This window comes from uncultured Draconibacterium sp. (assembly GCF_913063105.1).
GTDB lineage: Bacteria > Bacteroidota > Bacteroidia > Bacteroidales > Prolixibacteraceae > Draconibacterium.
The window spans coordinates 115,344-173,014 of record NZ_CAJXYQ010000008.1 but is presented as its reverse complement, the minus strand read 5'-3'; the positions used below and the strand labels follow the sequence as shown (position 1 = coordinate 173,014).

34 protein-coding genes (2 of these 34 cut by a window edge) are annotated in these 57,671 nt (G+C 42.3%); 1 reads left to right on the top strand and 33 read right to left on the bottom strand.

Annotated elements, in window-relative coordinates; all coding sequences use genetic code 11:
• The 33 genes from QZ574_RS10375 to QZ574_RS10215 form a co-directional block, all read right to left on the bottom strand.
• Window positions 1-765 carry the start of a heparinase II/III family protein gene (locus tag QZ574_RS10375; RefSeq protein WP_297089415.1) on the bottom strand. It extends 2,049 nt beyond the left edge of the window, so 765 of the gene's 2,814 nt are visible here — the first part of the coding sequence; it begins with the start codon at window positions 763-765; its stop codon lies beyond the left edge, outside the window.
• Between the two features lie 86 nt (window positions 766-851).
• On the bottom strand, window positions 852-2,471 hold the full coding sequence (locus QZ574_RS10370) for a sulfatase (RefSeq protein WP_297089414.1): 1,620 nt from the start codon (window positions 2,469-2,471) through the stop codon (window positions 852-854).
• Window positions 2,472-2,501: 30 nt separating this feature from the next.
• Complete coding sequence (locus tag QZ574_RS10365) at window positions 2,502-3,872, bottom strand: family 43 glycosylhydrolase (protein WP_297089413.1); 1,371 nt, start codon at window positions 3,870-3,872, stop codon at window positions 2,502-2,504.
• Between the two features lie 28 nt (window positions 3,873-3,900).
• The gene (locus QZ574_RS10360; protein ID WP_297089412.1) at window positions 3,901-6,315 is read right to left on the bottom strand and encodes a glycoside hydrolase family 95 protein; all 2,415 of its coding nucleotides are present in this window, start codon (window positions 6,313-6,315) and stop codon (window positions 3,901-3,903) included.
• 331 nt (window positions 6,316-6,646) lie between these two features.
• Window positions 6,647-7,993 carry an alpha-L-fucosidase gene (locus QZ574_RS10355; protein WP_297089411.1) on the bottom strand — a complete coding sequence of 449 codons (1,347 nt, stop codon included), beginning with the start codon at window positions 7,991-7,993 and terminating at the stop codon, window positions 6,647-6,649.
• Between the two features lie 135 nt (window positions 7,994-8,128).
• Window positions 8,129-9,022, bottom strand: a complete 894-nt coding sequence (locus QZ574_RS10350) for an alpha/beta hydrolase (RefSeq protein ID WP_297089410.1) — start codon at window positions 9,020-9,022, stop codon at window positions 8,129-8,131.
• Between the two features lie 4 nt (window positions 9,023-9,026).
• A complete protein-coding gene (locus tag QZ574_RS10345; protein WP_297089409.1) occupies window positions 9,027-10,829 on the bottom strand; it encodes an arylsulfatase in 1,803 nt (600 codons plus the stop codon).
• Window positions 10,830-10,861: 32 nt separating this feature from the next.
• The gene (locus QZ574_RS10340) at window positions 10,862-12,472 is read right to left on the bottom strand and encodes an arylsulfatase (RefSeq protein ID WP_297089408.1); all 1,611 of its coding nucleotides are present in this window, start codon (window positions 12,470-12,472) and stop codon (window positions 10,862-10,864) included.
• Window positions 12,473-12,643: 171 nt separating this feature from the next.
• Window positions 12,644-14,089, bottom strand: a complete 1,446-nt coding sequence (locus tag QZ574_RS10335; protein WP_297089407.1) for a sulfatase-like hydrolase/transferase — start codon at window positions 14,087-14,089, stop codon at window positions 12,644-12,646.
• A 138-nt stretch (window positions 14,090-14,227) separates the two neighbouring features.
• A complete protein-coding gene (locus QZ574_RS10330) occupies window positions 14,228-14,899 on the bottom strand; it encodes a hypothetical protein (RefSeq protein ID WP_297089406.1) in 672 nt (223 codons plus the stop codon).
• Between the two features lie 203 nt (window positions 14,900-15,102).
• Entirely contained in the window at window positions 15,103-16,554 is a 1,452-nt protein-coding gene (locus QZ574_RS10325; RefSeq protein ID WP_297089405.1) for a sulfatase-like hydrolase/transferase, read from the bottom strand.
• Window positions 16,555-16,657: 103 nt separating this feature from the next.
• On the bottom strand, window positions 16,658-19,399 hold the full coding sequence (locus QZ574_RS10320; protein ID WP_297089404.1) for a six-hairpin glycosidase: 2,742 nt from the start codon (window positions 19,397-19,399) through the stop codon (window positions 16,658-16,660).
• Window positions 19,400-19,428: 29 nt separating this feature from the next.
• Window positions 19,429-20,979: a sulfatase-like hydrolase/transferase gene (locus QZ574_RS10315; protein WP_297089403.1), complete on the bottom strand. Its 1,551-nt coding sequence runs from the start codon at window positions 20,977-20,979 to the stop codon at window positions 19,429-19,431.
• Between the two features lie 128 nt (window positions 20,980-21,107).
• A complete protein-coding gene (locus QZ574_RS10310) occupies window positions 21,108-22,334 on the bottom strand; it encodes a putative glycoside hydrolase (protein ID WP_297089402.1) in 1,227 nt (408 codons plus the stop codon).
• 56 nt (window positions 22,335-22,390) lie between these two features.
• Window positions 22,391-23,803, bottom strand: coding sequence for a right-handed parallel beta-helix repeat-containing protein (locus tag QZ574_RS10305; protein WP_297089401.1), 1,413 nt, complete (start codon window positions 23,801-23,803; stop codon window positions 22,391-22,393).
• Window positions 23,804-23,812: 9 nt separating this feature from the next.
• Window positions 23,813-25,804 carry a glycoside hydrolase family 97 protein gene (locus QZ574_RS10300; RefSeq protein ID WP_297089400.1) on the bottom strand — a complete coding sequence of 664 codons (1,992 nt, stop codon included), beginning with the start codon at window positions 25,802-25,804 and terminating at the stop codon, window positions 23,813-23,815.
• Window positions 25,805-25,823: 19 nt separating this feature from the next.
• Window positions 25,824-27,419: a sialate O-acetylesterase gene (locus QZ574_RS10295; RefSeq protein WP_297089399.1), complete on the bottom strand. Its 1,596-nt coding sequence runs from the start codon at window positions 27,417-27,419 to the stop codon at window positions 25,824-25,826.
• 10 nt (window positions 27,420-27,429) lie between these two features.
• On the bottom strand, window positions 27,430-28,527 hold the full coding sequence (locus tag QZ574_RS10290; protein ID WP_297089398.1) for a glycoside hydrolase family protein: 1,098 nt from the start codon (window positions 28,525-28,527) through the stop codon (window positions 27,430-27,432).
• Window positions 28,528-28,530: 3 nt separating this feature from the next.
• Window positions 28,531-29,961 (bottom strand): hypothetical protein, encoded by a 1,431-nt coding sequence (locus QZ574_RS10285; RefSeq protein ID WP_297089397.1) that lies wholly within the window; start codon window positions 29,959-29,961, stop codon window positions 28,531-28,533.
• Window positions 29,962-30,078: 117 nt separating this feature from the next.
• Window positions 30,079-30,873, bottom strand: coding sequence for a DUF1961 family protein (locus QZ574_RS10280; RefSeq protein WP_297089396.1), 795 nt, complete (start codon window positions 30,871-30,873; stop codon window positions 30,079-30,081).
• A 29-nt stretch (window positions 30,874-30,902) separates the two neighbouring features.
• The gene (locus tag QZ574_RS10275) at window positions 30,903-33,257 is read right to left on the bottom strand and encodes a glycoside hydrolase family 95-like protein (protein ID WP_297089395.1); all 2,355 of its coding nucleotides are present in this window, start codon (window positions 33,255-33,257) and stop codon (window positions 30,903-30,905) included.
• The gene (locus tag QZ574_RS10270; protein WP_297089394.1) at window positions 33,247-33,975 is read right to left on the bottom strand and encodes a GDSL-type esterase/lipase family protein; all 729 of its coding nucleotides are present in this window, start codon (window positions 33,973-33,975) and stop codon (window positions 33,247-33,249) included. Before QZ574_RS10270 ends, QZ574_RS10275 begins: the two co-directional genes overlap by 11 nt.
• A gap of 45 nt (window positions 33,976-34,020) precedes the next feature.
• A complete protein-coding gene (locus QZ574_RS10265; RefSeq protein WP_297089393.1) occupies window positions 34,021-35,499 on the bottom strand; it encodes a glycosyl hydrolase family 28 protein in 1,479 nt (492 codons plus the stop codon).
• Window positions 35,500-35,514: 15 nt separating this feature from the next.
• Complete coding sequence (locus QZ574_RS10260; RefSeq protein ID WP_297089392.1) at window positions 35,515-37,083, bottom strand: glycoside hydrolase 43 family protein; 1,569 nt, start codon at window positions 37,081-37,083, stop codon at window positions 35,515-35,517.
• 111 nt (window positions 37,084-37,194) lie between these two features.
• The gene (locus QZ574_RS10255) at window positions 37,195-40,017 is read right to left on the bottom strand and encodes a heparinase II/III family protein (protein WP_297089391.1); all 2,823 of its coding nucleotides are present in this window, start codon (window positions 40,015-40,017) and stop codon (window positions 37,195-37,197) included.
• Window positions 40,018-40,020: 3 nt separating this feature from the next.
• Window positions 40,021-41,685 carry an FAD-dependent oxidoreductase gene (locus QZ574_RS10250; RefSeq protein WP_297089390.1) on the bottom strand — a complete coding sequence of 555 codons (1,665 nt, stop codon included), beginning with the start codon at window positions 41,683-41,685 and terminating at the stop codon, window positions 40,021-40,023.
• Window positions 41,686-41,847: 162 nt separating this feature from the next.
• Window positions 41,848-43,578: an alpha-L-fucosidase gene (locus QZ574_RS10245; RefSeq protein WP_297089389.1), complete on the bottom strand. Its 1,731-nt coding sequence runs from the start codon at window positions 43,576-43,578 to the stop codon at window positions 41,848-41,850.
• A gap of 56 nt (window positions 43,579-43,634) precedes the next feature.
• Complete coding sequence (locus QZ574_RS10240) at window positions 43,635-45,278, bottom strand: hypothetical protein (RefSeq protein ID WP_297089388.1); 1,644 nt, start codon at window positions 45,276-45,278, stop codon at window positions 43,635-43,637.
• A gap of 17 nt (window positions 45,279-45,295) precedes the next feature.
• Window positions 45,296-46,678 (bottom strand): alpha-L-fucosidase, encoded by a 1,383-nt coding sequence (locus QZ574_RS10235; RefSeq protein WP_297089387.1) that lies wholly within the window; start codon window positions 46,676-46,678, stop codon window positions 45,296-45,298.
• Between the two features lie 141 nt (window positions 46,679-46,819).
• On the bottom strand, window positions 46,820-49,198 hold the full coding sequence (locus QZ574_RS10230; RefSeq protein ID WP_297089386.1) for a PDZ domain-containing protein: 2,379 nt from the start codon (window positions 49,196-49,198) through the stop codon (window positions 46,820-46,822).
• Between the two features lie 129 nt (window positions 49,199-49,327).
• A complete protein-coding gene (locus QZ574_RS10225; protein WP_297089385.1) occupies window positions 49,328-51,262 on the bottom strand; it encodes a RagB/SusD family nutrient uptake outer membrane protein in 1,935 nt (644 codons plus the stop codon).
• Between the two features lie 25 nt (window positions 51,263-51,287).
• The gene (locus QZ574_RS10220; protein WP_297089384.1) at window positions 51,288-54,494 is read right to left on the bottom strand and encodes a SusC/RagA family TonB-linked outer membrane protein; all 3,207 of its coding nucleotides are present in this window, start codon (window positions 54,492-54,494) and stop codon (window positions 51,288-51,290) included.
• Window positions 54,495-54,543: 49 nt separating this feature from the next.
• Entirely contained in the window at window positions 54,544-55,749 is a 1,206-nt protein-coding gene (locus QZ574_RS10215) for a glycoside hydrolase family 88 protein (RefSeq protein ID WP_297089383.1), read from the bottom strand.
• A gap of 516 nt (window positions 55,750-56,265) precedes the next feature.
• Between QZ574_RS10215 and QZ574_RS10210 the strand changes: the two genes are divergently transcribed.
• Window positions 56,266-57,671: the 5' end (the start) of a hybrid sensor histidine kinase/response regulator transcription factor gene (locus QZ574_RS10210; RefSeq protein WP_297089382.1), read on the top strand. The gene runs 2,635 nt beyond the window's last position; 1,406 of the gene's 4,041 nt are visible here — the first part of the coding sequence; the start codon lies at window positions 56,266-56,268; its stop codon lies off the right edge, out of view.

Sequence of the window (57,671 nt, the reverse complement as noted above, 5' to 3'; positions counted from 1 at the left end):
TTTAAGGTAATCAAACATAAAATCGTAAATCAGGGTAAGCGAAACCACAATTTGCTCGTGAATAACTTCAAAAGTTGCCAGTCCTGAAATGCGTTGCTGGCTCGAGTTATTTAGGTCTACCGGAGCCTCGCGGTAAAACATGCCTTGTATGTAAGTATCGTAAACCGGAGCTGCAAATTCGGCATATTTTTTATCGCCTGTTAGCCAATATAAAAAAGCGGCATTTTCAGCCAAAGCCATAATTTTTCGGTTTATACCCTCAATTCCGTGCCCCACTTTCGACGGATGCACCCATTCCATTTCTCCGGTTTCTTTACTTTTCACATACATTCCGCGCTCATCATCAAAATAAGGCTGCAAATCCTCCAAGGATGGAAAGCGGTAGTTGGAAGCCCAGTCTCGGGTTCCTGAAAAACGAACGGTTGGCACAGGAGCTTCGCCCTCGGAATGCGAGAAATCGCCACCTTTCAAAAACACTTTGTCGTGTTTTGTAAGCCAGTTCATTTGCAGGCGCGAAAGCAACCAGTCGGGTTCCGACTTACACAATTTTACGTATTTATCGATATTTGCTTTCTTCTCCTTCACAATGGCTTTTTTCCATTCAATTTGTTCGGCATTTTTGACAAGATTTTGCTGGGCGTTTTTATTACCGTATATGCGCGGATGATTATCAGGGCTTGCCATTGTACTTTCCTGCGCGTAAAGCACAGATGAAAAGAACAATAAAAAAATAATTAATTTGTATTTTATGGTATTTTTATTCATTCGTTTCAAATTGATTCTCGATGTACAAAGAAATTCACAACTACTCCGCACGTCATTAATATTGTATTTATCGGTCTGTTTTTTTATTAATGGCTTGGCGTATCACGATTTAAAAAGTCGTGCAAATAGGTACTGTCCAATGCCGGTGTATCCTGATATTTTATGCGTAAATCATTCAACTTAATGGTTAACTCCTCCACAACTTCTTTGTAGGCCGGATCGTTGTACACATTGGTCATTTCGTTGACATCTTTTTTGCGGTCGTATAATTCCCACTCGTCCACATCGTAATAAAAATGCACCAGTTTGTAGTCTTCGGTAACAATACCGCAATGGCGTTTTACCATGTGCACCGATGGGTATTCGTAGTAGTGATAATAAGCTGCATCGCGGAAATTTTCGGTTTCGCCTTTAAACAACGGCACCAGGCTTTCGCCCTGCATATCTGATGGCGCCTCAACACCTGCCGCCTCCAAAAAGGTTTGGGCAAAATCGAGGTTTTGTACCATTTGCGTGTTGGTGGTATTGGGAGTAATTACGTTTGGCCAGCGCACCAGCAAAGGCGTTTTAAACGATTGGTCGTAAATAAAACGTTTATCGAACCAACCGTGCTCACCCAAATAAAAGCCCTGATCGGAAGTATATACGACAATGGTATTTTCGGTCAGGCCTTGTTCGTCTAAATAATCGAGAACATTGCCAACACCTTCGTCAACTGCAGCAATGGTTCCCAAATAGTCTTGCATGTAACGTTGGTAGCGCCATTGCATCAACTCTTTTCGCGACATTTTTTTGTAGTTATCTCGAAACCACTCGTTAATCGGTCCGTAAACGGCATCCCATTTGGCACGCTGTTCGGGGTTTTGACGACCTACCTCGCGGGCAAAAGCCGATTTGTCCCAGTCGCAGGTCTCGGGTATTCCCAGTTCATCCATTAACTCGGGAGTGATTTTCGAGTCGCCGGCCCAGTTCATGTGGTCTAGCAGATTCATCTCGGCAGTTTTAGCAGCTGTTCCCCTCCCCTCATAATTATCGAATAAAGTTTCCGGCTCCGGGAAAGTCTTCTTGGTGAATTCTTTGTAATACCGCTCAGCCGGCAACCACTCGCGATGCGGTGCTTTATGCAGGTAAAACAACATAAATGGTTTTTCCTTGTTTCGTTCTTTATCCAGCCAATCAATGGTCATGTCGGTAATAATATCGGTGGTGTATCCTTCAACACGCACTTTCCCATTGTTTTTAGTAATAAAATCGGGATTATAATAAGCTCCCTGTCCGGGTAAAATTTTAAACTGGTCGAAACCTTTTGGACTATTTCCAAAATGTAGTTTCCCGAACATTGCAGTTTGGTATCCGGCATCCTGTAATAGTTGCGGAAAAGTGATCTGTGTGGTATCAAACGGAAAATAATTGTCGGTTTTCCCATTAATGTGCGTGTGTTTTCCGGTTAAAATAACGGCACGAGATGGTGCACAAATGGAGTTGGTAACACAGGCGTTGGTAAACATCATCCCCTCATTGGCAATCCGGTCGATATTTGGGGTTTGTGTTAGCTTATCGTCGTATACACTAATCGCCTGGTAGACATGGTCGTCGGACATTATAAAAATGATGTTTGGACGTTGGGGTTCTTCTTTGTTAATTTCTTTAACCTCACACGAATACGTAACCCAGGCTAAAAGAACTATTAAAATCGTAATTTTCATTTCTATTTATTTTGTTTTTCAATTCTTGTATTATTTCGTTAATTCCTCATTCTCAAATACCTGTTCTAATTTAATGTAATCGAGCGCAAAATAACCTTCCGATGGTTTCCAGTTACTGCGGAGAATTCTAACCAGGTTATCTCCGGCTTTTAATTCTACAATGCCAAAGTCGATTTCGCGAAAGGTTTCAGACTGAGGAAACTTAAACTCGCGGTATTGCCGGCTGTTAATCAGAACGTCGTGATTGGAGTCGCCATCGGGTGAAGCATAACTAACTATAAATCTATATTTTGCGGGCTTTGCAACCTGTGCCAAAATAGAAACATGGTCGTACGGATTATCGAAATTGGTAATATAGCCCTTACCACTGTATCCTTCTATCCAGGTATCCACATTTACATTATACAGCTCTCCGCCTGCTGCAAAACCGTTTTCGGCTTCCAGTTTCAAGGTTGTTTTGGTTCGTTTTGCATTTCCCAAACCTGCTTTCGAAGGTACAATTGGAATGATATTTCCCTCCTCGTCGTAGTTTATATAATCGGCCATTACACAACGGGTTTCGCTTAAACCACCCGATAGCCAGGCGCTGTGGTAGAACATTATATCTTTTCCTTTGTAAGTTACCGTGCCACCGTGGTTGGTTCCACTCTGTCCCTCAAAGTCATCGATAAAACAACCTTTAAATTCATAAGGGCCCAGTGGTTTATCGGCAACAGCGTAAAACATTTTCTCAGGCCAGCGGCGCGGCGTTAACCCCGGATAAGTAAGGAAGTATTTCCCCTTGTATTTATGAACCCAGGGGCCTTCAAATACATGGGTGAGTTGTGGGGTTAAATCCACATAGGTTTCCGGCTTTATCGACATCAGGTCGGCATTTAGCTCGGCGGCAAAACATTTGCGGTCGTGCCCCCAAAACAGGTAGGGTGTTCCATCCTCATCGATGTAAAGCGCCGGATCCTGTCCGAACTCCACACCTTTTACATAGCCCAGGTCGGTAAAAGGTCCTTCGGGAACATCGCTACGTGCAATTCCGGTTCTGAACAATCCAATCCCGGCCTCTTTCATACAATAAATGAGGTAGTATTTTCCTCGATAGTATGCGGCATCCAATGCCCAGGCGTGGCTCTCGGCCCAATCCACATTCTCCAGGTGCAAAATACGGCCATGGTCGGTCCAGTTTACCAGGTCGGTGGTAGAAAAGCAATGGTAACCGGTCATTCCGTAATGATTATTCGAGCCGGGTTCATCATGCGATGTATATACCCATAACCGATCATCGTTGGGCCAAACATGTGGCGAAGGATCGGCTGTAAAAACGTGGGTAAATACGGGGTTTTGAGCGTAAGCGGCAATAACCAGCAAACTAAAAATCAAAAAGCTGATTGTTTTTTTATTATTCATTTGTCTTCTCATTTTCATCAACATTACTTTACTTTCTCACCAAAACAAGGGTTTGTCCCGGCTCCGTTTTAACATCGCACAAATAAGTATCTTTCACTTCAAATCCCTTTAAATCAGCATTTTCTGAAATCAGGGGTTCCTGAATAGACGGTACCTGGAAGAATGGATTTGCATTATCCCCTTTAGCCTGGTTAAGGATTTCACCGGCTTCAGTTACCAATTCTGAATAGCTTCGGATACGGCAGTTACCACCTAAATTCGATTTAATTACAGCTTTTACCACTTCGCCATTTTCCCATTCCAATGCTTCAATTTCGAAACCACCACGTGCACGTAAACCTCTTACCTTGCCTGATGGCCAAACATCGGGTAAGGCCGGAGTTAAATGAATTGCACCATCATGACTTTGCACCATCATTTCGGTGAGGCCCGAGGTAAAACCAAAGTTTCCGTCAATCTGGAAAGGCGGATGTGCATCTAACATATTGGCATAAGTTCCGCCACCCTTTGTTCCGGGGCGGCCAACCAGTTTAATCTGGTCAGTCATCATTTTATAGGCATGGTTTCCATCAAGCAAACGTGCCCACTGGTTAATTTTCCAGTTCATACTCCAGCCGGTTGACGGGTCGCCCCGGTAAATCAAAACATTCCTTGTGGCTTCGGCCAGTTCCGGTGTGCGGAAAGGCGAAAACTGGTTCGACGGGTGCATGGCATATAATTGCGAAATATGACGGTGCTTGTCTTCCGGACTATCCCAATCGTGGATCCATTCCTGAATTTGACCGTGTTGTCCAATTTGGTTAGGAGCCAGTTTTGGAAGGGTATCTTCAATCTTTTGTATTAATTCAGAATCGGTATTTAATAGGCTTGCTGCCTCTGCTGTTTTTGTCAGCATATCCAAAATGAGTTGATTGTCCATGGAGGTGGCATAGGCAATATTCACATTTTTTGGCATGTGGGCCGGACGGTTTTCGGGCGAAGTAGAAGGCGCAAAAATTAACCACCCATTATCGGGTTCTGGTGTTAAAAAGCTCAGGCAAAACTCGGCAGAACCTTTCATCGCCGGATATACTTCTTTTAAATATTCCAAATCGCCGCTATACAAATATTTCTCCCATAAATGTTGGCTTAACCACAAGCCACCACTTGGCCACATTCCCCAGGTGGCACCGTCAACCGGGCCACAAATGCGCCACAAATCGGTATTATGATGACAGACCCATCCATCGGCACCGTACATATCTTTGGCGGTTTGCCTACCTGCAACCGAAAGCTCATTTACCAGGTCAATTAGTGGCTCGTGCATTTCGCTGAGGTTGGTCATTTCTGCAGGCCAATAATTCATTTCCAGGTTAATGTTTACCGTATAGGCACTTTTCCACGGAGGATAAAGTTCGTGCGCCCAAATCCCTTGCAAGTTGGCAGGTTGTCCGCCGGGTTGCGAAGAACAAATTAACAGGTAACGGCCATATTGAAAATATAAAGCAGCCAACGCCGGATCGTTCCCCTTACTGAACTCTTTGATGCGTACATCGGTTGGATTTTTGATCGAATCGGTAACTCCTAAATCCAATGAAACACGGTCGAAATAACTGCGGTAATACGAAGAATGGTCAGCAATTAATTCCTGATACGCTTTCTTTTCGGCCTTTGCGATATAGTCACTTACTCGCTTATGTTCATCGGCACTAACATCGTTATAGTTTACAAAGTTGGTAGCTATTGAAACATATAAAGTTGCACTGTTTGCACCGGATAAGGTTAGGCTTGTATCCGTAGCAGCTAAGGTTCCTCCTTCGGGAACTATTTTCAGCCTCGATTCAAACTTAACACGGCCTTCAACAGGCGTTTTTACTCCCCGGGCGGCTACATCGCTGCTTGTCCCGGTCATGCTTAACTCATTTTCCCCTTTAGTCTTCACCTCGACCACTGCCGGTGCAGGACGATCCATTCCGGCACTGAAACTAATCTTCCCTTTTTCGCTGGCCGTTAGCCGGATCACAATTACCTGATCGGTGAAAGATGTAAACACTTCGCGCTCGAACTTAACTCCATCAACGGTATAGATCGATTTTGTTACTGCATTTTCAATATCCAATTCGCGGTAATAATCAGAATAGTTCTCATGGCCTTCAAAATTCAGTCTCAAATTTCCGGCTGTTTCGTAAGGCATACCATGCGCTACTTTTGAAATAATTTTTGCATTAGCCAACTTATGCGCTTCTTCATAGTTACCATCAAAAAGTAATTGGCGTATGTCGTACAGTATTGCTTTTGCATCGGGATTGTCGTTACGGTGTGGTCCACCACCCCAAAGCGTTTCCTCGTTCAACTGGATGTTTTCTTTATCCGGGATACCATAAACCATGGCTCCTAAGCGTCCGTTACCAATAGGCAGAGCTTCGTTCCAGTTAGATGCCGGGGCATTGTACCAGAGTTTCAATTTGTAAGTTTGCTCATTCGTGTTATTGCAACCTGCAAACAGAAGGCCGAATAGAAACAGGGAGATAAATAAATTACTAAAAATTTGCATAAAAATAGGTTGATAATTTTTGGTTTAAATATTCTTTAGCTTACATAGGCTCTGCTGAATGTTAACCCTTTAACAGCTACAAGAGTAATAAAAATCGAAGATTTAGATTAGCACCAATAGTGCATGCTTTGGTAATTATGTTGCATCTGGGGTGGTTTTGAAGCTAAGAAACGTGAGGCAAAAAAAAGATTCCGATTCGCAACGTGGAACAGGAATCTTTCTCAAAAAAATATAGTTTCGTTTATTGCGCTAATTCGAGTTTTATAACCGAAGCAATGTTGTCGGGAGCATTTTTGGGTAAAGCGACAATTGAGCCATCAACTTTAAGTTTCTTACCACCATCAACCAGATTTGCCTTTTTTACTTTTAGTTTTTCATCAATCATCAGTTTTCCATCTTCAGGCCAATCAAAAACATGGGCATAAACTACCTTGTCTTTGCTGGTATAGCGTCCCCACTCGGGCCGGTTAACTGGACTGGCTTTACAGCCATAAATCGACTCGCTGTTCGTATCCATCCAATCACCCATTGAGGCAAGTATTTCGATACTCTCTGTTGGGATAACACCCAATCCATCAGGGCCTACATTGAGCAAGAAATTTCCTCCTTTCGATACAATGTCAATCAGGCTATGAATTAGCTTTTCATCACTTTTCCACTTTTTATCCGATGGTTTATAGCCCCACGAACCGTTCATGGTAAAACAGGCTTCCCAGTCGGAATCAATACCTGTTGCAGGCACTTCTTTTTCGGGTGTTCCAAAATCGCCGGCAAAGTTGCCTTCCACATTCATTCCGGCCATTCCGTTACGGCCTTTGTCAACGCGGTTATTTACAATGGTGTTGGGCTGAAGCTCCATAATCATTTCGTACATTTCTTTTCCCATTTCGGTAGTGTAATCAGCTATCCACTCCCCATCGAACCAAACTACCCCAATGTCGCCATAGTTTGTAAGCAATTCACGCACCTGAGGTTTTAGGTAATTTTCGAAATATTTTGGAAACTCCGGGTTCGATTTGGTTTGGTCTTTTTGCCCCACGTTGTAATGCGGGTAAAATATAGATTGTGCCTGCGGATGATGCCAGTCGGTAATGGAGTGATAGAAACAAAAAACAATGTCCTCTTTTCTGCAAGCTTCTGCTAACTCTTTTACCACATCTCGGCCAAAATCGGTGCGTTTTACAATGTTGTAGTCGCTTATTTTCGAGTTCCACATGGCGAAACCATCGTGGTGTTTCGATGTTAAAACGATGTATTTCATCCCGGCATCTTTGGCAATACCTACCCACTCGTCGGCATCAAAATTAACCGGTTCAAACACATCAACCACCTCCTTTTCGTAATCTTCAATCGTGTAATCCAGTTTATCCATAATCCACTCGGCACCCCCACCGCAAACTTTTCCATTGCGTTCGCCACCGGGCACGGCGTAAGGCCCCCAGTGAATAAACATACCAAAACGGGCATCGCGCCACCACGCCATACGTTCGTCGGTATTAAGTTTTTTTGTTTGTTTTTGTCCAAAGCCTGTGCTTATCAGCATGAGCAGTACCAGGCTTAGTGTAATTCTTCTTTTTAAATTTTTCATATTAATTGTTTTTGTTTGTATTTCAATTTCCTTGCTCTAATAAAGAAAACTAACACATGACGCATTTTCAATCATCAAAGATTCCTTAAAAACTGAGATCCGAGATTAATTAGCGTCATCCTTAATGGCAATGAGTTATTTTGAATTCAATGATATTTTTGGCTTGCCTTTAACATACCCTAACGATTTTAAAAACCGGTCTGTTTCGCGCACAGTTTCCACATAAAATTTACCATCGTATTTGTAGTTATTAAAAAAACCGTGCCCAGCGTCATCGTACAAAAACAAATCGCAACGGCAACCCGCTTCATCCATTTTTGCCTTGTAGTTTTCGGCTACAGAAGCAGGAATCAGATGGTCTTCTCGCCCCAGAAAAACAATTGTAGGCGGGGCATCTTTTGAGATGTTATGAGCCGGCGATATTTCTTTCCAGCGTTCGCCCATACGCTCATGGCAGAAACCTTCGGGGCCATTATCAAACACAGGGTTAAACAAAACCAGTGCATTGGCTTTCGAACTAATATTCAAATCTTCATCCGGTTCATCAAGCGTTGGGCAAACACCGGTTACAGCTGCCAAATGCCCTCCGGCAGATCCCCCTGATGCCACAATTTTTTCGGTATGAATATTTAATTCTTCAGCGTGTTGGCGCAAAAACCTAATGGCCGATTTGGCATCAGAACTAGCTTCATAAGGCGTCGTTTTGTGCCTCGATTTTACGCGGTAGTCTGCCAACACCGTAATCATCCCTCTTGATGCAAAGTATTCTGCTTGTGGTTTAAACTGCTCTGTTGTTCCACCGTTCCAGCCACCACCAAAAAAGAAAATAATGGCAGGGTATTTTTTGTTCTTTTTGAATTTTGGTGGGTAACGAAAAGTGAGGTCGAGCCTTACACTATCTATTTTTTTATAGGTTAATATGAATGGCTTTGTACTGTCTATATTTCTTAACTCATCGTTTGGACTTTGTGCTTGCGACACTGATGCGCAAAACAAAATCAGAATAATAGATTTTATTATTTTCATCATGATCTTACATCTTTTCAATATAAACATAGTAGGCCGGATGAACAAGGTTCATTTCATCAATCAACTGCGCTTCCATATCGTATTTCCCGGCAGGAATATTTAGCTTAAATGTTACTTCTTCCTGCCCCTCTTTTATGTCAACCTTTTTGGTTTGACCCGCTACATATAAATGTGCTTTGGTAAAATCATTTTTTACGGCAGCAGGTGCTGTTTTGTCGAGTTCAATACGTTTTTCCTGGGCCGGAAAAGTAGCGTTGATAGCATGCCCGCTCTCGCGTGGGAAACGGCGAAGTACAATATTATACTCTCCTCCGGTAACAAATTCGACTTTCCACCAACCACCGGCCTGCTCGCCCGTTATGGCTCCGTTTTGGTGCCACACTCCTTTATAAGCTCCAATAATTAAGTCGTGCGACATTATTTTTGTCGGATTTTCATAAGGTGTTCCAACTTTTATATAGGCATATTTCTCATCCACCCCTTCATCTAAAAGCGACTGCCACCAACGTTCATAACCTTCAGCCAAACGCGCAGCAACTTCAGGATATTCTTCGATAACATTATTTTCCTGGGCACGGTCCGTGGTAATATTGTAGAGCTGGTTACCATCAATCAAGCGCCAGTTGTCGTCCATTACCGAATAAGCCTTGTATTTAATCAGGTTTTGCTCGCGTTGTGTGTCGATATACAAAATACGGTTGGGCCATTCCGGATTTTCCTGCGTCATTAAAGGAGCAAGGCTCTTTCCATCCAATGGTTTTACCGGATTAAAATCAAGGCCAAGCAAATCAACAAAGGTTGGGAGCAAATCGTAATTCGCTACCAGGTTGTCAATATCTTTTCCGCCTGTAATTTGCCCGTTGGGCCAGCGAATAAAAAAGGGCACGCGGTGGCCACCGTCAAACTGACTTCCTTTTCCACCTTTTAATCCGGCATTGTAAGTTGAGCGGCCAGCCGAAGTTCCGTTATCGGTCGTGAAAATCAAGATGGTATTATCGGTTAAACCCAGCTCATCAAGCTTATCTTCCAGCTTTTTAAAATTGTCATCAATATTGGTAATCATTCCGTAAAACCGAAGCATCCTTTCGTTCAGATCTTTATACTCTTCTTTACCAACATACATATCGTAATATTCTTTCGGAACATTGTATGGCGAGTGAGGGGCATTGGTTGAAAGATAACAGAAAAACGGACGGTCTTTGTTTTTCTCGATAAAATCCAACGCTTCTGAGAAGAATACATCGGTACAGTATTCCTCATATTTCTGCTCAACTCCGTTGTGCCAATATGTATCGGCAAAGTAATCGTTCATCCAGTAATCGGGTCCCTGGCCAATTCCTCCGGCGGCATGGCGTACCACCTCATGAAACCCCCTGTCTTCTGGTCGGTACGGGTAATTGTCACCCAAATGCCATTTCCCATACATGGCATTGGTATAACCGTTTTGCGCAAGTATCTGAGGCAATATAACTTCATCTTCGAAAAGAATAGAACGTCCCATAATGGTGTGAAAAACGTTTACGCGGTTACAGTGTCGGCCGCTCATAATTCCACTTCGTGTTGGAGCGCAGGTGGTTCCCACATGGTAGTTGGTAAAACGCACCGCATCGGTATAAAACTTATCGATGTTTGGTGTTTTGATGTATGGATTTCCGGTACACCCCAAATCGCCCATTCCCTGATCGTCGGTAATAACAAAAATAATGTTTGGTTTCTGTTTAGTACTATTTTGAGCCAGCACCTGAGCACTACTCATACTCCATCCTAGAACAATAAGAAGGAATGTTGTTACTTTTATTAGGTTCATAATAACTTGTATTAATTGATTTTATTCGTTCTTTACTGCAATTCCATCCAGAATACCTGCTCCCAGTTGTCTTTTACAAATGATTGTGGAGCACCATCAGTCGACCTACCGATTTCAATAATTTCGGTGATTTCAGCTGTTAGCGATTCTACAATTTCAGGGTGTTCGAAATACAGGTTTGTAGTTTCGCCTGGGTCGTTTTCCATATCGTAAAGTTCGTAAAGTGCTTCACCTTCCTTGGGTTCAATAAAAGATGGTTTATAAGAGCCTCCCGAGCCGCGTAACATATTTAGTTTCCATTTGCCTTTGCGAATGGCAAAATGACCACTTGCCGAATGATGAATAATGGCTCTATCTGATTGGTATTCTTCTTTCGGAATATTTTCTGAAATCAAGGGTAGCAAGTTATAGCTGTCTTCGGCAGCATTTTCAGGAATTTCAGCACCAACAATTTCGGCAATAGTTGCCAGGTAATCCGACTGGCAAACCGGCACATCAACCTTGCTACCAGCTTTGATTACTTTTGGCCAGCGCATTAAAAACGGAACACGGTGTCCGCCTTCGTAAATATCACGTTTCCCGCCTTTAAAGTTCATACAGCTCCAGTGGTCGTATGTGTCGCGCTGGTATACGTAATTTGTTTCGGCACCATTGTCGGCGGAAAATATGACCAATGTGTTTTCTTCCAGTCCATTTTCTTTTAGGGCATTCAGCACTTGTCCAACACGGTAATCGGTTTCTTCCATAAAATCGCCATAATTACCACATGCGGTTCGTCCCCGAAAATCGGGGTGGGTACAATGGGGCAAGTGTGGACTGGTTAGCGGGAAATACAAAAAGAAGGGTTTTCCGTTTTTTGCATCATCGGCAACTCTATCGATGTACTCAACCGCTTTGGCTGCAAAAGTTTCCAGCACCAACTCGTCGTTAAACGATGGTGCGGCCTCAATCCAACCTCTACTTTCAGGCTCATCCATAAAAGGGGGTGTCATCCGATAATCCGCAGGATTAACTGCATTGTGGAAAGAGCTGGGAATTGGATTCTTTTTCTTTTTGGTCCAGAGTGTTGCGGGTTCCAAAACACGGTCATTTTCTAAATAGGTTAGCACACCAAAATTCATGGATGCCGGCAGTCCGAAAAAGTAATCAAATCCTTTTTCGATAGGGCCGTCGGTAAACGGTTGCGACCAATCGCGGTTTTTGCCTTTGGTCCCCGCAAAGTTCATTTGAAGGTGCCATTTACCAACCATTGCCGTGTTGTAGCCTTGTTCTTTTAGCATCGATGCGATGGTCATACGGTCTTTTTCAATCAAACAGGGGCCATCGGCTCCAAGCACTCCTTTTTTTAGCGAAGTTCGCCAACTATATCTTCCGGTAAGTAGCGTGTAGCGCGATGGTGTACAAACGGCATCGCTGCTGTGCCCGTCGGTAAAAGTTACTCCTTCAGCAACAAGCCGGTCGATGTTAGGAGTTTTAAATTTGGCGTTTGGGTTTAGTGCACTCACATCACCAGAGCCCTGATCGTCGGTGTAGATGATTACTATGTTGGGGTCTATTTTTTTTTCCTGTTTCACTTCGCAACTAAAAAACAGGCCACAAACTACCAACACTGCAAGTTTTGAAATATATTTATGCAAGGTCATTTTATAAAATGGTTTTATTATTTCTTATTTACCCCTCACCCATTCGCGATCTCACGAGGGAAGCACATTCTAAACTAAATTCCTATGTTTAATTAAAATATTATTCCTTCGTTTGAAGCAGTTTTCCCTCATGAAGGAAAATGTCGATAGGCACATGGGTAAACAAAAGTTTTATTCTTTCCTTTCCCAAACAAAGCTACCTTCAAGAAGTGCGGCATATTCCGACTTCAACAATTCTTTCATCTCTTCAAATTTATCAGGGTATTTTTCCGAAACATCAGTGCTTTCAGAGATGTCTTCATTCATATTATACAAAACGAAATCAGTAAGTTCTGCTTCTTTAATCATCTGCTCGTTTCCATCGTAAATGTTATGGAAATTTTCCACATAGGAAGTATCGCTTTTCAGGCGGCACATAATTTTCCAGTCGTTGGTGCGCATTGCCACCATACGCTCGTTTATGGCATCGTAAAATGCCCAGGTTAATGGTTTCACCCTATTCATGCTTCCCGTTTCAATCAAAGGAATAATCGACTGTCCGTCCAAAATAACATCAGGAAGCGTTGCTCCGGAAATTTCGGCAAAGGTAGGCATGAAATCGAGCGATGAAACCACAGCATCGGTAGTGCCGTTAAACGTTTCTTTTCCTAACCACCGAAAAACTCCGGGAACACGAAAACCCGCTTCGCTCGTCCAAAGTTTCATTCCTTTTAGCTCGCCAGGCGAACCATACGAACGTTTGGCTCGATAGTAACGCATTAAAGTTTCAGGGCCATTATCGGAGCTAAAAACAATCAGCGTATTATCACCATGATTAGCTTTAAGGTACTCAATTAATTGTCCTACTGCCTTATCCATATTTTCTACATTGGCAAAATACTGAGCCTGGTCTTCGTTTTCCGATTGCGACATATATTTTTCAACCAGTTGTGCAGGAGATGCTACGGGTTCGTGCGGTTCGTGAAAACACACCTGCAGGTAAAACGGATTTCTGTCTTCTTTGTTTTTGAGCCAGTTTAATGCTTCATCAACAACCAACTGGCAACTAAATCCTTCCAATTGCCCAACATCATGGCCATTGCGCACAAAATTTTTAGGATTTTCGTGGCTTGGTGCCGCATTGTTATGCGTGGCAAACCAGTGGTCGAAACCAAAGTAACCCGGTGTTGGTTGTTTATCAGAATTAAAATGCGAACTGCAGTGCCATTTCCCCGACAAACAAGTTGAATACCCAACCGTTTTTAGCATGCCCGGTATGGTTTGTTCATGTGCCTGAAGATGCACAATATCGCGACAATCCTCGCTTTTTCGTGGTCCGGGAATAAAATCGTAAATCCCTGCTCTGTTTGGACTTCTTCCTGTAAGCAAACCAGCTCGGGATGGTGAACACACTGGTGCTGCCGAATAAAAACTGGTGAACTTAATACCGTCTTCGGCCATTTTATCCAGGTTAGGTGTTTCAATAACAGGGTGACCGAAACCTGATAAATCGCCATAGCCAAGGTCATCGCATAAAATTACGACAATGTTGGGCTGGCTTTCCTTTTCTTCTGTTTTGCAGGAGAAAAGGGCTACGCTTAGTAGCAAAATAGTTGTTAATTTTTTAAGATGTTTCATGTTACTAATTTCTTTGAACCAAATAAATCTCCTTAAAAGTTAAAATATCCCTCTGCCATTCCCACATATTCCAGACACAGGCATCTCCCCTTCCTTCGACTCCGCTCAGAATGACGTGGGAGAAAAAGCGGACTTCTTCTATTTTATTATTTCAACATTTCGGATTAAACAAGCTGCATATTCGCCGGCTGTTCCTCGAATTCGGAAAGCAATGTGACCACCGCCAAAAGCATTTTTATCGGTAGTTTCCAGAATGGTTTCACCATCCACTTTACACCACAATAAATTTCCTTTTCGGCCAATTTCAACCGAGTAGTAAACACCGGGGTGCATAAAGTTTTTCTCCATTGAAATCAAAGCCGGGTCTTGACCAGCAGGACACGGGTATTTACGGATAAACGGAGTGAAATTATGCGGACCATTCCTAAAGGCATACAAATAGTTTTCCACATCATCAATCCAAAGACTCATTGAGCCATCATAATCTTTAGGAATAGTTATACCTGTATCTTCTCCGGGATTTGAAGCTGACAAAATTGCTACCAATACGCCAGCAGTTGTTACCGACATAACATCGTATTTTATGACCACATTTTCACCATAACTTTCGGGGCTTACTATCATTACCCCGTTGCTTTGCATCGGGTCTTCTTTCATAAAGAACTGATTGTGGCTTTCTACCATTTTAGTTCCCTGACCTAAAAAAGTCCAGTTGTTTAAGTCTTCGGGAGTTAGTTTTTGAGCTTGTGCAGATCCTACTGCAAAAATTATTACGGCCAGTAATAAAATTGTGTTTTTTAGTGTTTCCATTATAATATTATTTTATTGACTCTTTTCATACCCCTCAGTCTGTCGAAAGCTCCCCTCATGAAGGGAGCAGGCCTTGAAGCAACTTTCAACGTTTCTTCAAAACCTTTGGCTTTTCAATTCCCCGTTTCCCCTTTTAAGGGGAAATGCCAACAGGCAAAGGGGTATAATTCAAATATTCTTAAATTCCCTCATTCTAAACTCCCTTATTCTTGATCCCACATGCGATATGGGTCGTTGTGTTCCTCCATTTGCTGAAGAAGCAGTGCTTCCATTTCTGCCAGTTTTTCAGCGTACTTTGGGTTCTCAGCTAAATCGGTTTCCATTTCACCGGTTTTACCATGTTCCGGTAAAAATTCATTGGGATTCTCAGCCAGATTAAACAATTGTGTTTCGCGAACGGCACCGTCCATCATATCGTATTTTATCAGTTTCCAGTCGCCTTTTCGAACCGAGCGGATTCCTGGTTTGGTTCCACCCGCATACACACCATACATAACATCGCGTAAAGTTTGTTCAGTACCTTCCAAAATTGGTTTCATGCTTTTGCCCATCACGGTTTCCGGAATTTCAATACCGGCTAAATCGCATAAAGTTGGCAAACAGTCAAGCAAATAAACATTCCCTTCCACACGAGTTCCTGCTGCAATTCCAGGGCCATTTACAATAAATGGAACACGCCAGCAGTGCTCGTAAAGGTTTTGTTTGCCCATTAAACCATGGCGACCAATGGCAATTCCGTGGTCGGCAGTGTAAACAATGTAGGTATTATCCAACTCACCCATTTCTTCCAGCTTTTTCAGCACTTTACCAATCTGAATGTCAATATTTTCGGAGCAGGCAAATTCTCGCCCTTGCTCGTTTCGGATGGTATTTACATCGCGATTTTTCCAAACTCCCGGTACACGCTCTTCGTCGCGTAAGGCCGGGTGACCATGAAAAAACGGATGCTCAAACAAATAATTTACAGGAACTTCGGGCTGCTTTGGATTAGCTGCCGGCAACGATTCTTTGTCTTTATGGTTTGTAGCACCATATTTTGCCAATAACTCAGGTGTACCATTACGTTCATCGTGAGGATGTGAAAAACCAAAATAGATAAAGAATGGTTCTTTCTCCTGGTTTGCTTCCCTGGTGTTTAAGTAATTAAGCACTTGTTGACCGTGCCACGCGCTTCCGCTTTCTTCGGTACCCCCACGTTTTGTGGCATCGTGCACCACGGTAAACTGGGTATTGGCAGCCCCAAAAGAATTTCCCTTTTTGCAGGTGCGCATGGTATTGTAGCCGGCCCGGCTAAATACGGCACCAATGGTTTGTAGTTGCAGGCTGTCGGGGCAATTGTAAGCAGACATTTTTCCTGCACTTTCTGGCAGATTCCAAACGGTACGTCCGCTCATAATCATATGGCGTGAAGGCGTGCAAACAGCCCCATTCATTGACCCCATGTGGTAGGCACTTTCGAAAACCATTCCTCCTTCGGCCAATTTATCGATATTGGGTGTTTCCAAAATCGAATTTTCGTCGTACAATTTTAAGTCGAAAGCCGATTGGTCGTCGACCAAAATAAACAGGAAATTGGGTTGTTTAGTAGCTTCTTTTTGGCAACTGAAAAGCAGCAAGCATAAAAGAATAAAGGTTATCGATTTTAGTTTTTTCATCAATTGTTTTATTTTTAGGTTGTTAAATGTTGACAGGTCTTATAAAATAGGTACAGTTTCTTCTTATACGAGAGAATTTCAGACTAAAAGGGACATCTTTTTTTTAAAACTTTATGTTTCTATATTCTCCCGAATTAAATTTCTTTTCAGAATTTGTAAATGAAATGGTTATCGGAATTTCATTGTGCAGGAACAATTCTCCATTCTTTTTTTCCAGCACTACATTTCCTTTTTTAGATGTTGTTAATGAAAATCCATTTGCCTCCAGCGTTGTTCCATTACCCATAAACAGTACGAAATCACCGTATTTTTCATTCCCCACCAAAGCATAAGCGGCATTGGTTGATATGTTTTTATATTTGGCCGTTTTTTCGTCGTACGTTGAGAAAACAAAATCTTCCCGACCTGTTTTACTGACAACATGAATTCCTGCAAAATCCTTGTTTCCATTTTCATCATCGAAGCCAGAAATCGATTTAATGCTTTTTCCCTTTGCAGAAGTATAAGGTTCGTAAACCGAAATAAAAGGATGCTCCCAGGCTTCGCCATGCTGGCGTGCAACCACGGTTAAGTATGGCTCGTGGTCAATATCGTACGGAATTCCTGTTTTGTCTTTAAAGGATTTGCATGGAGGTGATTTTACAGTGTAAACTTCGCGCCCCTCAGTCCCTTTCATCCAAAGGTTCATAAACACGTCGGTTTCATTTTCAGGTCGGTCAATTTTCCATTCAGCTACATAATCTTCGCTGGTATGTACCGATTTTTTATCCCACATATAATCCAATGCGTAAAGGTGTCCTCCGGCAAATCCCATTTCCTCACTTGGAGTAAGTTCCAGCGGGTTTCCTTTGGTATCGCTAATTTGCATGCTTTGTCCCAGGTTGTGGTAATAATAGTCGTGAAATTTATCCCCTTTGCGTTGTTTTTTCGAGCGGAACACATCGACATAATACCCGGTGGTTTTACCGGTCTTTACAATGCTCACTGTGCGGTTTTGGTCACTTCGTGTCTCCGGCTCCAGAAAATAAACATCGGTATAAGTAATATTTGGATAATAGCCTGTTTTTTGCTCCGATTTTGGGTACTCTCCCATTAAGTCAAAAGCATGGTAACTCAGCATTTCGGTATACGACGATGCGCCATCAACCATTACCGTGTTGTGCGCCGGAAATTGCGAATAATACTCCAAATAAATGGGTTGTAAATAGCCTGCTCCTTTTCCCGGGTCTGCGCCCTGCACCAAACCTTTTCCGTAAAGTTCAATATTAATTCCATTCGCATGCATGTGGTTACCCAACGAGCCATTCATCGATACCATCATTCCATCAGTTCCCCAGTCCATGCGCTGTACGTGCCAGCTAACATTTGGAGCGTAAAAGGTTTGGGTGATGTAATTGCTTCTTTCAGCTGGCTGGTAATCCGGATTTAGAACTAAGGGTTTACTGGCAAAAAACGAAGAAATATCTGCCCGCGGCCTGCGTTGTTGGGCAGGTTTGTCGGCATTTGGTTCAAACAAACGATACATGGCCGTGAATTCTTCTTCCAAAGATTCATTCCCGTTTTTCTGGGCAATACGCACCATGTCGCTCATGGGCTCTGTATAAAGTGGACCGTAGTTCGTATCGCCAAAAGCAACTATCTGCCCATTCGGGAACAGGTATTGCGGCAGCATTTTTACAGCTTTCTCCATTACGGGGGCAAAAGGAAGAATATTGTGGTCGAAAGCATTGTCGAAATCGCGAATAAAGTTGGCGAGGTCTTTGGTAACGCCCTGCGAGTAGCCCGGGCACTCGGCCCATACACCGTTATTTTCGTCGTAACCATAGTCCATAAATTTGGTCAACGACCACTGGCGTGCAGAGGTTTGATTCAGAATATAATCGATGTAATATTCACGGCCTTTCCCGTCCTCATAAAATTTGTTGTCTTTTAGCACCATGGCACCTTTCAGTATCGTTTTTGCCTGGTGCAGGTTCCAGTTATTTTGTGGAACCCCGTTTCGAATTATGTTCTCGTTCCATTTTTTTATGGTAGCATCGTAAAGGCCAATTTTCTCCGGTTCGTTTTTTTCGATGTATTGATGAAGGAAGTCGTAAAGTTCGGCAACCACGATTAAGCCTTTTTCGTGAATTACCTGGAAACAAGTCATGCCCACCAGCGTTTGAATGTGACCATTTAACAAATCAATGGGTTCGTTGCGATAATACATTCCCATCATGTAGGTATCAAAAATATCGAAAGCAAATTTGGCAAATCGTTCGTCTCCTTCGAGCCAATACAGAAATGCGGCATCGCGGGCAAAGCCCAGCAGTTTTTCATTGTGCCGGTGAAGTATGCCCCCTGTTTTCGACTGCTCCACCCACTCCAAAGGATTGCCTTCTTTGCTTTTATTGCGAAGGTACAAACCCCGCTCATCGTCCATATACGGAAGAATATCTTCCAAATCGGGCATTGCATAATTGGTGGTATAATCGCGCGATCCGGTATATCGAACGGTTGGCACCGGTGCCTCACCATCAGCATGGGAATAGTAAATTCCGTTTACATACACATTCGTGGCTTTGGTTTTCCAGTACATCATCAGGCGCGATGGCATCCATTCAGGGTCGTTCACATGACCTTTAACATGAGTGTCAATCTTCTTATGGATTCCGGCAAGAACGTCCTGTGCCCATTCTTCCTGTTGAATAGTTTCTTCAAGGTTCTCTTTTTCGGCTTGAGTAATATACAAACGTGGATAACCTTGTGTAAGGTCTTTTGGAAGTGGAATTTGGATTGTTTCTTGTGCGTTTACCAAGCTGAAAAAACTTATTAAAACGGCTACTAATTTTAGTTTTCTTATCATGATTATTATGTTCTACTTTTTGTCAGATATTATTGAATAGCTTCGTTGTACATTTCTTCGGTTTTTTTTCGTAACTCTTTCAGCACTTTATTGTACTCTGAATTATTTACCAAGTTAACCTGCTCCAAAGGATCATTCTCCAAATCATACAACTCTTCAATTTTGGGGGTATGCTCGTAATACACAAAATATTTGTAACGATCGGTTCGAACGCCATGACTGCGATACGATTTATTATTATCAATCAATCCTTGGTTTATTTCATCAACGTTTTCCTTGTATCTACTTCCGAACATCTCTGCCAGAAAAAGATCTTCCATAAATACAGCATCGCGCCATTGGCTCATATCTTGAGTTTTATCCAAAACTCCACTAAAATCTCTGCCCTGAACACCTTCTGGTACTTCAATTCCGGCCAGCGAGAGAATCGTTGGTGCCATATCCACCGATGAGATTAAAGCATCTTCTCTATACCCACGTTTATGTTCGGGAACACGACCATCGTATACAATCAGAGGTGCTTTCACCGATTCTTCGTATAGTAAACACTTATCAAAAAGTCCGTGTGAGCCCTGAAAACGCCCGTTATCGCTGGTGTAGATAATGATGGTATTTTCCAACATTCCTTTCTCTTTCAGCTTTTCTACCAATAAACCAACTTGCTCATCAACACTATAACCTTGTGTAGCAAAGCGGCGCACCAGTCTTTGGTAAAGCTCTGGGGTAGATGAACGCTGTGCATGTAAACGTGGTCCTCTTGCATTTTCAACCACTACCTTAGGCAAATCATCCGAATTATCTTCCTCCCAATTTTCAGGCACCGACATATTAAAATCTTTGTAGTACTCGAAATGAGGCATGTAAATATCCTTGTTATTGTCGTGCTTAACCGCATAAAAACTTACTGAAAGGCAGAACGGTTGATCATCAGGTTGCGTATCTAAAAAGCGCAACATGGCTTCACCGGTTCGTAGAGTTCGTCCCGAATTTTCACGTCCCTCTTTAAAAATTGCTTCCAGTGCTTCATTATCTTCCGACCAGGTAACCATGCCATTTCTATCATGGGTTTCGGTGCCTGCAAAAAAATCGAAGATTTCACCCATGTGTTTTTTGTAGAAATGCTCTTTGGGTGTACTTGGCCTCGTTGCTTCTGCGGTAACGGTAAAGCCAACTTTACCGATAAAACCAGTACGGTAACCTGCATTTTTTAATACGGCGGGATAGCCCTTTTCAAAATCAGCTTGCGACAAGGTATAGTCGTCGGGAGCCACAAATCCAACACGGTGATTCGAATTGTAACGCCCCGTCATCATGGTTACGCGACTAGGCATACATATTGCGACGGCATAATATGCCTTGTCGAAAATAACACCCTGCTCTGCCAATTTATCGATATTGGGAGTGTTGAACTCGGACCTACCATAACAGCCCATGTTATCCCAACGCTGGTCGTCGGTCATTAGAAAGATGATATTGGGCCTGTCTCTCGATCCAGCGTATAGATCTCGTGGGCCTGCAACCACTAGAAGGATTAGGGCCAATACTGAGATGAGTTTCTTTAATTCTTTTCGGTATTTCATCTACAAGTTATTTTCTTCAATATATCACTGATAAATGTTAGCCTCTCAAACAGTCGGGAGCTTTTACAGTGATTGAGCCCCTGTTTGCCAGCAGTGCTGGCAAACAAGGGCCAACCGTCAAAGATTCGCTATCGCCAGTTTATTTTTGCTTCTTTTTTATCTGTATCGACCCAAACACTGGCGTGTTCAAATTCGCGGGTAAACTGCCAACCATCGGGAGTGACGCGTTTGAAAGCTCCTTTTGGTGCCCCGAGTGGTTTCTTTAAAGCGGGATAATCAACCAGGTTTCCATCGGCTAGATTCCATCCCCAGTTCCATTGGAAATAGGAATACGGCTGTGCTCCAATCAAGTAACAGGCATGATAATATTCCAATTGCTTTTTCGAGCGTTCCTCCATTCCTTCATTATCTGTAGCGCCAATTGTAATATCAGTACGTTTTTTTCCTTTAGCTCCGAAACGATAAATCGAGAATTTCCCGGCCTTGGCAATTCGCTCCATATCGCCCCATTCTTTAAGTAGATTTTCTTTATTGGTAACGGTATTATTATAATGTTCGAAAAAGAATCCATCGCAATGCGGAAAAACCTCTTTGGTGTCAGCAGCGTTGTTTCCAATCAATATCTTGTCAGGCCCCATTTTTTCCTTTAATCCGGCCATCATTTCACCTTTGGCTTTTGCTATTTCTACAATCTTATCATTTGGGTAATCCATATCTATACCCACATTCATACGGTCAATAAAAATACCATCAGCACCCGATATTTCAACACCTTCGGCAGCAGACTCAATCCACCATCTGCGGAAATCAGGATTTAATGCATCGAAATAGTATGAGAATGCTGGTTTGGTTTTTTCCCTTAATTTTCCAGTCTTTGGATTAACAAACAGGAATTTGGCTAATTCCGGTTTTTTAGCAATTCCTTCGGGAGTAAAATCTTTATTAAACCGTGGATAAGGCCATGCCAAATAGGAATTATAATAGAACAATACTTTGGACTCTGGCTTGATTTTATGAAACGCTTCCACTTCGTGCTTTGTGCCCATCACCTGGTCACCAAGCTGGTTGAATCCATGTGATTTTTCAATACATATAAAATCTGTACGTTCGGCAATAAATGTCACTTCTTGTGGCTCCAACACCCGATCGATATCACCGAAATGATAATACATCGGGGTCGTTTCCCAACTGAATTTTGGAAAATAGGATTTGGCCACAAACTGACTTCCATCGCTTAAAATCAAAGATTCCTTGCTATATTCTTCCTGCGAAACTTGCTTTTTTACTTGATGTGAACACGCCACTGACATGAAGAACATCAGCGTAAACATGGTTTGATAAATTTGTTTTTTCATATCTTTTAAATTCATTCGTTTAACAATACTATCAGTCACTTCATTTTTAAACATCGTTAATCAGAAACTTTTTCCCCGATTGTATTTCGGACTATTTCCCCCTGGCTTTTCACATTAGCGTCCACTGTTCCTTTTAAAAGCAGAACTTTACAATGAGTTTGATTATTCAACTTAATATTCGTGGCATGTACACCCGAACGTTGATAAAATGCATAGCCATTAAGTGTTGACAATTCAATGTTGAAAGAATCAGGAATAAAATCAGGATTCGAGGTTTTTAAAATCACCTTATGTCCTGTTCCGTTTATGGCTGCCAATAGTTTATTGGCCTTTCCGTTCCGACTATCTAAAATTTCCAGTTCAACAAAAGCATTTTCCGCTTTTTTGTAGGGAATACAAAGCGCTTCCGCGTATCTGGCATTGGCGCTGCAATTGATTAAAGTGTCGTTGTTTCCCACGTTAAATCCAGCTGCTACACAATCGCGCACCTGGCAGTTAATTACCTTATCGCCCGAAGTGCTTAAGCCCGTACAAATACCACGACGCATTTGAAAAACAGTACAATCTTTTATTATTGTGTTTTTTGTTTTATGCCCATGATATTCAGGATACATGCGAATCCCATCTTCGCTTAAAGAAATTATTTCTCCTGGAAGAATTTTTCCATTTTCAGCAACCGTAGTTCCCTCGATGTAACCACCTTTACCGGCATAAAATTTTCTATCATAACCATAGCCCGACGTCTCAGCCAGCATTGCATCTGTTGTACGAAGCAGCCCATCAACGTGGCAGTCTTCTATTACCGTATTTTCAGCCCCTTGCAGAAAAATAGCATGCCCCATGGCGCGCATGTGAACTTTGCATGCAATTAGTTTTACATTTTTTGCAGGGTATCCTACACGAATACCATTCATTTTTCGCACATCGCCACCACCCAAACCATAAAGATAACCATATCCCCATGGACTTGAACCAGCAGTTCTTACTTCAACGTTCTTAAGGGTCACATCCTCACCCACAATATTGAAGATCTTGTTTTTGCTTTGTCTGCCGGGCAGATCACCGTAGGTCTCAATATACAAACCCTCCAACTTGACATTGTTCCCGGAAATTTCAATGGCACAGTACATGCTGTTTCCATCATCGCTTTTTTTCAGGTCGCTGCGGCTAAACAATTTGGTATCTACCATTAAACGCACTCCGCTTAAATCGAAATGCGAATTATTGCCTGTAAATCGCATAAACCGAATGTGTTCAGCATCATCGATTTGGTAATTACCAGCTTTCAAACGAACTTTCGTATCATTTTTACCCATATAACGATACAAATCAGCAATGTTATCTAGTAAGATAAAACCATCTTCCTGAATACTTTCAACCTGAGCTCGACACGAAGTCCCAATTATAAAGCATCCTATAACAAGCAAAAAATAGGACTTCAATTTTAATACTTTATCTCTTCTATTCATCTATATTCCTTAGTTTACTGCTTTAATATGCATGGTAAAACCATTATTTGCTTTTACATCAAATGACATGGAACTAGCTGCATTCAATTCTTTCTCTTCAATTTTAACACGAGTGCGTGTTTCTACCGTTTCATCGTCGGTGTATATTTTTGCTGAATAGTTTTTACCTTCTGTTAAAAATGAAAAGTCGAGATCAACAGTACGCGCCGTTTCTCCATTTATTCCGCCAATCCACCAGTCGTTTCCTTTACGGCGGGCAATTACACCAATTTCTCCTATTTCGCCAACCAGCACTTTTGTCTCATCCCAAACAGTAGGCACATTGTTAAAGAATTCAAGCTCTGGCTCGTTGCCAATGGTGTTGGTATTGCCCCAAAGTGCATCGTCTTTTACAGGTGCAGCAGGTGCTTTATCGTACCAATACAAAAACTGGAGCGGGCTAAAAATACAAACCGTTTTTGCCAGCTGCGAAGCGTGCGAACCCATTTTTTCTACACGACTGTTGTAATAACAAACCGTGTTGTCGGCAGCTCCGGCCAGCGAACGGGTGAACATGGTAATTAGCGTATGGCTGTTTGGCACGGTTTCCTCATCGCCACGAATGCCTTCCTGGGTCAAGAGATTGGGATAGGTTCTTGAAAAACCGGTAGGCCGGTATTCGTCGTGAATATCTATCACCATTTTGTGTGCAGCTGTTTTTTTCACAGCCTCGTGCATCCAGGTCGTGGCATTTTGGTCGCCTACGCGCACAAAACCATATTTTATGCCGGCAATGCCCCACTCCTGAAACAAGGGCAAAATATCGTCTAATTGTTTCTCCAGTGCACGACGGTTTACGTACAACATTACTTTAACACCTTTTTCTTTAGCGTAGGCCGTTATAGCTTCGATATCGAAAGGCCCTTTCGAACGTTTTGGATCGAGGGTTACCGTTGTTGCATCGGATGCATTGTCCATTTCATTTCCGTACCAGCCGGCATCGAAATGCACATATTGCATGTTGTGGCTTGCCACAAAATCGATGGCAGCAAAGCCTCCCTGAGTTGTAAGTGTTCCTTCGCGTAATACTTTACCGGGTGTAATCCACGATTGATCTTCAATTTCGCTCGGAGGATTTAAGTTTTGAAGAATGTAATTGTTTTCCAGCAGTTCTCCGTAACTTTCTCCCATCATTACCACACGCCAGGGTGATTTAAATGGAAGCTTCATTTCAACTTTGGCACCTTCGCTACGTTCATTTTCAACCGCACCGCTTACCAGGTCTTGTTTGGTGTCTATTATTTTTCCATCCAAACTAGAAACGATGCTGTTTTCGAGCTGTTTACCTGCATCAAAACTCAAACGGGCATAATCCACCAACCGGGCTTCGGCCAGTGCAATTTTAACATCATCTGCAATTTCCACAAGTAATGGTCTTTCGCAACCTACTTTTAGTTCCGACAAAGGAATTTTGTTGATTTCGCCCTGTGCTGTTAACTTTCGTGGTTTTCTTTCCGGAGTTGACCAAACCGAATGGTTTTCAGCAAACTGGTATGTAATCAGTTCATCATCGATTTTAATCTCGGTAAGATTATTTTGAGCCGGCACTTCGTAGGCAAAAGCAACACCTTCGTTATAGGCACGGCAAATCAAATTAAGTTTTGCAGTTTCGCTTTCCAAATAAATTTTTACTTCGTTGTAGTTATCGGGCACTGTGCTAAGTTCTCCCAAATTGGTTGTCCATTCGTTTTGAACAGCTTTTTCTTCAATATTTGAAACTGAAAAAGGTTTACTGAAATCAATATCCTGCGATTTAATTTCAATTGACGACGGCAAAATAATTCTATGGTCGCCATATTTTACCGAAAATGTGATTTGTCCACTTTCTGTTTTTTCATATGTTGGAAAAACGGTCAGCTTTTTCTGTCCATTGGGAGATTGCACTATAATTTCGTTTTGCGAATTACAAGCCGATACTATTAGTGTGATTGATAGTAAATAAAAGAGTCTTCTTAATTTCATTTTGTTCTTGTTTATTTTTCTATTCTTCAGTTGTAAATACTGCCGCGGGCAATCCATTTCTATTATATAAATTTGCTCCTTCCGGATTCGATGACCAGGCATAACGCACAGCAACAGGTTTATCAATATTCGGATTTGAAACTTCAATTTTATCTTTGGCTATTATCTTCGCTTCAGCAGGTTTCCAGCTTCCGTTTTCGTCTAAAATTTCAAACCAGCTTAATGGTTCGTCCACTTCTTTTGTAGGATAATAAAGATGTTTATTGCCCACCATTAAACCTTTGCCTGCGTCCTTAAATTCAACAATCATTTTGTTGCCAACAACTTTCGAGCTTTTATAAAGTGGGCCATTTGCCACAAGTTCAGTAATCCCATAATCATTCTTTAAGGCCAACATCGACAGACGAATTCCGGCATCCATTTTATTGTGTGGGTGCACGTCTTTTGCTTCGCCGATGTCGTATAAAACTGCCATGCCCGTATTAGGCAGCTCCAGTCCGCGTCGCAGGTGGTCGTTTACCATTGCCCATCCATTATCCGAACGTTCATCGGGAACTTCGTAGGCGGCAAGTTGAGCCCAATAGAATGGAAAATCGCCTTGACCCCATTCTTCTCGCCAACTGTTAATCATTAGCTTAAAATATTTTTCGTACTCCTCTTCTTTAAAATGGGAATTACCTTCGCCCTGATACCAAACCACACCGTTAATTGCAAAAGGAACAATTGCCGATATCATTCCGTTATACAAGGTTGCCTGTACCTGTTTGTTTTTTAAAGGATGTGTTCGAGGATAAGGTCGGTTTGTTTTTTTACCACCATCTTTCCAAGCCTGAAACCTGCGTTGAAAGGAAGTGTCTACGTAACTCTCGGCATCGCCAAGTTCGGCAATTTGTTCCTTTATCTTTATCCGGCTTTGCTCAAAGTATGCCTTTAACTCCTCATCCGATTTATAAGCCTCTTCCGAGAGCCAGGGTTGAATTCGGGTACCTCCCCACGAGCATTCAACAATGCCAACCGGCACATTTAAGTGTTTGCGTAACTCTTTGGCAAAGAAATAACCGGTTGCTGTAATTTTTCCAATTTCATCAGGATTTACGCTTCTCCAGTTTGCTTCAAAGTTTTTCTTCTTTTCGAAAACCGATGGCGTTTGTGGCACCTCAATGTGCCTTATCAATGGGTCGTTGGCCGTTACCACTTCGTTGCGCATAAATTCTACCAGTGGTTGGTATTTTTCTTCGCGGGCATCATTTACAAATTTCTCCATGGCAAAATCCATGTTCGATTGCCCGGTACACAGCCACACTTCTCCTGCTAAAACATCTTCTAAAACAATCTTATTTTTCCCCGTAACTGCAATTTGAAACGGGCCTCCTGCTTTTGGGGTTTTTAGCATAACCCGCCAGGTACTATCGGTTTTAGCAGTGGTTTCCGCTTTTGCTCCCCAGCTGGCTTCAATGGTAATTTTTTCCATTGGGTTGGCCCAGCCCCAAACTGGAATTTCAGTGTCTTGCTGCACCACCATTCGGGTGGCAAACAAAGCGTTTAATTTTACTTCGGCCGAAATAATTTGAGGTAAAATAAATACCAAAAAGAAAAGAATATATTTTGTATTCATAATTTCTGTTTTATTTATTCTTATTCAGTGGAATAACCATATTCCACGTTTTGGTCCCGTTTCCAAAACCCCCGGGGCCATCCATAGTGGCAAAAAACAAATGAGTTGGCTCCCCATTTTCAACCAGAACAAAAACACGCTCTAATTGTCCCTGTTGAATGGTTTTTCCATTATCCCATTTCACCTTTTTGGTGTAGGCCAATGGAGTTTTATCAATTTCCCAGTTAATACCATCTTTAGAGTGAGCCAGAATCCCATCGTGTTTATGACCGGAAATCTGACCGCGTTGGTCTTTTGCCAGCATGTGGTAGCCATTTTTATCGCTCCACAGGTGAGGATCTTCTACTTCTCCAAATTGATCAATTGAAAAGAGGGGTTCATTCCCCATTACCGTATATTCTCCATCATACGATGGGGCTGTAGCCACTCCAATTGACATATCGGAATGTGAAATGCCATCCTCTTTATACCCGCGTCCTTTAAACAATAAAACAACCGAGCCGTCTTCCTTAATAAGTGGCGAAGGATTGGAGGTTAAAAAGCTATAAAACGAATTTGGTTTAACATCCAAAATCGGCGCATCAAGCCTTTCCCATGGCCCGTTCGGACTTTTTGAGGTAGCCACGCCAACACGTTTTCCCCATCGTGCGGCAATACACCATTTGCTCGATAAGGTTAATTCATCAGCATTCTCTTCGTCAACTTCTTCAAAGGGATGTGTTGACCCCATGTAGTACAAAATATATTCGTCATTATACTTTACGATTTTAGGATTATGGCACGAACGTCCATCCCAGAATTGTGCACCACGGGCTCCAAGGGCTACATCTTTAAAATCATAAGGCCCTTCAGGGGTATCAGATACCGCGTGTACAATTTCCGAGGCAATCATCCACCCCGGGTGGAATTTTAAATACTTCGGCCAGCGCGAGGCGTACATATGATACTTGCCATCGTCGCCTTTTATTACCGAACTTCCCCAAACCCAATAGTCTTCCATTTCGAGTCCGCCATTAACAGGGGCGGTACCAAGCTTACTAAAAATACTGTTTTGGGCGCCTGCAACTTGCACCGCAATAAGGAAAAGTATAAAGACAATCGTTTTCATTTTCTATTTATTAATTACTACTGAATTGATTGATGTTGGCTGCAAGTCGATAAGAATGGTAGTATCACCTACCTTTACATTTACGGTTTTTGCTGTTTCTTCCGGATTATAAACCATAAGCATTACCCGCCCGTCAGCTAATTGAAAAGCCAACTGATTTTCGCCTTCCGACTTTAACAAATGGTCGCCCGGCTGAACAAAATGCGACAAGTGTTTAAACAGGTAAAACTCGTCGGTATAAGTAAGCTCTTTAGATTGAGAATCGATTACCACCATTGAATTTTGCGGCCATCCCCAGGCACTTTTCCCGGTTTCATCCAGCACCATATTCCAGTACATGTACGAACCGGCTCCGTTGCCGATGTAGTGCATCATATCTTTCCACGAACGCTCTACCGAAGTCCAGTCATTTTCGTGCTCGCCACATTTATTTTCGGTTTGCATCAACTTAATATTCTTGTATTCTTTATTAATTGTAGGAATAGAGCGTGCGCCACCCCACTGGAAACCAACACCAGTAATGTATTTCTGAGCCGTTTTGTGGTCCAATATGGTTCTTACATATTGAGGATCTCCGGCATTTACGGTACCCAACCAAATTTCGGCCTTTAAACCATCGTTTTCAAACTGAGGTCCTAAAAATTCGCCAATAAAGTAAGCCATGTCTTCGGGGCGCCAGGTACAGCTTGGCCAGTTGGGTTGAAAGGCCACTTCGTTTTGAGGTTGGATGGCACACAAGGGAACACCTTCCTTTTCGTAAGCCTGAACAAATTTAGAGAAATACAGGGCGTAAGCCTTTAGGTACCTTTGTTGCATTTTAAAGGCGGTTGCATTGTTAAATATTTGAGCTCCCTCAACCATTTTGTTTCCAGCCAATGCATTCCCAAATTCACCACTGCGCATGGCGTAGTGCTCATTCACTTTCATCCATGCCGGTGGCGACCATGGCGAAGCCCAAACCAACAGGTCGGGGCGTACTTTTAATGCCTCTTTGATGAAGGGAATCAGGATAAATTTGTCGCGGTCGATGTTAAAATCGCGCATGGCAAAGTCTTCGGGCACATCGTTGCTCGAGTAGTAACTCAAGGCATAATCGCTGGCTCCTAAAGGAATGCGACACATGGAAAAGTTACATCCATCCTCAGAAAAAAGGGCCTTAAAAATCTCGTTCTGCTTTTCTTTTGGCAGGGCCTGAATAGCAGTCCAACCCAACTCGTTAAAAGCACCGCCAACGCCGTCAATCACCTGAAGCTTTTCATCGGTGTAAACGGTAATATCGGCCACATCGCCAGATTTTTCCGTCTTAGCTACTTTTTTTGCATCTACCCAACGCTCGTTTGGGGTTGTGTAGATTACATTTACTTTTTGTGCGTAAACAATGTTGATTGCCAATAATAGGATGACTGTTAATGTAAATTGTATTTTAGTATTCATTTTATTCTTAGTTGGTTTTCATTTTCGTGTATCTAATTCTTCGCTCAGCCTTTTCAAACCTAATATTTCGTCATTCTGAGCATAATGCAATGGAGCAAAGAATCTTTTCAATTCATTTTATTTCGTCCACACTTTAAAATTCTTATACCTAGCCGAACGGGTGTACATATGCCGCAGACCAATGCGTCCTTCGGTTGGCGATTGTCCATCAGCTAAATCCCACGAATACAACTTTTCATCACCGTTTCCTTTGACCTTGAAATACAACTTCGAATCGGTTTTAAGTACGGTTATTTTGTATGTTACATTGGGCAAAAACAAGCCTGTTTTAAAGTATGCCGGAAGAATCTCTGTATCTTTAAATTTCTCCTGTGTCTCAGTCGGATATTTTCGTACGCGGATGTAATCATTTTCCGGGTCTTCGTTTACCATCGGGAAAGCGGCATAACTAATGTGCAGCGGATCCATGTAGAAATAATATTTCCACATATTGGCCGTATCGCGGTAGGCGTTCCATTCGGTGATGTCGGCCCCTTTACCCTCTTTGCCAATGCCCTGCGCCTGAATATACAGGATGTTTACATTTACAATCTGGCTGTCAGTGCGGGTGTAGTCGTATTCCATTTTAATGTCGCCCTCGAACGATTGTTTTGTCCAAAGGACGGTGTGATGCGCATCGTCGCGATTTACCGGGCCGGCAATTAAATCCATGCCTTTTTCGTCTTGCTCAACCACTGAGATAAGGCCATCTTTAAACCAGTTTTGCTGCCAGTTTTCGGTGCAGTCGTCTTCAAATTGGAGTTGCCAGGCTTTTGATTTGTTTAGGCCGGCAAAGTCGGTTGGTTCTTTTTGTTGACAACTTATGGCTGCAAAGAAAACAGCCAGTATTGCTAAAATTTGATTTGACTTCATATTTATTCTTTTCATGCTGATTTTGCTTATTAATACTCATACTCCGGAACCGGGTAAACCATTTCCTCTTCGTAGTTCATTCCCTTTTTTACGCCGTACAAATTAATTTCTTCAACATTGTGCTGAACAGGTTTTAGCTGTGGTTGAACTTCAGGCGAAGGAGCTACAATAATTTCCTGTCCTGCTGCCAAAGCGATTTCAAATTCGCCATCAGCTATTTTTGTCATTCTAACTTTTCCGTTTCCGCCAATTTGTATGGCTTCATTCCACCCCGGCACTTTAAGCACACAGGGATGGCCGACCTCACTTTTGATTTTTACCCAGGTTGTTTTACTGTTCTCGCGGGCAGCACTCACCAGGAAACCGCCTTGTGCCCTGAGATCGTTAAAAGAAGCCTCTTCCCAGGCATCGGGAACAGCAGGGAATATCCTTATTTTATTGCCCCAGCTTTGCAGCAAAAATTCCATAATTGCAGCGGCTCCACTCAGTGGTGTTTCAATTACCGGGTTGCGCCCCCAGCCTTCCATATAAAAAGTATTGGGTAGCAACAATGCACTTCCTTTGCCAATTTGTTTGGTTAAAAAATGCTGCATAATTCCATAGGCATCGTTTCCGCGACCAAGGGCATTGTACAACGAAGCTGCACCTGTGTAAGAATAACCTGCTAAACCTTTTCCATCCTCAATTTTATGCCAGTGTACTACCGATTTATCAACCAGCGCCATATCTTCGGGCGAATCGGGGTCGAGTTGGAACAGCGGATACAAAGCCAGTAAATGCGAGTAGTGGCGGTGCGACATGTCAACCGGCTGGCTGCTGCCAATCATTAAGCCATTTTCATCAATGGGGTACGGAATTAAATCTTCAAGCGTTTGTTTCCACTTCTCAACTTCTGCCAGATTGGTTCCGGCCTTTTCGTTCGATTCGATTAACGTATTTAACAACCAGCGCAAAATGGCCAGATTATAGTTGGTGTTTTCAAACTTTTCAAAGCCTTTGTACTCGGGCGAGCCCATGGCAATTAATTCAATCTTGCCGTTTTCGTTTCTGATTTGTTTGCCTTCGTAAATTTTAGCCACATCCATGGCCTTGGGTACCCATTTGTTTTGAATAGATTCCCAGTCGCCTTTGTAGCTGTAAATAAGCCAGTAGTTGTGTAAAGCCCAGGCATAATCGCCGAGTGTTGAACCACTAAAGCGGTTTTTAAGCATGGCATCGCCATAATCGTCGATGAGTTTTATGTAGTTTTCGGCCAATTCCAAATGATTACTTGTATTGAAAGGCCAGTAGGTTAACTGCACATTCAGATTCCACCAAAGGCCGGGCCACGAAGTTACTTTCAGAAACGGGCCATTTAAATCGAGTGCCGGGCCGTCGGCGCGCGAACAGGCCGCCATTTTGTACAACTGAATCCAGTAAAACGATTCCATACGTCCGTCGGGAATGGATAAAAATGATTTTTGGAAAAAGCTGTGCCACCAATCACGGTGTATTTTTTCAACTTCGGTAAGTGTTGTCGACGCCGCATCGTTAACCGTTTTTCCGGCCACAACTTCCGATTTCCCGCTTGCCGGAATTTCGTTGGCTGTTGACAAATACATGGTTGATGCCGACTCAGAACTTTCTACTTCTTTCCAAACCGTGGCATAATCGCCACCGGCATTTAACGTTTGTACGCAAACATTTAAATCACCATTCTTAGAAACCACGGGTTTGGGATTCAACTCAATATCAGGGTAACTTTCGGGTTTGGCCAGGGCACGTGGAGAAATTGGATTTCCGGCTTTCCATTCCCAGGTATAATCTGCTGTTTTACCATCCTGCTTTTCAGTTGAGCTTACTTCAATCACATTCAGCATACGGTTGTATGGCGTAAATGCACGAAAAGTAAGTTCGCCCAAATCGGTAATTATTGTCCCTCTAACTTCTGCATTCCACAGGTGCTGACGCACTTTTATTTTCTGAATTTTACCCGCAGGGCGCAGGTACATTCTACCAATATCGAGGCGCGAAAAATCCATAAGGTTGGCGCCTTTCACCCCCATCGATGTTTTTTTGTTGGGAGCTTTGCGATGGTCGGTAACGTCTTGTCGCCCCATATGAAAATCCAAACGATTGTCTTTCATTGTGGCGTAAATCATCATACCTACCTGCCCGTTTCCCGTAAAAGCACCTTCGTTCCATTGCAGGGGTGTTTCTTCCCAAACCAGGTCGTGCTGTGCCATAAATTCGGGCCAGTTAATGTTGTTTTCTATCGTTTTGGTTTTTTGGGTGCACGACAACAGTGCGAACACAAACAATAAAACAATACTAAGGGGTTTACTTTTTTTAACCCGTCTGGCAACTACCTTAACGGCAAATCTCGAAACTAATTTAGTTTTCATAATAGGTTGTTATTGCATTTTGTAAATAAGCAGGGTACGTTTCCCCTTCAGCTGTTCCGCTTCCTTTTACTTTCGAGCCAAAGGTTATGGAGTCGCCAAAACACAGCACCTTATCGCCTTTTTCAAGCAGTTTCTTCTTTTTCAGAAACTGAAACACATTTTCAGCAATAAAATGATAGCCCAATGCTGTTGGGTGAACACCATCGCGGTAACCGCTGTTTTTCGGATTCATGATAAACAAGTCGGTGTTATGCTGTGGCAGGTTTAAATTACTGAATTGCTGATAAATATCGACAAAGTGGACATTTTGCTTCCGGGCAGTTTTTGCTATAATTTGTCGGGCCGAATCCAGCTTTACATTGGGCACCGAGGCAAATAGTTTTCTGACGTGCCGCTCAAAAAGGTAGCTTGAATCAGCAGGAGGCGGAGCCATTAAAACCACTTCAGCCTTGTTTTGCTTTAGTGTTTTAACAATTTCATCAAGATTGGAGGCATACTGTTCATACGAATTCATTTTTTTCGAATTGAGCATATCATTGGTACCCACCATTACAATCACCAAATCTGGTTCTTGCTGCAGTACATCCTTCTCAATACGTGCCAATAAATCGCTGGTTGAGTTTCCCCCCACACCGGCATTTATTACCTGTGCCTGGCTATTTACCGTTACCAGCACTATTAATCCGATCAACCAAATTAGCTTTTGCACTGCTTTCATCTTTTATTTCTCCCTTACAAAAGGTTTTCAGGGCAGTTACTCAATTTATTTATAACTTACATTTTTTACAAAAATATTTTTTGTTACTTGCTCTGCTTCAACCGGTTTGCCGTCGAGCACAACATTTTCAAAACGCACTCCTTCAATCGTATGTTCTTCGTCAAATCCCACCAGTTCCATACTGGCATGGTTCCGTATTATATAAGGTTTCCAGTCGGAGCCATCCTGAAAACCGGTAAGTGTAGTATCGATGGGTGCCGAGGTGGCTGTAATGTTTTTAAAAACCACATTTCTGATGTTTCCGCGTTCTTCGGTTTCAGTCCAGCGGGTTTTACCAATCCAGCACGAAATCAATCGACGCGCTTCTTCAATCCGAATATTATCGAAAGTAACATCGCTTATTAATGCATCATCGCAATGGTACACCCGAAGTGCCGTTTCACGCCCCACGTCATGTATCACATCACAGTCTTCAAACAAAACATTGCTTACATTTTCGCGAATTTCGGCACCAATACTTAAGGAATGTGCCAGTTCGTTCCACACCACACATTTGCGGGTATGGATGTTTTTTACCTCGCCACGCCCTTCGAACGATTTTATCACCACTGCATCATCGAACGTACGCATGAAGCAATTTTCCACCAACACATCGCGCGTATTGGAAATATCAACGCCATCCGAGTTACCACGCCAACCAAAAATCTTGATATTATCTACATGCACACTGTCAGTGCTTTGAATAGGGATCGTCCAGTGGCTGGGATCAAAAATGGTAACACCTTCAATCCTTAGGTTTTTTGAATGTTGTGCAAAAATGGTGTATCGTCTTTTCGACCTTGGAACAGCAGCCTGGTCGATGATACCCCTTCCGCGAAGGGTTATGTTTTTGCCTTCGAGAAAAAAAGTAGGCGGATTCCGCTTTCTTCCGCGCAATGTCACTTCTTGCTCATCGTCGTTCATTTTGCAACGAAGGTAAGCCCCACCGGCAATGTAAACAGTCGTATTATCACCAACTTTAACGTTTGTAACATCATGAAGGCCGGGGCCAAAATAGACGACATTTGGATCGTCGGGATTCGGAACATCCTTTTCAAAGGGATTGGCCAGAATATGAAGCGACTCGTGCCATTCGCCGTTTACTTCAATGGTTAAATGCCCTGGTTCATCCAGCTTAAACGTAACTTTATTCCCATCAATCTGAGGTATAATTCCATAAGATGTAGGCAGGATTTTTGCCGAATCGACAGCCTCCGGATAATTTACAGCCACCGTGATGCTTTCATTCATATCGAATGACGCAACGGATGCCAATCCAGGTTCACTGCGCGATTGGGTTAATCGGGGGATCGAAGTAAGAGGCGGAATTTTTGTTGTATAAACCGGAACCTGTGTCCCTTCCACTTCCACCTGAAATTTTTTAGATAGTTCGATACCCTCAGGTGCCGGATATATCTTAACCTGCTTTGTGCATGAACTTGCAAACAAAGCTATAAAAACAAATAAAATGGATATTATTCTCATTATCATGTGAATTAACTATTCTACTCTAAACCAATCAAAATTACCGTAACCATTACTTTCTGCCATATTTGGATTTACACTGAACAAGCCAAGTTTTGCGCCAATCCAAACCCCTTCTTTAGCTCTAAAACCCTCACCGATTTCCTTGTAAACCTCGCCGTCCAAACTGTATTCGTACACTCCCTGGTAATCATCGCCAATTTTCACTCTCAGGTAAACAGTTTCAGTTTCTAATTCAATACTTTCGGCTACCCGGGCAATTCCATCACACTTATCATTATCGCCTTTCACCATTTCCAGCGTCGTGCCATTTTCTGTTTTTACCATTTGCAGGGCCGTCCATTTTTTACCCATAACAACCAGACCACTTTTATCGCCAACTAAATCTCCGTTAAAAGTTAATTTGGTGGTGGCCGTGAATTTTGGCGCTGGAAATTTTTGCAACAATAAATTGGGAACGTACCATAAGTTTCCTTCTTTGGTAATATTCTGCAGCGCATTCAACCTTAGGTGGCCTTCGCTCATTGTGTACCAATCGTCTTTGGGATTGGCATGCCATTGCCACTGCAACCCGAATTTTTCAGCGTTAAACTCATCGGTGGTTTGCGGAATTTTCACGGGATATTTTTTACCCACATCCGGCATTTTATATTTAGTTAAAGGCTCGCCAATACCGTCATTATTCAGGTCTTCGCCCATCATTGGCCATCCATCAATCCATTCGGCTTTATTCAGGTGTACAATTCGTCCATTCGGCTTAAGTTCCTGAAAATGGGCGAACCATGCTTCTCCGGATTCCAACTCAACCAATCCGCCCTGATGAGGGCCGTTGATTTCGGTGTTACCCTGGTGCAAAACGGTTTTACGCTCGTAGGGCCCGTAAATATCTTTAGACCTTAGAACCGTTTGCCACCCCGGCCCCACACCACCAGCAGGAGCCAAAATGTAGTAGTATTCATTTTTCTTTAGGAATTTCGGCCCTTCGATGGTTGGATCATTTTCGGTGTCGCTATAAATCAATTTACCATTGTCGAGCAGCGTTTTACCATCCGGACTCATTTTGTGCAGAATCAGATCGTTGCCACATAATTTGCTGCGAACCAGGTAGGCGTTGCCATCCTCGTCCCAAAGCGGACAAGGGTCTTCCCAAAGTTCGGTTTCAACAACATGTGTCAGCTCCCAGGTATTTTTCGGATCATCGGTAGTGGCCATAAACAAACCATCGTAAGGCGTACAAAAATACACGTAGAATTTCCCTTCGTGATAACGGATGGATGGTGCCCAACACCCTTGCCCGTGAGCCGGTTTATCGTATTTTTCGAGTGGCAGTTTTTGGTAAACGTGGTTAATAATTTCCCAATTTACCAGGTCTTTCGAATGTAAAATCGGGATTCCCGGCATGCAGTTAAAACTTGAAGCCACCATGTAAAAGTCGTCTCCTACCCTTATCATATCCGGATCAGAGTAATCCGCATAAATAACAGGATTTTTAAAGTTGCCGTTTCCTAAATCGGGAATCCATTGCTGAGCCGAAACCGTTGCAACAATTAATTGCAGTAAAATAATTTGTAAGCTTTTCTTCATTCTATTAGAGTTAGTTGCTATTTACTGATTTGTTCTTCAAAGCTGCGTAATCAATCATCCGTTTTTGCAAATAGGCCGGATGCGTCTAGTCTTGTGAATCAGCGCTTCTTTCTATTTTATTGTTGTGTTTATTGAAATTTCATGAAAATTGGTTGGTGGCACTTTAAAGGCCACAACGTTTTCTCCGTTTATTTCACTACGTTCTCCATAAATTTGTGTAAACCCGATATTCAAGATCACATCTCCTTTTTCATAAATATCGGGCACCGTTAACAAAATGGCATCATCATTTGCTAAAGCCATTTGCTCGCCGGTAACCAAGGTGGCCGAACCCGATCTTTTCCCAAGTATTTCAATGGAATAACCATTAATACTCATTTCTTTTCCTGCTCCGATAAATAGCGTCGTTGAATTTGCTTCCTCGGTTAACACCGCAAAAGTTCCGGTAAAATCAATCCGGTTGTGAGAGAACGAATCGAACCTATCCGATGAAAACACAAAGTCTGTCCGATCAGTTTTGCTATCAATTCGTAAGCCTACAAAACCTGAACGCCCGCCATTAAGCGTAAACGGTTTTACCGACGTAATGGTAGCAGGCTCTTTTGCTGTTGAGGGCTCATACACTGCCACAAAAGGTTTGTTCCAGGCTTCGCCATATTGTCTCACCACGGTTGTTAGCAATGGTGCTTTTTCCAGCTTTTCAGGAAGAATTTTTCTGAAAGCTTCCGGGTGTGGCGATTTCACTTTAAATAGTTCTCGATTTTCACTTCCATTCATCCACATATTCATCTGTACAACCTGGTTGTTGATTGATAAGTTATAGGTGGCTTTAAACGGATTGTCAATTTTTAACGATGCTTCATCAAACAAATAATCGTAAGCTTTTATGTTGCCCGACTCCGAATTCAGTTTTGATGAAGACTCCAGTGTTAAAGCCTGATCATCAACAGTTGCAAACTGCAAATCCTGCCCCAAATTATGATAGAAATAATCGTGATAATCAGCATCGTCTGCCTTTTTTGTTTTTGATCTGAAAATATCGATATAATAGCCCGAGGTTTCACCTGTTCTGATAATTCCCATCACCCTGTTTTGATCGGCATCGGTGCTTGGTTCGTTAAAATACAGGTCAGAAAAGCTGATATTCGGATAATACCCTGATTTTCTTTCGGAAGCGGGATACAGCGCATTTACTTCGAAGGCATAATAACTGCGCATTTTATTGTATTGCGATTTCCCGTTTACCGAAACAGTATTGTGTGCAGGGAACTGTGAATAATACTCATTATAATCGGGCTGGTAATAACTCGATCCCCTACCGCTTTCGGGAGCCAAAATATATCCTTTTCCGTATAGTTCCATTGCTATACCATTTGAATGTGCATGGTTTCCCAGCGACCCTGCTTGCGAAATCATCAACCCGTTATTCTCATTCATTCCGTTTCGTAAAACCAGCCAACTAACACTTGGGGCATAAAAGGAGGCTGTGGTATAATCCGATAAATCGGCCGCATCAATTCCGGCATCCAGCTCTACTCTGGAATTATAAAGCAACTCATTGAACGCATTTTTCGACTTACCGGAGTTTAACAATTCTGCTTTATCATGAATCATAAAAAGCATCGCAGTATACTTCTCTTCCTGTTCCCTTTTGTTAAAGATTTGAGCGTTGCTAATCAAATCTAAAAACGGTGCGGTTTCCAATTCTCCATAATGAGAATCGCCAAAAGCCACAATGCTTTTATTCGGATACAAATACTGCGGCATAACCTCCACCGCCTTATTCACAACCGGCATTTGAGGCATGACATCAATCTCCAATGCTTCCTGAATAATCCGGGCCAATTCTGTATATGCTTTGGCCACACTTAAAGCATAGCCCGAAGAACATTCATTCCAAACGCCGTTATTCGCGTCGTAACTGTAATTCAGCACATCTAAAACCGACCATTGCCTGGCTTCCGATTCGTTAAAAACACGATTCAAGTAATGCTGACATCCTTTACCATCTTCATAAGCGCTGTTATCATCAAGAACCAAAGCAATTTCAATTACTTTATTGGCCTGGTGTAAATTCCAATTGTTATCTGGAACACCATTTTTAATAATTATTTCGGCCAGTTTTTTTAAAGAAGTGGTGTAAATATGGTTTTTCTCACTATAATTTTCCTGAATGTAATCGTATAAAAAATCATAACACTCAGCCAGTTCATCAACAATATTCTCTTTGATAACCTGAAAAGATGTTAAACCGATTACGTTTTGCTCTTTCCCGTTATTTAAGTCAACCGGTTCGTTTCTGTAATACAAACCATGTGTGTAAACATCAAATAAATGATGAGCCAGGCGGGCATAATCTTCATCTTTTTCAACAAAATAAACCAAGGCTGCATCACGCGCAATTTTCATGATGTTTTCATTGGTATTTTCAATTATACGCCCCGTTTCCCGGGGATGAACCCATTCCCATCTATTCGTCTCTTTGTGCTGCAGATAAAGCCCCCTTTCATCCTCTGAATAAGGTTTGATATCTTCTAATTTTGGGGTTTTATAATCGGTTACGTAATCACGTTGCCCGGTAAAGCGAACCGTTGGAACCGGTGCTTTTCCTGTAGAATGCGAATAATATTTGCTATCAACAAAAACATCGGTAGCATGGCTACGCCAATACATTTGAAAACGGGATGACAACCATTCCGGATCTGATTTATATTGCTGAACGTATTTTGATATTGAACTTTTAATCTTTTCGTAATCCCTTTTTACTGTAGCACAGCTATCTATTTGTTGCAATATCTTCTCTTTGGATACAGAAGATGAAATAAGCCTGGGGTGTTCCCGCTCAATTTTTTCGGGGAATACAAATTGGGCATAAGAAACCTGGCCAGGCAATAAAAAAAGGATTACAATATAAAAGCCAACTACGTTCTTCATTTTCTATTTATCTGAAATATCCAAAATCTGTCCAACAGCATGAAGCTCTTCAGCTAATTCAGCATAGGCAACATCGTGCAGGTCAACACCTTTTTCAACGGCCATACCTGCCAAAACACCGGCACTTTGCCCCAGCACCATAAACACGGGTTCCATACGAATAGAACCAAAAGCAATATGCGAACTTGAAACGGCAGTAAGCACCAACAGGTTTTTGCACTCTTCGCGCTTTGGCACAATGGTTCCCAAATGAATCTGGTAAGGCGCCGGAGGTTCAACACCAAGGTCGCCCTCGTTTTGCACATAACCTTCTTCGGTAATATAACGTTGGGTGTTGTGCGAATCCATTGCATACGAACCCATCCCAATAGATTTATCAACGGGCTTTTTCCCCAGAATTTCATTATCCGTCATCACAAACTCACCGAGCATACGGCGTGCTTCGCGCACATAAATCTGGTAAGGCCAGTGGTTGTTATCCACAAATTCGTCTTTTGCCAGGCCCCATTTTCTCATTTTCAAACGCAGGTTTTCCGGTACACTTTCGTCGTAGCACCAGAAATACAGCAAGCCTTTGTGGTAGTCGATATGTTCCTGAAGAATTACTTTCCGCTCCTCGTACGATGCTTCCGGGTAGTCGTAATTCATGCCAATATTGTCGGAGCTAAACGGACCTACGTTGTTCACATCGCGTTTACCGTTGGGAATTTTACCACCGCCAAACATGGAGTGACGACCTGCACGGAAAATCCGGCGCAGCAATTCGTATTGGGCAGGGTCGTAATTTTCGGGTTTTTCAAAGGGAACGTAATTTCCTTCGGCATTGGTGGTGCACAGGCGGTAGTTATAGGCCTGAATTCGTTTGTCACCCGAGCCGTTTTCGCCCGGAGGTTCGGTTGAAATTCGAGGCAAAACACCGCTTGTTGGGTCGCCGGGAATCACATAAGGACTAATCTTTAAGTTCATGTGATGAAAATTATGGCTGTGGTGAAATTGCCCGCACTGCACACCGTTCCACGTTTCGTTGTAGACGCTGTTGGCTTCGCGGCCCACGTGATAATTTATTCCGGCGGCAGCCATCAGGTCGCCTTCGTAGGTGGCATCCATAAAAATTTCGGCTTCAAATTTCTTACCACTTAACATGGTAATTGATTTGATTTTTCCATCGATGACTTCAACGCCATTTTCACGGTCGAGCCACTCATCGCGCAAAATTGTAATGTTATTTTCGGCAACAAACTCTTCAAAAATATTTTCAGCAACATGTGGCTCAAAAGTCCACATGGTTTGCATACTGTCGTTAATGGCAGTTGTGCCCTGCCCTTCGTTGCTGTATTCGCTGCGTGGTACCCAGTTCCAGGCTTCAGGCTTTTGGTAATGTTTGTAAACGCGGTGGTAAAACTCGCGCGAGAGGCCACCAATAACACTTTTATCACCTACATCGGTAAAACCAAGGCCACTTGCCGACAGGCCGCCAATATGGGTTTCAGGACAAACAATTAGTACATTTTTATCCATTTGTACCAACTGCACCGCCGCAGTAATGGCTGCTGATGTTCCTCCGTAAATTACCACATCGGGGTGATTGGCTTTGTTGGATTGTTTAACTGCGCAGGCCCAAACTATCAGAAGTGCCAGGATTGTTGCTGTTATTTTTAGGTTTTTCATATCTATTTGTATTATTTCTTTACCCTGTCGGGGGTTCCCCTCTTGAGGGGAGCAAGCTTTGAACAAACTCTTTTCGTTACATCAAAGCCTCTGGGCTTTCATCTTACCTTTCCCCTTCCTTCGACTCCGCTCAGGATGACGGAGAGAAAGAGCGGACTTTTTCTATTTCATTGGTGTCATCACCACATCTTTCAAATTAATGGGTTGCCATTTTCCTTGAACGGGCTTAAACGTGATTTTATAAGACCCCGGTTCTTTAATTTCGAATGTACCGATTTCCACTGTTTTAAAATCGCCGTAATCACCGGTTGCATTAAGCTTAACAGTTTTTGTTTGACCGTTAAGTTCCACTGCAAATTCAGAATCAGCTACTCCGGCTGTTTTTGCTGTTACATGAAAAGTTGCCGGTTTTTCGATGGCAAAAGTCCAGTACACCCGTTCGTGCTCGTTGGTCCAGTTGCCCACGCAGTCTTTCGAGCTATTGTATTTTACACCCAGACCGTGCATATTTTCAAACTCGGCACTTTCAGTCATAAAAGCCACCACGCCATTTTCGTCTTGCCCGAATGGTTTTGGTTCAATGGCGTCAGGAGTTTCGGCTAATTCCAAAACAATAACCGAGTTTATTTCATCGGGAGCATTTCCTGAAAGCTGAACAGTTAAGCCCTCTTCGCCGGCCTTTGTTTTAAATTTCTTTGAACCATTGGTTAGCAAGGCTGCTTTTGCCGATTTGTTGCGAATTGGCACGGTAATTTTCCCGGCTTCCCAATCGAAAACGTGTAAGTATAATTTTGTTTTGCTACCGGCTTTTTTCATGGTAATGTAACCCCAATCTACTTTGCTGCACGGGCTGGCTTCGGTTTCGTAAATGGCTTCGCTGTTTTTGTCCATCCAGGCACCAATGCCTTTCATACGCTCAACGGCCTTTGGCGACAAGGTTCCCAAACATGTTGGACTTACATTTAAAAGGTAATTACCACCCATGCTGGCAGCATTGGCCAGGTTGCCAATCAGTGTTTCCAGCGATTTAAAATTCTGGTCGTCGCTACGGTAGCCCCAGCTGCCACTTACCGGCTGACAAAGTTCCCAGTATTTATCTTCGGGCTTTTTCTTTGGCATATGCCGCTCGTAGGTTTTATGGTCGCCGGGGTAATCGTCGCCCAAACGGTCGTTGGTAATTATTGCAGGTTGTAAGGCAGTGGTAACATGGTATAAACTATCCACTACCTCCTTTGTCATTGCTCGTGGCGTGTCCCACCAAAAAATTGCAATGTCACCGTAGTCGCTTAAAAGCTGGTTTACCTCCGGAAGTGCTTTTTCCATTACATAAGCATCGCTGCTCACGCGTTGCATGGTCTTGTCCCAGTTGTTTCCCATTCCGCCGGGATGACTCCAGTCTTGCGCCTGCGAATAGTAAAACCCAAACTTAATCCCTTGTTTGGCACATTCGTCGGCCAGTTCTTTCATTACATCGCGACCAAAGGGTGTGGCATCCACCACATTAAAGGGGTTACATTTGGAGTGGAACATGGCAAAACCATCATGATGTTTTGCGGTAATTACCATGTATTTCATTCCGGCTTCTTTTGCCAGGCCTACAAATTCTTTGGCATCGAATAAAGTGGGGTTAAAAAGCTCTGCAAATTTGGCGTATTCGGCCACAGGAATTTGTCCGCGGTTCATAATCCACTCAGCTGAGTTTTTTTGTGGTTCGCCTTTGTAAAAACCTGCCGGAACCGAATAGATTCCCCAGTGAATAAACATCCCGAAACGGGCGTCGGTCCACCATTCCATTCGTTCCTCGTCGGAAATTTGCTGGGCTTTTGCCGGGTTTAATCCTCCCAGTTGAATAAGTAGGATTAGGATTGTTGCTATTGAAAGTAATTTCTTCATTTTATTTTGTTTTTTCGATGTTTCTCGCAGATAACGCTGATTACCGCAGATTCAATTTAGTTTATCTGCGTAATCAATACCACACTCCAGGGTGTAAGTTCTTTTTCAATATTTAGCTTGCCGTCTTCGCCAACAGTTACCAATTCTGTTTTTAATTGTTCGGCATAGGCTTTCATCACTTTAATTTGCTCGCGGGTTGGCGGTTCGGGTTTACCCATGGCTTCCCAGTAGTTGTGAATATTACCGTGGTCTTTATCCAGCGTTTCAATTTTAAATTGCGTTCCCGGTTTTAAGTTTTTCATTGAGAAACTCAATGGTTTTGAGGTTCCCTCTTCACGCTTGTTATTGCCGGATGGAACTGCATCCTCATATTCTTCGGGATAATTATAGGCCAAAGCCGAAATTTTACCATCACCAGAATCACGGCTTACAAACAGGTAATCGTCTTTGTAGATTTTTTCGTCGCCCAGTTGGTGCAACATCCGGTAAGCGTGGTACGATGGTTTTACCAGTCCCTGAAAGTTAATCATACCGAAACCTCCGTGAAAGATACTGGCAGCACCGCCTTTTTCTTCAAAAACATCAGTGAAGGTCCAGAATGCCAGTGAGTTTGTTAAACCGATACAATCGAGATTAGTTTTTACAATATAGGCAGCGGCTGGAAGAAAATCGTGCGTAGCATCGCGACTGCTGGGGCTGGTATTCCATTCGGTGAGGTGCAATTCGGCATTTGGAAAGGCGCTGTTTTTAACAGTTCTGTTCAGCCATTCAATATCCAGTTTAGTAGACCCCACAAACCGGGTCAAACCTCTGCCTTTTCCCGTTTCAGGGTTAAAAGCATAATCGGTTGGGTACGGGTGGCAACTAACAAAATCAACCGGCAGGTTTTCTTTTTCGCAGAATTTCAGGAAATCCTCAATCCATACGCCGTGCCATTCCAATTTATTAATATCGTCGATGGTAAATACCTCTTTGGCTGCTTCGCGGTCTTCAATTTCGCCGTCGAAACGCGTGTCGGGCACAAAGTTACTGGTTGCAGGGCCTCCAATTTTCAAGCGTTCGTCAACTGATTTTACGGCCAATGCTGACTGTTTATACATTTCGAAGTATTGCGATTTTGTTCCGTCCAGAAAGAGCGGGTAAAGGTTGGGCTCGTTCCAAACTTCGAAATACCAGGTAAGCACTTCGTCAATTCCATAACGGTCGACCAAATGTTGTGTTAACGCTTTTACCAAATCGTGCCACTGCTGCGCATAGTTTTCGCCCGGAGTAATATTTGCTTTCCACCAAAATACGGTTTTTGAATTTTCAGCGGCAAAGGGCTCCGGGAAATAGGCCAGCTCCACAAAAGGCTTTACATTCAGGTCGAGCATACGGTCGAACAAATCGTCGATGTATTGCCAGTTGTACACGATTTTACCACGGTTCTCGAGCACCACAAACATATCTTCGTGAAATAGCCCGTGAAAACGGCAGTATTGAAATCCACAGTTTTGCTGTACTTTTTCAAGTTGTTCGAGCCAGCCGGCACGCAGGCCTTCGTTGGCACGCCCTGCCCCTACACATTTGCTCCAAAAGTGTTCGAATTGTTCGCCATTGGAATTGGCATCGATGGTTATTTTGTTTTGCGCGTTTACAATCCCTGAAAACAGGATGATTACACAGATTAAAATTGTTGTTGTTTTTAGTAGTTGGCTCATATTTATCTAATTCAATTTTATTTTACAATTCCATATACTTGAATTTTTACCACGCTGGCCAATTTATTAGCTGCAACATTTGGTAATTCAATCTTTATTCCATTATCTGTAGCAAAAGCTTTTACCTGTGTTCCGGTTGCCAAAAGAGTAGAATTTTTTATTTCATTTTTGATTCCGGGAATGAATAACTCTCCGTTTTCCGGCCAGTTAAACACCGAAAAATAGAGCGTTGTATTTCCGTTTTCCACTTTTTTGGTGCAGCGCCCCCAATCAAATTTTCCAATCGGGCTCGAAGTCGTTTCATAAACAGCTTCACCATTTACCTTTAACCATTCGCCCATTTCTTTTAAAAGCTCAACAGAGGGCTGACGAATTACGCCTTCGCCGGTTGGCCCAACGTTTAACAAAAAATTACCGCCTTTGCTGGCAATATCAACCAGACTGTGCACCAATGAATCTGCCGATTTCCAGGCATGGTCTTCTTTGTGGTAGCCCCAAATTTCACTGATGGTCATGCAGGTTTCCCAGGATTGCGGCTCCCCACCTTTTGGTATTTTTTGTTCCCGCACGGCATAGTCACCCAGTTTGTTTCCTACACGTTGATTTACAATACAATTGGGGTCGAGCTTTCGAATCAATCCCAGCAATTCTGAACTTTGCTCTTTAGTAATTAACTCGGGGGTATCGAACCAAATAATTGCAGGTTTGTATTGTGTTATCAACTCGGTAATCTGTGGTTTTACTTTTTCTTTAAAATAGATAGAATAATCTTTTTTCTCTTCTTCCGGAAAATCCCACACATTGCTTCGCCGACCACCATTTGAATTACACTGCGGATGGTGCCAGTCGCGGCCCAACGAATAATATACTCCAAATTTAATCCCCTGCTTTTTACAAGCTTCGTTTAATTCTTTAATTGGATCGCGTTTCCACGGCGTTTGTTTTACTATGTTATAGTCGTTCGACGGGCTGTTAAACATAGCAAAACCATCGTGATGTTTCGAGGTAATTACCATATATTTCATACCGGCATCTTTGGCAAATTGGGCCCACTCATCGGCATCAAATTTTTCGGGATTAAATTTTGCAGCTATTTTTTCATATTCAGCAATGGGAATTTGCAGGTTACGCATCATGTGTTCAGATCGTCCGTCCTGCCCCTTCCAGAAACAGCCATCCTGGGCGTAAAGTCCCCAGTGGATAAACATTCCGAAACGGGCATCGTTCCACCATTCAAGACGTTTGGCTACGACTTCAGCCGAGTCAAGGTATTCGAGTTTTGCTTTTTCAAATTTATCGCCAGTATCGATGGTGCCGTCAGCATTTACTTGTGCATATCCTGCAAAATATAGAAATATTCCACATAGAATAAATGCTATTATTTTTAGTAGTTGGCTCATATTCTTTTTGTTTCACGCAGATTTCGCTGATGTGCGCGGATGTATTTATTACGTGTCGGGCTTTCAGCCCTTTGTTATTTTTTGTCATTCTATTCACAGCCCTTGCGGACTGTGCTATTACGTGTCGGACCTACGGCCCTGCTATCTCACCTTAACCGTAAGTTCCTGCTCGGCTTGATTACGCATTACAAGCATTTTTACCGTTTCGGTGTAGTTGTATTTTTTTAGTGCACCGAAGAACTCTTTTACGTTTTTCACTTTTTCTCCTTCAACGGCCAGTATCACGTCTTTGCTGCGAAGTCCATCGCCCTCGTAAGCTTTGCTGCCGTTCCACATTTTCAGAATAATAACGCCTTCCGCTTCATTTAAACCGTAGGCCGATTGCTCTTCCATTGAATCGACTCCTTTAATCTCGTTGCGAAGCCACGAAACCGTTGCACTGCTTTTCCCTGACAACTCCCCGGTAGTTTTTATTACCGGAACTTCAGGTGTTTTCGCCATTTTTTTCAAATCAGGGCTTAACACACCAAACTCATCCATCGGAAAGTTTTTGAAACCCAGTTTTAACGCCGGTGAGTTTTCGGCAACGCTAAAATCAAGTTCTGCAGGATTTGTAAACAAGGGGTCGCCAAAGGCACTGTTGGCATCAATGTTATACAACTGGGCTTTTAGCATCGATTCTTCATCGGGAAAAAGGTTGTAGTCCATTTCTTTTCCCCAGCTTAGCAGGCGCACATCTTTGTAACTATCGGTAACGATATTGCGGCGAAACACATCATCGCAATTGGCAAACCAAACGTGCGGATGAAATGAGTTATTTACCATGATGTTGTTTTCTACCACGCGGTAAAATCCTTCGCGCAGTTTTATGCCGCCGTTTAAACACAGGTTGTTGTAAATATGGTAGTTCGTTGAGCCGTCGTCGAGGTCGATATCCCAGCCGTGGTCGCAACGAAAACGGTTGTTGCGGATGATGGTGGTATGAATGGCATCCCACAAAGGCATTTGCGGATTAGCCATGGTCATTTCGTCCATTTTATCGCGTTTGGGCGTCCAGAAACGGTCGCGGCCCCATGAGTTAAACGAGCCATGGTCGCCGGTTTCCAAAACGGTGTTAAACACATCGTTGTATTCCAAAATATGGCCGCCCCAGGTTCCGTCGCCAATGTTTATTCCGGCACGTGGCACATCGTAAATGCTGTTGTGGCTAACGGTAATATCCATTGCCATTGCAATTTGTACTCCTGCCACCTGTTTTTCAACCCGGCCAATGCGGTGAATCAGGTTATTATGGGCCACACAATTTTTCGGATACAATTCGTTTTTTGGTCCGGCCACAGTATCCATTTCTGCCAGCTCAACAAATTTTCCGTACTGAAAAGCCGGTGAACGCACGGCAGAAGCCTCGCCCACAAAACTGATGGCACTGGCGCCACAATCGTGAATATGGTTGCCCGAAATTTCGACATTGCGGTTGTAGCTGCTTACAAAAATTACATTTCCACCCAGGTTGGTGAACTCGCAGTTTTTAACCGAGCAGTTTTCGGCCCCTTCGATAAAAAGAGCTGCACCACGATACATCGTCCAGTCGCTACGCAACAAAGGTTCATATATTTCAAAAAGTGTGCGTCGGGTGTGTTCAAATTTTACACCTTCAATGTGAATGTCTTTCACCGGTGCTTCATCGCCTTTTATTTCAATCAGGCTTTTTAAAACCACGGCTTCGCAGCTTGCGGTTTCGAGATTGGTACCGGCAACAGGCCAAAAATACAGTTTGTTCTCTTCTTTATCGAAATAGAATTCGCCGGGGCTGTCGAGCTCTTCCAACACATTTTCCACCATACGAAACTCGGGGTGCGGGCCTGAAGGCCGGTTATTTTGGAATCCACCTTCGAGAATGGCTTCACCGTTTTCATCAACACCGGTAATTTTAAAGTGCATACCGCCCCATTTGCCCCGGTGCATGGCATGAAAAATGGCACCTTCGGGCTTTGCCCAACTTGCCACTCTTTCTTTCGAGATTGCATCGGCAGCGTAACCCTGCCAGAAACCGCCATCTTCGTTGTAGTTGGGGTAACGGGCCAGCGTTTGGGGTTTGCCGTTTATGATTAGCTGCTCTACCCCTAAATCCCGCAAGGAGGACTTTTGGCCTACAGCATCAAGATTGGCTATGTAAATGTCATTATTAAATTTCTCCCAGTTAAGATTTAAAGGCACAGAACCTTTAATGGTAACTTCCGATTTACCGGCGCCAATAATTTTCAGTCCGTTTAGAGGCGAACCAATGGTTATTGGAGCTGATAAATGGTATCCTCCGGGAAGGATATTGATTTGAATTTGGGTTTTGTCGTTTTCGGATTTAAGCTGAAGTGCTTTTTGAATGGCCTGGTTGAGGGTTTTAAAGGTAAGCTCTTGTGTTTGTTCGGCATTGGGGCTAACCGTTATTTCAATGGTTTTTGGGTTACAAGCTGAGAAAGAAATAAAGATAAGAAACAGGTAAAGTTGGATTTTAGCAGTCATTTTGAATTCAGTTTTCGGTTATTTCATGGCAAAAGAAGAAATTATTTTTTAGTAACAGCCGGCAGCGAAAAGAATTCACTGCCGGCTTTTTACCTATTAAACTAATCTATGTAAGAAAAAATAATTTTGTTACCATCCTGGATTTTGCGTTAAAGCAGGATTGTGCTCTATTTGCAAGGTTGGAATTGGATCTAAATAGTTCATTTCGGAGAACAGTCTATCAGCTGAAATTACAAGAATTAAAGCTCCTGGTTTTGTAGTTGCAATACCGGCATAGGTTGAAGGACTGTATTCCGATGTTGTTAAACCAAACGAAAATCCGTCAGGATTATATAGTTTTCCATCTGATTTTGGATTGTCAACGGTTGCATATTCTGTCTCTACACCATCGTATTGAATATAAGTCGTCGCCATAGCTGGTTTCAACTCCTCAACAGCAATACCCCAACGTTTTAAATCGTCAAAACGGAAATTTTCTCCAAATAATTCGATTGAACGCTCCCGACGAATTTCACCTAACATGGTTAAGTCACTAAATGGAGCAATTAAAGCATTGGTTAAAGGAGCGACACCAGAGCGTTCTCTGATTTTATTAATTGAAATGTTCAAGTCGGCATCAGAAATTTGACCTCCGCCCAATTCGCATGTAGCTTCGGCATAAATCAACATTACTTCGGCCAAACGAATAAGTGGGTAATTGAAAGATTCGGTTGTTGTTTCACGACCAATGTGTTCTGTCACAAATTTATGCCCCATATAACCAATATTACGACCATTTGTTTCGGTTTGCAAAGCCGGAGTGTATGTGTAATTGTACGTACTCACACCATCTTCGAAAGCTACACCATATTGAGCTCCACCACCAACACTCGTGCTGGTTCCGTAGCCCCAATACTGTACGAATGGATTGTAAACCAGACCTTTCAAACGAAGATCGCGGTTTTCAAATTCATCCATCATGTTTGCATATCCATTAAAAACACTTGAATGCTGAACAGGAAGACCATCTGCACACAAATACATATCCATCAACTTACGTGTTGGTCCCCAAGGCTTGGCATGTGAAATATTTTGACCGATTTTACGGTAATTGTAATCATATACCGTTTGAAGGATGTATTCCTTATTATCAGCTTTTGTTAATCCTGCAGGATTACTACCATCTTCCAAAGTAAACATGTAATAAAGATGTCTTTCAGCGTAATTGTCTGTTTCTAGAACTTCAACAGCCTTCATTTCATCGCGCATATCCCATAATTCAAATGCACCGCTATTCATTACAGCCAATGCTTCAGCTTTGGCTTCAGAAAGCATATCGTTTATGCTGGGGTAACCAGCAGGTTTTGCATCTCCAGTAGCGGCATCAAGATACGCATTTGGTGCGTATTTTTCCCAGGTGGCTTCGTATAATAAAACACGTGCTTTAAATGCTTTTACTGCTTCAAGCGACAATCGTCCTTGCTCACCATCTCCAATATCGTTTTGCGAACGTAAACCACCAGTAGCCAGTGCTGCATCTAAATCAGCAACAATTTGCGCTGCTACTTCGTAACGACTATTACGAGGAGCGTACAATTCTTCGTCTGCAACATCTAAAGCTTTTGTTACAATAGGAACTCCGCCAAAACGTTTTAAAAGCTTCCAATGGTGCCAGGCTCTAAAAAAGTAAGCAATACCAACATATTCAGCAATTTCAGACTGGTCTCCTTCGTATTCAGCTGCTTTCTCGAGCAACTGATTGGGTGCACGCATTCGGTCGTAATTATTATTCCATTCGCTATCTGATACAGGGGCAACTGTATAACCGTTACCATAAACTATATCAGTTCCATACCCAATATTATTGGACAAATCGGAAGTCTCGTCCCCATCTTCAAATCCAAAGCGGGTATAAAAGTAGTTCGATGCCGTTTCAAAATCGGCTGGTGTTTTAAAATAAATGGCTTCTGATAATTGATCCAGAGGTGAGCGATCAAGGAAATCTTCCTGGCAACTACTAAGAATCAATGTTGCAAAAATTAGCGTTAGGCTGAACACCTTAACATATCTATTTTTCTTTTTCATTTTTGTATTCTTTTAAAATTTACGATTAAAATGTAAGTTCTAAACTGAACATTAAGGCAGAATTATAAGGATATTGATTTCCATTATGAGCATTTCGTCCATGTTCCGGATCCAGACCATCTTTTACGTTTGATATGGTAAATAAATCATTTCCTGTAACAGATACGCGAACTCTGTCCATACCTGCTTTTGTTGTTATCGTTTGGGGAATGGTATATCCTAAAGAAATCACTTTTGCACGTATATAACGAGCGTTAATGATATTTAAATCATTGGGATGACCATAGTTCCAGTTTTTACGGCTTCCGTTATAAAATATCATTGGAAGTTCGGCACCTGTATTTTCCGGAGACCATGTGAGGTCGCCACTGGCATAAACACTGTTCTGGTTCATCCACCAGCTTCTGAAAGGATAAGCCAATGTTCCGTTACGCTGAATATATTGCTGACCAACTCCCTGGAAGAAAGCTGAAAAGTCGAATCCTTTATATTGCAAGCCAAAATTAAAACTAAACGCATAATGTGGGTTTGCATCGCCATGGAATACCAAGTCATCCTGGTTAATTAAACCGTCGTCAGATACATCAACACGATTAACAGTACCCGGCACCAAGCGGTTTGCACTGCGGTAAGCAGGAAGAATAGAACCAGGTTTTGTTGTTGTTTGATCACCACCATCAAAACCATATTTCTCGTAATAGGCTAAAATATCTGCTTCATTATCGAAAATACCATCGGTTTTATATACCCAAATCGAATTTAATGGGTAGCCTTCAATTGGACTTGTATTCAATCCTCTGCCAATTGTTTCTGCACCTTCCATATGGGTTACCTCACCTTTGCTGTCCCATAGGGCAGCACCTACCTGGTATGATAGTTCGCCAATTTTATCTCTCCAGTTAAGGCTTATTTCCCAACCTTTACTTTCAAATGCACCGCTGTTGGTTTTTGGCGCACTGGCACCCAAAATTTCAGGATAAGTTATACTCACCAACATGTCGTCGTTATTATGAATAAAGTAGTCCATACTACCACTCAGGCGGCTATCGAGTACTGCAAAATCAACACCAATGTCGGTTTTTGCCACACGCTCCCAGGTACGTTCGGTTGAAGTCATACTAGAAATACGATAGGTATTATAAATTGCCGGAGTTGTGCCAAAATAGGTTTCTCCTGAAGACATTGTTGAGATGTAGTCATATCTACCAATACCAACTCTCGAACCTGTTTCTCCATAAGAAGCACGCAACTTTAAGTTCTGGAAAAAACCATCTTTTAGGAACCCTAATTCTGATAGTCTTATACCGGCAGAACCATAATAAAAATTTTTCCAACGGTAATCAGGGTGGAAACGAGAAGATCCATCACGACGAGCAGCAAATTCTGCTAAATATATGCCATTGTAATCGTAATTTAACCTGGAGATATATGAAAATAAAGATTCGTGCCATGCAGTACCTGCATTTGTCATGGTTGACGCATCTCCAGTATTTAAGGCATCAAGTTCGTCTGAAAGTAAATATTTACGTTGCATGTCATAACCCGTAGCTTCTTGCTCTTCCCAAGTAATACCAAGCATTGCCGAAACATTGTGCTCGCCAAACGAACGCTTGTAATTACCTTGTAACAAATGGTTTTGGAAAAATATGTTATCAATATAAACATCAACCTGGCTAACTGCTCTTCTGGCAGGAGCATATGTACTTGGGTTACCATCCCAATCGTATTTTGTTACCATTTTTGTACGAGCCGTTTTCTCATGGTTTCTTTTGGTAACATCTCCTTTATACATAAATGATAATCCTTGCAAATACTTATCCATGTTCAAATTTAGAGCACCACTAAGTCTAATTATATCAACATCCTCAACCGTTCTTCCTCCCTCTTCCAACTCAAGAGGAACATGGTCGGCCCAAAGGGTATAATATTGTCCTTGTGGGTTCTTAATAGGGTAGAATTGTGGATTTTGAAGACCTTCACCTACACCATGCGTAGGAGCGTCAATAATTCTGTTATCATACGATATCATGAAATCTGTTTGAATCATGTCGTTAACCTTATAAGAAAGGTTGGTCCGGAAGTTATACTTTTTAGCACCATCGTAAACCAATTCCATAGGCGAACGATCATTTGCATAACCTAAAGATGTACGATAAGTGGCGTTTTCGTTACCACCAGAAAAAGATACATTGTGACGATGTGACATTGTAGTACCGAAAACATAGTCGTAGTAACTTTCATCAGCAAAACGATGGTCTGAACCAAATAGAAATACCGTTTCAGGAGCCAATGGGAATGTTCCGTCTGAAATTTGCTGCCAATAATCTTCACTGAAGAAACGACCTGTAAAAGCCGCAGTTTGCGGATTTCCATCAGTGTCAACATAATCAATCATGTCGTTACGTCCACCTTGCAACCAAATATCAGCTAGTTCTTTAAAATTTGCCAAAGGCATTTTGTAAGCATAGTTAAATTGTACATCGCCTCTATATTCAACTTTTATTTTACCTTTTTGACCTTTCTTGGTGGTAACCAAAATTACACCACCGGCAGCTTTCGATCCATAAATAGCTGCAGCACCATCTTTTAACACTGATAAGCTTTCGATATCGCTTGAATTAATTGTACTAAGCATCCATTCTGGTGCTTCCACTCCATCAATTAAAACTAGAGGAGAGATTCCGTTCACTGAATAATCACCACGAATTTTAATATCTAGCCCTTCATTACCCGGACGAGATGAGGAACGAGTTACTACCAATCCAGGTATTTCACCTTGCATTGCAAGGGCAACACTAGATGTACCCTTGCCTTTAATCATTTCTTCACCTTTTACCTGTACAACCGCACCGGTAAGGGTAGCTTTTGATTGGGTACCGTAACCTACAACTACAACCTCTTCCAAACCAACGGCATCGGTTTTTAAGGTTACATCGATTGAAGTTTGGCTGCCAACTGCAATTTCTTGTGTTAACATACCCACAAACGAAATAGTTAATACGCTTTCGCTTGTTACATTTGATAGAGAAAAGTTACCATCGATATCGGTAACGGTTCCCGTTGAAGTTCCCTTAACAACCACGGTTACACCCGGAAGGGCTTCACCATTGTCGTCAACAACCTTTCCTGAAACTGCTTTTTGCTGTGCAAATGCACTGGCACTAACCGCAACAAAAAAGAGACAAAACATTAAAAAGCTAAAAGCCTTTTGAATACTTTTTTTGTTTTTCATAAAAATTAGTTTTTGTTAAAAATTTAGAGAATTACTTTATTGATTCACACTATTCTTTGCTGAGAGCTAAATTTTGATTCTCTTCATATCTCTTGCTTTTAATAATTGATTCGAGGAAATAATAGTCGGCGTAATTAAGTGGCACATCAATTTCCGACTTATAGGGTTTTGAGCCCGTAGAGTGCGTAAGCAGAAAACCTCCGTTTTCGCCGGTCTGAGCCAAAAACTGGGGTGTTCCTAATGTTTCCAGAAGCTTTTGAGCTGTGCTCAGATAAATTTCGTTACTGGTAAATTCGTACAATTCGAACAAAGCAGATGAAATAACAGCCGCGGCCGATGCATCGTAAGGTTCGTTGGGAATATTTGGCGCTTTAAAATCCCAGTACGGAATTTTACCATCTTTTAAACCGTCGACGGTAAGCAGGTAGTCGGCAACATGTTTTGCCTGTGTAAGAAATTCTTCCATTCCGGTTTCGCGGTACATCATGGTAAATCCGTAAACCGCCCAGGCCTGTCCACGCGACCAGTCGCTGTCGTCGGCAGCTCCCTGGTGGGTATTTTTATTAATTACCTCTCCGGTTTCCGGATCGTAGTCAATAACATGGTAACACGAATAATCATCTCTGAAATGATTGGCCGCTGTGGTTTGAGCGTGTTTTACTGCTATTTCTTTAAAACTTTCGTTACCGGTTTCTTTAGCCGCCCACATCAACAATTCCAGGTTCATCATATTATCTATAATAACCGGGTATTTCCAATGGGCTGTTTTGGGGTTGCTGTTCCACGAGCGAATGCACCCAACAACCGGGTTATAGCGGGTTGAAAGTGTTTTTGCCGATTGAATCAGAATTTCTTTGAATTCGGGATTGTCGAGGTATTTTATAGCCCAGCCATAACTGCAATACATTTTAAAACCAATGTCGTGGTCGTTGGCATTCCATTGCTCTACCTCAAGGGGTAAGGTATAATCCAGTGCGTGCGCTTTCCATTTATCTTTTCCGGTAAGCTCATACATCATCCAAAGCGTTCCGGGGAAAAAGCCACTGGTCCAGTCTTTGGTTGCCACCAGTTTTATTTCCTGATCCTCAAGCGTACGCGGAAAAATTTTCTCCTCGGTTTGCAGGGGTTTAATTTTTTTCAAGGCATATTCAAACTGTTTCTCCGAATGTTTAACAATATCGTCGATTGTTTCGGGATGTTGATTGCTGCACGCAAAAAGAATAAAACATAGACTGATTGTAATAATTTTTTTCATAAAAAAGGTTTGTTATTCTTATTTGAAAAGCAAGGATTTTAACTTGAAGGCTCCTTCTTCAATTCTCAGAAGAAGGAGCCTAACACAACTAAACTAACTAACTATCTAACCAAATTATGCATTGTATAAAAACCTTGCTATTCATTTTTTATTGATTCAGTTTTAACTTTTAATGTGGATATTGTTTTTAATACCCGTAATTTGTTTTCAAAATTGTTTTTCAAAAATAGCGGCACAGGATGCTGCAGAATTAGTGCTATTGTTGCATTTTCTGGTATTTTTGTCTCCTACTTGAAAGCATGTTGCAAGCATGCAACATGCGTACTAGTTAAAATTGAAAGCCTTTCTTATTTTTGAATCGTAATTGAAGGAGCATTCACCATAAAGAAGCTTTGATAAAAATTAATGCTGTTTTTGTAGTTTACAAAGCATAGCTGTTTTTTGTAGATTGACGAGAGCAAGGCAAATAAAATACCCGGAAAAGTAATTCTTACAAAAATGTTTTAGAGCGTTAGCATGAAAGATAAATTTATAATAAGCATTGTATTTGTTCTCCTCCAGCATATCGCTTTTTCGCAAAACACCGACGACCTCCGATTTCGTCGCGTATCACCTCCGGGTGGTTTTAGTTTTCAGGCCATACACTCGTTTAACCAGGATAAATACGGTTACATTTGGATGGGGGGTTTTGACGGAGTATTACGTTACGACTCGAAGGAGATTGTACGCTACACCTATCATCCGGAGGCTTCAGATGGCCTCCCCAGCAATACCGTTACCGAAATTGCCATTGATAAAAACAACAATATTTGGGCAAGTACCTCAAAAGGCCTTTGTAAATTCAATCACGTTACCCAGGAATTTGAGCAGATTCACTACTCCTACGAAAACGGTTCGCAAACCAACACACACCTTTATTCCATTCAGTTTGACGGGCAAGGTAGGTTGTGGATTGTTGACGAGCACTTTTTAGGCTACCTCAACCAGGCGAGCAACAAAATGATTCGAATTACTACGGGTTTAGAGAATATTCCGCGAATTATTTACAACGACGAAACAAACCGTTTGTGGCTTGGTACGCTGGATGGTTCCGTATACCAGGTTAACAGCGAAGAAGAAAAGGTAGAAAAATTGATTGCCGGGCCGGGCTCAACAGTGCGTACCATAAGCACAAGTACCGAAAATATTTGGGTAGGCTACCAGGAGCACGGTGCCCGCATGTATAACTTTAACGGTAAACTGGAACACCACTACTCCTATACAAAAAATCCGGAATACAATATCAGCGATGCCAGTATACGGAAAATATGGCGCGATACCAAAGGCCAGGTGTGGATTGGCTCGTACCTGGGACTGTTTAAAAGTATAGGTAAAGAATTGGTACACTATGATCATAATAAATACGACGGACTTCCGCACAATTCTATTTTTGATATTTACGAAGATCAACAGGGAGGTATTTGGATAGGAACATGGTCGGGAGGAGTAGCATACATGCACCACTCTGATAATAAATTTAACAACTACCGCCATTCGAACGAACCGGGCTCAATTTCTGACAATATGGTTAGCTCTTTTGCCCAAAGCACCGATGGGAGACTTTTTGTGGGAACCGAACTTTTTGGATTAAATTTATTTGATTCGGAAACATCAACGTTCTCCCCTATCCAGATACGGAAGCAAAAAGGAATTATTGATATTAAAACTATGCTGGTTGACAGGTATGGAGGACTATGGATAGGCTCGGCTTTTAACGGCTTGTTTTACCGCCCTGCAGACCAGGCAAGCTTTTTTCATTTTCCTGCAGGTGCCAACGATGGCAAACATGTGGCATCGCCCGAAGTTTACTCGCTTTGTGAATCGGACTCCGGAGTTTGGATAGGCACCAATCTGGGCGGTATTAATTTTTATCATTTCAGCAC

Bases quoted from the DNA above. Each gene is read 5' to 3' on its own strand.
- QZ574_RS10370 (WP_297089414.1), bottom strand. From the start codon at position 2,471: ATGAAAATTACGATTTTAATAGTTCTTTTAGCCTGGGTTACGTATTCG.
- QZ574_RS10365 (WP_297089413.1), bottom strand. From the start codon at position 3,872: ATGAATAATAAAAAAACAATCAGCTTTTTGATTTTTAGTTTGCTGGTT.
- QZ574_RS10355 (WP_297089411.1), bottom strand. From the start codon at position 7,993: ATGAAAAATTTAAAAAGAAGAATTACACTAAGCCTGGTACTGCTCATG.
- QZ574_RS10350 (WP_297089410.1), bottom strand. From the start codon at position 9,022: ATGATGAAAATAATAAAATCTATTATTCTGATTTTGTTTTGCGCATCA.
- QZ574_RS10345 (WP_297089409.1), bottom strand. From the start codon at position 10,829: ATGAACCTAATAAAAGTAACAACATTCCTTCTTATTGTTCTAGGATGG.
- QZ574_RS10340 (WP_297089408.1), bottom strand. From the start codon at position 12,472: ATGACCTTGCATAAATATATTTCAAAACTTGCAGTGTTGGTAGTTTGT.
- QZ574_RS10335 (WP_297089407.1), bottom strand. From the start codon at position 14,089: ATGAAACATCTTAAAAAATTAACAACTATTTTGCTACTAAGCGTAGCC.
- QZ574_RS10330 (WP_297089406.1), bottom strand. From the start codon at position 14,899: ATGGAAACACTAAAAAACACAATTTTATTACTGGCCGTAATAATTTTT.
- QZ574_RS10325 (WP_297089405.1), bottom strand. From the start codon at position 16,554: ATGAAAAAACTAAAATCGATAACCTTTATTCTTTTATGCTTGCTGCTT.
- QZ574_RS10320 (WP_297089404.1), bottom strand. From the start codon at position 19,399: ATGATAAGAAAACTAAAATTAGTAGCCGTTTTAATAAGTTTTTTCAGC.
- QZ574_RS10315 (WP_297089403.1), bottom strand. From the start codon at position 20,979: ATGAAATACCGAAAAGAATTAAAGAAACTCATCTCAGTATTGGCCCTA.
- QZ574_RS10310 (WP_297089402.1), bottom strand. From the start codon at position 22,334: ATGAAAAAACAAATTTATCAAACCATGTTTACGCTGATGTTCTTCATG.
- QZ574_RS10305 (WP_297089401.1), bottom strand. From the start codon at position 23,803: ATGAATAGAAGAGATAAAGTATTAAAATTGAAGTCCTATTTTTTGCTT.
- QZ574_RS10300 (WP_297089400.1), bottom strand. From the start codon at position 25,804: ATGAAATTAAGAAGACTCTTTTATTTACTATCAATCACACTAATAGTA.
- QZ574_RS10295 (WP_297089399.1), bottom strand. From the start codon at position 27,419: ATGAATACAAAATATATTCTTTTCTTTTTGGTATTTATTTTACCTCAA.
- QZ574_RS10290 (WP_297089398.1), bottom strand. From the start codon at position 28,527: ATGAAAACGATTGTCTTTATACTTTTCCTTATTGCGGTGCAAGTTGCA.
- QZ574_RS10285 (WP_297089397.1), bottom strand. From the start codon at position 29,961: ATGAATACTAAAATACAATTTACATTAACAGTCATCCTATTATTGGCA.
- QZ574_RS10280 (WP_297089396.1), bottom strand. From the start codon at position 30,873: ATGAAGTCAAATCAAATTTTAGCAATACTGGCTGTTTTCTTTGCAGCC.
- QZ574_RS10275 (WP_297089395.1), bottom strand. From the start codon at position 33,257: ATGAAAACTAAATTAGTTTCGAGATTTGCCGTTAAGGTAGTTGCCAGA.
- QZ574_RS10270 (WP_297089394.1), bottom strand. From the start codon at position 33,975: ATGAAAGCAGTGCAAAAGCTAATTTGGTTGATCGGATTAATAGTGCTG.
- QZ574_RS10265 (WP_297089393.1), bottom strand. From the start codon at position 35,499: ATGAGAATAATATCCATTTTATTTGTTTTTATAGCTTTGTTTGCAAGT.
- QZ574_RS10260 (WP_297089392.1), bottom strand. From the start codon at position 37,083: ATGAAGAAAAGCTTACAAATTATTTTACTGCAATTAATTGTTGCAACG.
- QZ574_RS10255 (WP_297089391.1), bottom strand. From the start codon at position 40,017: ATGAAGAACGTAGTTGGCTTTTATATTGTAATCCTTTTTTTATTGCCT.
- QZ574_RS10250 (WP_297089390.1), bottom strand. From the start codon at position 41,685: ATGAAAAACCTAAAAATAACAGCAACAATCCTGGCACTTCTGATAGTT.
- QZ574_RS10245 (WP_297089389.1), bottom strand. From the start codon at position 43,578: ATGAAGAAATTACTTTCAATAGCAACAATCCTAATCCTACTTATTCAA.
- QZ574_RS10240 (WP_297089388.1), bottom strand. From the start codon at position 45,278: ATGAGCCAACTACTAAAAACAACAACAATTTTAATCTGTGTAATCATC.
- QZ574_RS10235 (WP_297089387.1), bottom strand. From the start codon at position 46,678: ATGAGCCAACTACTAAAAATAATAGCATTTATTCTATGTGGAATATTT.
- QZ574_RS10230 (WP_297089386.1), bottom strand. From the start codon at position 49,198: ATGACTGCTAAAATCCAACTTTACCTGTTTCTTATCTTTATTTCTTTC.
- QZ574_RS10225 (WP_297089385.1), bottom strand. From the start codon at position 51,262: ATGAAAAAGAAAAATAGATATGTTAAGGTGTTCAGCCTAACGCTAATT.
- QZ574_RS10220 (WP_297089384.1), bottom strand. From the start codon at position 54,494: ATGAAAAACAAAAAAAGTATTCAAAAGGCTTTTAGCTTTTTAATGTTT.
- QZ574_RS10215 (WP_297089383.1), bottom strand. From the start codon at position 55,749: ATGAAAAAAATTATTACAATCAGTCTATGTTTTATTCTTTTTGCGTGC.